We start from the raw sequence: 57,671 nt of genomic DNA, 5'->3' as shown, positions 1-57,671 counted from the left end.
ATAAAAATACTCCATATAGGAATATTATAACCTTTACGCATTTATTGTTCACTCCAATCTTGATTATTTTACCACATAAACAGGTAGGTTTGTTAATCTGACAAATAATATTAAACATCTATTTTTATGTTATTACATTAAAAATACTCCTATTAAAGTGAAAACTTTAATAGAAGTATTTATTTACACAACAAATTGTTTTTCAAATTAAATGATTAACCTAAAGTTGCTACAACTGATTGACAACGAGGACATAAGTGATCTAGTCCATTAACTGAACCTAATTGATCTGAATAGTTCCAACAACGTTGACATTTTTCACCTTCTGCATGATCAACTTTAACTTTAACTAATTCATATTCTGTACCTTCAGTTAATTCATCTACAACGTCAACTTTTGATACAATGAATAATTGATTTAAATCATTAAATTTACTTAAGAAATCAACAGTATCAAACTCAGATGAGTTAGATAAAGTAATATGCGCTTCTAATGATTTACCAATTACTTTTTCATTACGTGCTACTTCTAGAGCTCTGTTAACATCGTCTCTTAATTTCATGAATTGAGACCATTTTTCCATTAATACAGTATCAATTTCATGTGGTTCAGGCATATCTGTTAAATGTACACTTTCTTCTTCAACATGTGGAATATGACCCCAAATTTCATCTGCAGTATGTGGGATAATTGGTGCTAATAACTTAGTTAATTTAACTAATGTCTCATATAATACGGTTTGCATACTACGACGTTTTAATGAGTCTGCTTTTTCAATATATAAAATATCTTTACCGTAATCTAAGTAGAAATTACTTAAATCTACGTTGATAAAGTTTTGAATATCTTGATAGATGTCTAAATAGTCGTAAGCTTCATAATGTGATAATGTCTTACCGATAAATTGATTTAAGCGGTTATGCATGTATTGATCGATTTCAAGCATTTCATCATAAGAAACACTATCAGTTGCTGGGTTAAAATCATTCACGTTTCCTAATAAGAAGCGGAATGTATTTCTGATTTTACGGTAAACATCTGAAGTTTGTTTTAAAATTTCATTAGAAATACGAACATCAGCCAAGTAATCAACACTACTCACCCATAGTCGAGCAATATCAGCACCCATTTGTTTAACAATCTTATCTGGTACGATAACATTACCAAGAGATTTACTCATTTTTTTACCTTCACCATCCATTACAAAACCGTGTGAAAGTAACATTTTATATGGTGAAATGCCTCTTGTTGCTACTGAAGTTGTAATTGAAGAGTTAAACCAACCTCTATATTGGTCACTTCCTTCAATATAAATATCAGCTGGGTAAGATAATTCAGGTCTAGTTTCAAGTACTCCTCTGTGCGTAGAGCCTGAATCGAACCAAACATCCATAATATCTGTTTCTTTAGTGAATACACCATTAGGACTACCTTCATGTGTAAATCCTTCAGGTAATAAATCTTTAGCTTCTCTTTCAAACCAAACATTAGATCCATGTTTTTCGAATAAATCAGCAACATGATTAATTGTTTCTTCTGTCATGATGATATCGCCATTTTCAGAATAGAATACAGGTAATGGTACGCCCCAAACTCTTTGACGAGAAATTACCCATTCTCCTCTATCTCTAATCATGTTGTATAAACGTGTTTTACCCCAATCAATTTTAAATTTAGTTGTATCAATTGCATCTAAAATATCTTGTCTTACTTTACTGATTGAAGCGAACCACTGCTCAGTCGCTCTAAAGATAACCGGTTTTTTCGTACGCCAGTCATGTGGATATGAATGTGAGAAGAATGATAGTTTTAATAGTGCTCCAACTTCATCTAATTTTTCTGTAATTGTTTTGTTTGCTTTATCATAAAATTGCCCTGCAAACTCTCCTGCTTCTTCTGTGAAAACACCTTTATCATCGATTGGGCTAATTACACCTAAATCATATTTTTGTCCGATAACATAGTCATCTTCCCCATGTCCAGGTGCTGTATGAACACAACCAGTACCTGCGTCTGTTGTTACGTGATCGCCTAAAATTACTAATGATGTTCTGTCGATAAATGGATGTTGCGCTGTAACATATTCAAGTTCAGAACCTTTAAATTCTTTTTCACGAACAATTGTTTCTTTATTCCAGTCTAAATCTTCACAAACAGCATCTAATAACGCCTCTGCTACTACATATTTTTTACCTTCAACATTTACTTGTACATAAGTAAGTTCAGGGTTAACAGCAATTCCTAAGTTTGATGGAATTGTCCATGGAGTTGTTGTCCAGATAACGAATGATGCATCTTCATCTACAACACCTTTACTATCAACTACTTTAAAAGCTACATAAATAGATGGTGATTTTTTATCTTTATATTCAATTTCAGCTTCTGCTAAAGATGATTCACTTGAAGGTGACCAATAAACTGGTTTTTTACCTTTATAAATTAAACCTTTAGCTGCCATTTCTCCAAATACGCGAATTTGAGCTGCTTCGAATTCAGGTTTCAAAGTAATATATGGGTTTTGCCAGTCACCATTTACACCTAAACGTTTAAAGTCAGATTTTTGTACTTCGATTTGTTCAAGTGCAAACTCTTCACATTTTTCACGAAATTCTGCGACTGACATTTCTTTACGCTTAACACCTTTATTTGTTAATGCTTGTTCAATAGGTAAACCATGTGTATCCCAACCTGGAACATAAGGTGCATAATAACCCGTCATTGCTTTATGACGAACAATAAAGTCTTTTAAGATTTTATTCAATGCATGACCCATGTGTAGATTACCGTTTGCGTACGGAGGTCCGTCATGCAAAATAAATGGTGTTTTACCTTTATTTTTTTCTAAAATTTTATTAAATAAGTCTTTTTCATCCCATTCAGCTTGAATTTGAGGTTCCTTATTTGGAAGTCCACCTCTCATTGGGAAGCTTGTTTTTGGCATAAGTAACGTGTCTTTGTAGTCCATAAGTTTTAATCTCCTTCAATTATTAAAATAAAAAACTCTAAGTTGAAATAATAGGGACGAAGTAATCGCGGTACCACCCTTATTAACTCAACTTAGAGTTCACTCATTAACTATATATAATTTTATGAAAAGGTGATACCTAAAGAAATTATTCGACTAGGCTTTCACCATCCCTAGCTCGCTTCTACTATAATTATTCTTTAGACGCGTCCTCATCACTATCTATAGATTGATTATTAATCTTCTCTTGATTATTTTGTTCTTCTTTTTGCAAAATGTCAATATTTTCTTCAGTAACTTGTTGTTGATCAATATCATAATTTAATAAATAATCCCAATCATCATTCTTCAACAAATCAAGTTGCGCTTCTACTAACATACGAAAACGAGATCTAAATACTTTAGATTGTCTCTTCATATCTTCAGTTTGGAAGCTTATTTTACGTGCTTTTTGTAAAGCATCATTGATGATAATATTAGCTCTACCTTCAGCTTCTTTAACTATAGAATCAGCTTTTAGCTCAGCGGAATGCTTTGTTTGTTCGCCTGCTTTTTGAGCTTGTAATATTGCTTCAGAAATTGTGTTTTCGACCGCTCTAAAACGATTAATATTTTCATCTTTATCATCTATTAATGTTTGTAATTGCGCTTTTTCTGATTTTAATTTTTCTATTTCATCGCTTAATGATTCTAGATATTGACGTACTTCTGATTCATCTAAGCCTTTATGCACTCTACTAAATTCTTTTTGTTTAATATTTTCTGGGGTAAATGCCATCAGTTTTCCTCCTTAGCACTATTTAAACAAAGTACGATATGTTATACGTAATTTACCTTTTTTTGATTCACCATTATTGGCTACAATCTTAGCACGACCGTATCCTTTTATCGATAGTAAATCATTCTCTTCGACTAAAAAGTCTACTCTTTCAATCTCTCTATGATTGACTTTTACACGTTTACCTTCTATGAGTTTCTTGCTTAGCGCTCTACTTGTATTAGTTATATTCTTTACAATTACATCAAGCCTCATAGCACTCACAGTTGTATCTCGTGTAACCCAATTCTCATTTGATTGTATCATATTTTGAAAAGGAATAGAACTCAATTTGATTCCTGCACCTTTAATTTTTGTTAATTCTAACATAATATATGATTCAAATCTTTTTGTCAAAACAAATTGTATTTTTTCGTTAACAATAATATCACCTAATTGATTACGATCAATTCCTAGAGACATTATCGTTCCTAATATATTTCGATGTGTTAATGTTACAAACTTAGTTGGATAATTAAGTTCGATTAATACTATTTCAAAGTCTTCTTCTTCTGGAGTGAAGTAATCAGGAGCAATTATTGCACGCTTTCTTTCAGCCTCATTACCTCCGCCAAAATAATGGACTCTTAATCCTTCAAAACTACCAACTATTGTATCTAAAATGTATTGTTCTCGAGGGTCTAAAAAGTCCGTAAGAACATGTTGGTAATTTCTTTCTGCTATTTCACATTTATTAATAAATAAATCAATTTCTTCTCTTTCTTCTTTTCTAAAATGTTGATAGATATCCATTGTTACACCTCTAAATATATATAAAAAAAGGATGGACGCATTGTCCCATCCCATTACACTATATCATTCATGTTAAATTTACAGGATTGGTACTACAGGTACAAACATATTGAATACGCTTATTAAACCTACATAGAATAAACTTAAAGTAATAAAAGCCACAATTGAAGATATGTCTAACATACCTAGAGGTGGAATTATTTTTCTGAAAGGTTCTAAAAACGGTTCATAAATCTTACCTAAAAATTGTCCTATAGCTCCTTCTCTTAATCCAGGTAACCAAGATGTTAAGAAGTAAACAATCATACCATATTGATAAATTTTAACAACAAACAATACAAATCCTAAAATTGTACTTAATAATCCGCTATCCATATACTATTTCCTCTATTCTTGATAAGGGTCAACTTGTTCAATTTGTTCTGTGATTGATCCAGCAACTTCAACATTATCAGGTGTGCACAAGAAAATATCTGTCCCAACTCTTCTAATGTCACCGCCGATAGCATAAACTGTTCCACTTAAGAAATCAATTATTCTTTTAGCAGATACTTTATCTATTCTTTGTAAGTTTACTAGTGTTGTTCTTCTATTTTTAAGTTCATCTGCGATATCTTGTGTATCAGAAAATACTCTTGGTTCAAACAAGCACATTTTTGAATTTTGCGCAAAATCCATATTACCACCCATGCTCACCACATTTGTTTGAGATGAATTTGTACGTTTTTCACTCATGGCTTCTTTCCTTTCAGGTTTATTAAAATCACGTGAACGTTGTGATTGATATCTTGTTGTATTATTCTGTTGTGACGGTACACTTTTTAAAGTATTCTGTGCTGTTTTCTTTTTCTCTTGAGAGCTTTGTTCTTGCTCGGGGGCTCTACTTTGCTCTTGACGTGGTTCTTCGTATACTTCCTCTTCATCATCTACTATGAAGAAACCTTTAAACACATCTTTAATAGCCATAATTTACACTCCTTATTCACCAACTAATTTTGTACCAATTCGAACATATGAAGCACCTTCTATTATTGCTTCATTAAAATCATTGCTCATGCCCATAGATAATTCTGTACAAGGTGCATAGCTTAGATTTAATGATTGTACTTTATCTTTTAACAGTCTTAGTTGTTTGAAATATTGTCTTAATTTTTCTTTGTCTTCGGTTAGTGGTGCCATAGTCATTAAACCAACGATTTCAATGTGTTCAAAATTTTCCATTTCTTTAATAAAAGGAATGACTTCTTCTGGTGACATACCGTGTTTAGATTCCTCACCTGAAACATTAACTTGAACAAAACATTTAACTTTATGGTTGGCACGTTTTTCTATTTCTTTTGCTAATTTCAACCTATCTAGTGCGTGTAAGTAATCGATATCATTAATGATTTCTTTTACTTTTCTTGTTTGCAGAGACCCAATAAAATGCATAATTGCATCATCAGGAAGTTGCTTTTTCTTTTCAACGAAACCTTCAATTCTATTTTCACCGAAATTTCTTAAACCAGCTTGATAAGCTTCTATAGCTCGGTCTATTGTAACATATTTTGTAACAACAATCACTTGAGGTGATGTTTCAAAACTTGATTCTTTAGTACTGTTACGAATTTGTGACTCTATATCTACTAAATTTTCTTTTACCGATTTCAAAATTATACCTACTTTCTACCTATAAATGCAAGCATTCTTCCAGTATTTCCTTGTTCTACTCTATAGGAAAAGAACTTATCTGTTTCACTAGCTGTACAATGATTTGTCTTAACGATATGTTCTGGTTTTACACCATAAAATATAGCTAACAATTCATTTGCCCTTTTCAAATCTATACCATGTTTATTCTGACCTCTATTTTCAATATATAAAGATGAATCAATTGGTAAAGACTTAAATTTATTGTAAATATCATCGTTAATTTCATAACTATTTGAAGTTGAAGGACCGATAACAATTCTAAGGTTCTCAATATCACCTTTATAGTTTCCAATCATCTCTTTAATGATTTGCGATTGAGTTCCTCTCCAACCTGCATGACAAAGTCCGACATACTCGCTATTCGTATCATACAAATAAATTGGTACGCAATCAGCAAAACACATTGTCAGTAAAATATTTGATTCATAAGTGTATAATCCATCTAATCCATATAACTCGTTAGTAAGCTCTAATATATTTTTACCTCTATCTGATGATTTAATTTCTTGAATTTTATTTTCATGAGTTTGGATTGGAAACACCCATGAATCACACGAGAAGCCAATCTCATCAGCTAATATTCCTTGGTGTTTTGTAATATTCTCTGGATTATCATCTATATAACGCGCCATGTTAAAAGCATTATTTGGGTAAGGACTGTGACCGTCAGTTCTTATTGTTATCCCAATTGTTAAATCAGGTCTTTCTTGAACATTATATGATAAGTGGTGATTTTGCTGACTAAATATTTCTTCCATGTTATCTCTCCTAATAAAAAAAGTCATCAGGACATATGCCTGATGACTTTTAAAGTTCATTTATCGTCTAGAGCGTCTAGAACGTCTATCTTCTCTATTTCGAATGAAACTTGGAATATCACTATCATCAGTTGATTCATTTGCAGCAGGTTTACTTTCAAATGAAGCTTTTCTATCTAGTGACTCTCCTTCATCTCTTTTTGAAGGTGCTTCTGTAGTTCCACCAAATGCTCCGCCACCTTGAGGTTTGCGCGCACTAGAAGGTTTATCATTAAAACCTGTTGCAATTACTGTAACGACTAATTCGTCTTGTAATTCAGGATTAATAACTGTACCAAATATCATGTTAACATCTTCGTCAGCAGCATCTTGAACGATATCAGCAGCTTCTTGTGCTTCGAATAGAGATAGTGATTCTCCACCCGTAATGTTCATAAGGACACCTTGAGCGCCTACGATAGATGTTTCTAATAATGGAGAAGAAATTGCTTTCTTAGCCGCTTCAATTGCTCTATTTTCACCAGAAGAAACACCGATACCCATTAATGCTGAACCTTGGTTAGACATAATCGTTTTTACGTCTGCAAAGTCTAAGTTTACTTCACCAGAAACAGCGATTAAATCAGAGATACCTTGTACACCTTGACGTAATACATTGTCTGCTTCTTTGAAAGCTTCCATCATAGGTGTAGATTTATCTACAATATCTAATAAACGATCGTTAGGAATAACGATTAAAGTGTCTACTGAAGCTTTCATAGATTCTACGCCAGCTGCAGCTTGTGTTTGACGTTTGCGACCTTCAAAGCTAAATGGACGAGTAACAACACCAACTGTTAATGCACCCATTTCTTTAGCAATTTTAGCAACAACTGGTGCAGCACCTGTACCAGTTCCGCCACCCATACCTGCAGTTACGAATACCATATCCGCACCTTGAATAGCATCTTCTATTTGTTCACGAGATTCTTCAGCAGCTTTTTTACCAATTTCTGGGTTAGCACCTGCTCCTAAACCACGAGTTAATTTTTCACCAATTTGAATTTTTGATGACGCTTTAGATAAGTTTAACGCTTGACCATCTGTGTTAATAGAAATAAATTCTACATTATTCATACCATGGTCTATCATACGGTTTACAGCGTTGTTACCGCCGCCACCAACACCAATTACTTTTAAAGTAGCTAAATGATTAAATCCTTGCTCAAATTCTAACATTTATTATCCTCCTAATCTTTATGACCCATCAATCAAATAACGATTTCATTAATTTCTTGAATACACTTGGCTTCTCTTCTTGACTATCCGAATCATAATCAGCTTCGGAGTGATTGTCGTTACCAGAACTTGAAGCTTTTGTATCATTATTTTTGTCTTTGTTTTGTTTTTTCTTAAACCATTGTTCATAAGGTTTTGCTTTAGATTCTTGATTTACTTCATCATAAGTTTCTTCTTCAATTGTATCCGCATCATAATTATTCATTGTAACATAATCTAGTAGCTCATCAAAGACAATTCCACTAGATATGGTAGAGATACTTGACGTAAATTCTGGTTTGCGAATTCCCATTTGAGATGGTGTGTGTATACGTACTTTTTCGTTCACCATATCTTGTAATAATTCTTTAATTCCTAATAGATTTGAAGTACCACCAGTTACGATAAATCCACCGTTAACATTTGTAATACCCATATCTTGTAATAAATCAAAAACATCGAAGAAAATTTCTTCCATTCTTGATTCAATAATTTCACTTAATTCTTTTTGAGTAAATTGTGCGTGACCTTCTTCATTGATTTGCTCAACACTGAAAACATCTTGATCAGATGCTGAGTCATAGAATGAATGACCATATTGTTGTTTGATTTTTTCAGCGTTGTCATATGTAGTATTTAATGCTTTAGCAATATCTGTTGTAATGCTTCTTCCTGCCATTTCAATTGTATCCGCATCAACAAGATTGCCTCGTTCATAGAAACCTACTTGAGTTAAATCTTCACCTATATCAATGACACAAGCGCCTAACTCAACTTCTGTTGGCGATAAGATTGACTGATAATTAAAAGCATCTGAGAATACTTCTAATACATCTACACCACATGATTCTACACATTTAATTATATTGATTAAAAGTGATTTAGATGTTGCAATCACACCAGCTTCAACCTTCAATGATTGTGTAGCAACCATTTCTTTAGGGTCTGAAACTTCATGCAAATCATCTACTATGAATTTCATTGGGAATACCCCAACAACTTCGGTTTCAGGTACGTCATTTAATCCTCTTATGCCTTCTAAGACAGATTCTATGTGAGCACCATCAATCTCTGTTTCCGTTCCTTCAAATGGTATTTCATATTTTTCATCATATATTTCCGTATTTACGATAGGCATTTTTAAGAAAACTTCTTTAATGTCTACTCCAGAAGCAATCGCCGCTTTTTTGATTGTATCTTTAATTGCTTGCTTAGCAATATCAAAATCATCTATACAACCATTTCTTATTCCATTTGTAAACGTTTGCCCTGTACCTATCACGTTAATGCCATTATGAAATTTTTCTCCTACAATTACTTTTACACTCGATGAACCTATATCTAAACTAATATAATAATGTTCCTCCATCGATAGGCACCTCCTCTAAGACATGATAATCTAATTTACACTATTCTTAGTTTACATGATTGATGTTTTAATGTGAACTAATAATAGGTTTATTTGTTGAATTTTTAGTTAATCTGATGATTTTTCTGTTGATTTTGGTTCTTCATCAGATTTTTCTAGTTCTTTTGATAAATCTTGTAATGCTTGATCTAACTTTTGTTGCTCAGATTTTGTATTTTCTTCTTGTTCACTTTCTTTATTTGCACGCTCTTTTTGTTGTTCTTTAGATTCATATGGTAAGAATGTAGCACCTACTTGTAAATCAACAAAACCTGGTGTTTTTAATTCTCCAGTATTATCTCTCTCTAATTTATCAGATATGCTAGGATAATAGTTAATTTTATTTGCAAAAGTTTGAATATCTCCAACAACTTCTACATTATCTGTCATAAACATTTGGATTCTATTTTGATTATTTTCACCTGGTTTATAATTAATTTCTGAAATCATTGATTTTACTTTAGGTTTTACTTTCTTTAACTCTGGTACAATTTTGTTTAATTTTTTAGAAGTGAAGTCATTTAAAATCGGAACATCGATTGGTAAATCTGTTGATAATTTTTTGATAGTAGAACCGTTTTCCAATAGTGGTTCATACCCTTTTTTATTTTTGATTAAGCCTATTGTTTCATATTCTTTAACATTTACGATTAAATCATTAGGAAAACGACGCTTTATTTCAACATTTTTAATACCTTCGATTTTTTCAATCTTAGATTTCATTTCGCTCATTGGCAAATTATAAATTCTAGAATCAGATTTTATATTTAATGCTTTTTCGATATCTTTTTTAGCAACAAGCTTTTCACCATTAATTTCTACTTTATCTACTTTACTGATATCCGTAAACATATATAAAACTACTAACAAGACAAGGAGTATAACACCAATGAATACGCCTAATTGAATTTGTCGTCTACGCTTTCTTTTTGTTTTTAGACTTTTAAGGTGTTTATCTTCTGTAGCCGTTTCAAATTTTAAAATATCTTCATTTTTATCAGAACTCTTACTCACTGTTGTCACTCCTTATAACCATTTTTCTAGAATGAAGGTAAATGTTTTTGGAAACTCTCAATAAATTCATCTCCACGTGCTTCAAATGTATCGTATTGATCCCAACTTGCGCATGCGGGAGATAATAATACAACATCATTAGATTGAATATGATCTTGTATTAAATCAACAGCACCTTTAACATCTTTAGCTTCTAGTACTTCTTTACCTTGACTTGCACCTAAAGTTTTTAATTTACCTTTTGTTTCACCAAAAGTGACCATTAATCTAACTTTATCCATATAAGGAATTAAATCGTCGAAATCATTACCTCTATCTAATCCCCCACATAACCAAATAATTGGTGAATTAAATGAGCTTAACGCAAATCTTGTTGCTAATGTATTTGTAGCTTTCGAATCATTGTAATATTTATTACCTCTGTTCGTTCCTATGTACTGTAGTCTATGTTTTATCCCAGAGAATGTAGTAAGGGTATGGACTATAGACTTGATATCTACTCCGGATATAATAGAAGCGAGAACTGCTACTAATACATTTTCTAAATTATGCTTACCAGGTAATACGATGTCATTCGTGTTAATAATACGCACACCATTATATACTACATAATCGTCTTTGATGTATATCCCGTTTACCTCTTGTTCTGTTGAAAAATATAAAATTTTTGATTTAATTTCATCTTTGTCAATAAGATGTCTTTGTTCATAATTAAATATTAGATAATCATCTTCGGTTTGATTTTTAAATATATTCTTTTTAGCATTTTGATACTCTTCTAATGAACCATGATAATCTAAGTGAGCTGAATAAATATTTGTAACAATTGCAATATGAGGCTTGTATTCAACCGTTCCTAGAAGTTGGAATGACGATAACTCAGTAATTAGGTAATCATCTTTCCTCACATCTTGTGCTACTTTCGATGCTACAACACCTATATTGCCCGATACTTGGCCCTTCACTTTGCTGTTTCCAAACATATCACCAATTAGTGAAGTAACTGTAGTTTTCCCGTTTGTTCCTGTGATACCAATTATAGGCGCTTCAGAAATATAATAACTTAATTCAATTTCCGTTATGATTTTTAAATTTTTATTTAATGCCTCTTGTAATAAAGGGATTTTATATGGGATACCTGGGTTTTTAACGATTAATGGATTGTTATCCAATAAACTCAATGGATGTTCACCACTAATAACTTTAATCCCATCATTTACAAGCTCCAATGCATGTGGATTGTTCGTTAAATCTTGTCCATCATTTACTATAACGTTTGCACCTAGTTTCTTACAAAGCTTAGCACTTTCATATCCACTTTTTGCTAACCCTAAAATCAAGACGTTCTTATCTTTCAATCCAGTATATGGCTTCACTTTACATCACTCCAATCCATAGACCTATAACTCCTGTAACGATGCCAGTAGCCCAAAATACTAATACAACTTTCCACTCACTCCAACCTACTAATTCAAAATGATGGTGCAATGGACTCATTTTAAATATTCTTTTTCCAGTAAGTTTATATGAAGTTACTTGTAGCATTACAGATAAAGTTTCAATAACGAATACAAAACCAATCAATAATAAAGTAATTTCTTGATTTAACATAATAGAAATAGTTGCAAAGATACCGCCTAATGCCAAGCTACCTGTGTCACCCATAAATACTTTTGCTGGATACTTATTATAAATTAAGAATCCAATTAAACTAGCTAACATCACTAAACAGAATAACCCTATTTCTGGTTTATCTAAAACAAATGACAATATTGCATAAAATGCAAATGCTATAACAGATAACCCAGTCGATAAGCCATCTAATCCATCAGTTAAGTTAACAGCATTACTAAATCCTACTTGCCAAAATATAATAAACACGATATAGAATACTGATAACGGTAATGACCAATCAGTAAACGGTATATTAATCGCTGACTCAAATTGATAATTTGGTAACGCAACACTGACAATATAAAATATTACAGCTATTGCAATTTGAGCTAAAAACTTCTGTTTACTCGTTAAGCCTTGGTTATTTTTTTTAACGACAATTATATAATCGTCTATAAAACCAATTAGTCCAAAGCCTATTGTGACAAATAATAATAAAATTAGCGGTCCGATTTGGTCAGCGAAAAATAATGCAATAACCGTCACCACAATGGTAGAAAGTAAAAATGTCAATCCACCCATTGTTGGTGTGCCTGTTTTTTTCATATGACTTTGAGGACCCTCTTCTCTTATACTCTGCCCAAACTTAAGTTTTTTAAGTGTGGGGATAAGTATTGGTACAAGAATCAAAGTCAATAAAAACGCAATGACAGGTAGCGTAAAATTCATAATAGTTCACCTTTTCTTTTGTTTATTTATCAGGAATCATCTGATTCTTTAGAATCATTCGATTTCTCTTCTTTTTTATCTTTTTCTTTTTCTTTTTCACTTGTATCTTCTTCTGGTACTTGCCCTATTGAATCTTCTCCATTTGGATGATTATTAGACAACGTAAATTTAACTTCAGTGCCTGATTTAATTTTTTGATTTTCATCTACTGATTGTTCTTTAACATAACCAGATCCTTCTGTTTCTGCTTTAATACCAGTCGCTTCTTGAAGTTTTAATATATCACGTTTTGTCCATTTTTCAGTATTAGGCATTGTTAGTTCGCCATCTGTCACAAGTAACACTCTTTCTTTATCTTGTACGCTTTTATCTTTTAGAGGTAATTGTTTTATTATTTTTTCTCCATTACCGATAACGACAGGTTCTAATTTCTTACCTTTTACAATGTCTGTAGCCTTTTGTGTTTCCATATTAACAACATCTGGAACTTTTGAAGAGTCATTCTTCTCTTTTCCTTCACTTTCTTCTACATCTAAATATTTCAATGTATTCTCCATTATTGGATTAAAGCCACGAGAAACACCATATTCATAAGCTTCTAAGTCTCGTTTCTTAGCTAGTGACATACCTGCATAAACAACTACTTCTGGATCTTTAGCTGGTGCATATCCCATAAAACTTACAAAATAAGGATTAGCCCCATCTACGTATCCGCCACCTTTAGTGTCAGGAACTTGTGCAGTACCTGTCTTACCAGCAACACGATATCCATCAATTTTGTAATTGGTTGCATTACTGTCTTTACTATTTACCACTTTATCCAATTCAGTCATCGTTTTCTGAGCTGTATCTTTTGAAATTGGATTACCTACTACTTTTTTCTTACCTTCTTTAATCGTTTCTTTAGTTTGTTGATTTTTTATTGATTGAACATAATATGGTTGTAACATATTACCTTGATTTAAAATCGCAGTTTCTGCCTGTAACATTTGAATTGGTGTTACAGTTGTAGATTGTCCAAACGAAGATGTTTTTCTTTGAAGTTCATTATCAAATGCAATGTTACCAGGAGCTTCGCTATCGAATAAACTTCCTGTTTTCTTACCAAAACCGAATTTTTCATAATAAGTTTTCGCTTTATCTGCACCAACTAAATCTTGTAATTTCATCATTAAAGTGTTTGCTGAATATGTGAATCCAGTTGTCATAGGTATATTACCCCAGCCATCATCGTTCCAGTCATAAATTTTAAATCCGTCAATTTCTCTATGACCTGTTTTGAATTTTTTATTAGGTTCGAATTTGCCTTCTTCAATTGCAGCAGCTAGTCCGTACGTTTTAAATGTCGAACCAGGTTCATATGTATTTTGATATAAATCATTCGCCCATTTTTTACCAAAGTCTTCTTTTGTATCTGGATTAAATGTCGGTCGTTGACTATAGCCTAATATTTCACCTGATTTAGCATCCATAACAACTGCAAATAAATCTTCTGGTTCATAACGATCAACCATTTTATCTAATGCATTCTCAACAAATACTTGGATATTCGAATCTAATGTTAGATGTACATCGTCACCATTTTTAGCTTCAATATTATCTTCTGAGTTTGGTACTAACATGCCCCAAATATCTTGTTTATAAGAATTTTTACCTGTCTTACCTTTTAGATAACTATCAAAGACTTTTTCAGCACCATATACACCTGTTAACTTATTAGTTTCCTGATCTTTATCAGCTAATCCTATAAGATGGGATGCAAAATTGCCATTTGGATAAAATCGTTTCTTTTCGGTTTCAAAAGTAATACCTGGAAGTTTTAATTTCTCAATATCTGTTTTTTGCTTATAAGTTAAATCTTTTCCTTTTTGACCAAATTCAACTTGGAAAGCATTTTTAGTTTTCAACCTTTTTAATACATCTTTTTCATCCATTTTTAAGATTTTCGAAAGTTCTTTTGCTGTTTTCTCTTTATCTTTTACGTGCCTCGGTTTATCACTATCTTTACTCATTTTTTTATCTAGAATAGCGACCAATTTATAACTATCCGTGTCTTCTGCTAACACTTTTCCATTTCTGTCATAAATTTTACCTCTTTCAGGTTGAGCAACTGTTTGTCTTAAATATTTTTCACTTGCTCTATATGCTAAATCCTCTCCAGCAGCTTGTCCGCTGATCATGAGGTAGGAATATCTTAAGACCAATATAAAAAAGAGCAGTCCGAAAAAACTTACTAAGAGGACTGCTCCTATTTTATTTTTCTTTATTTTAATTTTTGGCATCACTACGCACTACCTTTACATTGTTGTTATTCAACTTAAGACCATAGTCTTCAGCTTTTTCGTAGATACGTTCATATGATGACTGCTTCATAGATTCTGTTTTCAAATCACCATTAGTAGTTTTTTGCTCTTCAATTTTATTATCTAATTCTGCAATTTGAGTTTTATTATTGTACGCATCCATTTTTAAAGATAGCATATAAATACTTATCAACGCAATCATAGTTATTAGTGTTATGTATACAAACTTTTCTATCCTTGATATGCCAACTACTTTACTTTTGGTAACTTTTTTTCTTTGCGGTTCGACTTGTGGCTCTTGCCACTCGTCAGGTCTATAATTTGGATATATTCTCTCTACTGCCATTCAATTGCCACTCCTCTAACTACTTTAAGATTTCTGCTACTCTTAGCTTCGCACTTCTTGCTCGGTTATTTTCTTCAAGTTCCTCGTCATCAGAAATAATAGGCTTTCTGTTAACTCTTTTGAGTTTAGGTTGGTATTCCTCAGGTACAACTGGTAATCCTCTTGGGACATCCGGCCCTTTTTCATACTCTTGAAATACTTGTTTACACAAACGATCTTCTAAAGAATGGAAAGTGATAACGGAAATCCTCCCACCAACTTTGACATGTTGTATAGCTGCTTCAATAGATTCTTCAAAGGCTCCTAGCTCATCATTCACTGCAATTCTCACAGCTTGGAACACTCTTTTAGCTGGGTGTCCGCCTTTTCTACGCTTAGCAGCTGGGATTCCTTCTTTTATCAAATCCACTAGTTCGAAAGTCGTTTCTATAGGAGCATTTTCTCGTCTTGCTTCAATCTTTCTAGCTATTTGTTTAGAGAACTTCTCTTCACCATATCTAAAAAATGTTTTAACAAGTTGCTCATACGGCCATTCGTTTATCACTTCATATGCAGATAGTGATTGAGTTTGGTCCATTCTCATATCAAGCTTTGCATCATAATGATAACTAAAACCTCTTTCAGGAGTATCAAGTTGCGGACTTGAAACGCCCAAGTCATAAAGCACACCATCTACTTTGCTTATATCTAATGATTCTAATATATGTTCTAAATTTCTAAAGTTGTCTTGTACAAAGGTTACTTTATGGATATGATCCTTCAAAATATTTTTAGCATGTTGAATAGCCGTCTCATCTTGATCGATTGCAATTAGATGACCATCATCATTCAATTGTTCGGCTAGGTATAAACTATGCCCAGCTCCACCTAATGTACAATCTACGTATGTACCATCGGGTTTTATGTCTAATTTGTCTACTGTTTCTCTTAATAGTACTGATACGTGATGAAACATTTACTCCACTCCTAAAAATCAATATCGATGAGATCTTCTGCAATGTCCTCAAAATTGTCTTCAGATTCATCATAAAAATCATTCCAAGTGTTTCTATCCCAGATTTCAATTCTGTTAGAAACACCAATTACTGTACATTCTTTACTTAAATTTGCATATGTTCTTAAATTTTGCGGGATGTTAATACGTCCTTGTTTGTCTAATTCAACTTCAACAGCACCTGAGAAAAACATTCTCATAAATTTACGTGCATCTTTTTTTGTAATAGGTAAGTTTTTTAATTTTTCTTCGATGCGTGCCCACTCTTCAAGTGTATAACCAAACAGACATTTATCTAGGCCTCTAGTGATAATAAAACGTTCATTCAAATCATATCTAAATTTCGAAGGTACAATCATACGTCCTTTAGTATCTAATTGATGTTGATATTCACCCATGAACATTTTATTTCACCTCACCTTATTTATAATTTACCACATTCCCCCACAATCCTCCACTATTTATACAAGTTTTCTCAAAATTTGTACAATACATAAAAAAAACACCGAATTTACAAGTCTGTAAATTCGGTGTAACCATTGATATTTCTATACTTCTATTGTTATATGCTCGAAAGTGTAACAAAGTGGTGGATAGGTGGAGGGACTGAACACATCTGTCCCAAATTGATTCATAATTTGTACCGGATTCCACACTCTTTCTTGCAAACCTTGGTGAGGGTGTAACGTATTTTCTATTGTTTCAAAATGTCTCATACTAATTTCGTTTTCTCTTTCAACATTCAGTAAATATCGATCTAATAAGTACTGATACTGATGTTGATGAATTTTGTTGTTTTTTTCTATTAATTGTCTATTTTGATATTCATCACCGATTTCATCAATTAATTTATGGTGAAATGATGTTTGTATATCTTTCATTTTTTCAATTTCTCTTAATACTTCATCAGATGCTTGAGCACGTATAAACTTATCTTTATCACTTTGTACGCCCTCTATTAAAATATCATTTATATCTATTTCATATGATTCTATAGCTTTTTTCGCTTCTTGAGTTAAATAACTTATACGCATTCTAGGTGTTACAATTGGCATTTCAATATTTAATACGTTGAATACACCTTTTAACTCTCCCCAATAGATTATTTCGCTTGGACCACCAATAAAGCTTAAAGTATTAAATAAATATTCTTCCATAAGAGGTCTTGTTACCACATTATTAGAAAATCTCTCTGGGTAATTATCTATTAGTTGTAGCAATTCATCTTCACTAAATACAACCTCAGAATCCTTACTTAAATAAAAAGCATTTTCATCCGCCATTATTAATTGACGTTTGTCATTATACTCATAGAATAAATGTACATTCGTATCAGTCAAAATCATGCGATTTTTGATAACTTCTGCAAAATTATTTTGCGTTGTTCTGAAGGCTTCATCAACTTGTTTATAATTATTTATAATTTGTTTGAAGAATGGTTTTTCCATTTCTCTTAATCTTGGGTGATGAGCATCAATCACTAATAAACCGTATTCTTTAAAAATTTCATGTGTTAAATATTTAAACATATCACTCCATGAATGAGCATTCTTTACTATTTGAGTGATTAACGATTTTAAATCTTTTGAATGTTTTGTTTCTCCAATAGATTTAAACATATCATCTAAAGCTTTCAATATAAGCTCTTCGTCAAATACATATTCAGAAACACTTTTTTCTGGTGGTTCTACAGTATTATATTTGATTTTATTTAACTGTCTTGTGATACGGTCATACGCGTATGTATGATTCACTTCATCAAAATCATGATCTTCCCCAGCAATCCAAAATACTGGTATGATAGGTTGATTTAATTTTTGACTTTGCTCTTTAGCTAAAATAATGATAGAAATGATTTTATGAAATGTATAAAGTGGTCCTGTAAACAATCCCGCCTGTTGACCACCAATTACAACTTTATGACCTTTACTTAAATTTTGAATATTAGTTTCTTGAGCCTTTGATAAAGTTAAATCAGACATATAATTTCTTATAACATGTGCTAATGTTTCTTCTCTACCATTAGCAGATGTCTCGCTTCGTCTAACGAATTCATCTTGTAAGCCTGGCTTATAATCATAAAAATTCAGTATTTCTTCACTTTGATTAGTGTATCTATCTATGAAACTATTTTGTTTATCAATTAACGTCTTTATACAGTCCATACGTGTCTTTCTCCTTCAGAATTGATTACTATAATAAGTATAAAGATTATAGCTAAATAAAACAATCTAACGGCTTATAATTTAAAATTTGTTATAAATGAAGTATAATTAAGAAAAGAGCAAGGGGGATTATCATGGCAAAAGTAGAACATTTACAAATTAATTACAAAACAGAAGAAGCATTTGAACAATTCCGAAACTTCGGTAACGAAGGTTTATATATGGTAGAAGAACTAAAAGGCAAAATTATAGATGCAAGTTCAGATTCACCATTTTTCGGCATTTATGTTGGGGATAAATTAGTAGCTCGAATGTGCTTATTCAAGCAAGATGAAGTTGAGAAGACTTATTTCCCTAACTTTAGTGATTATTTAATTTTATGGAAACTAGAAGTGTTAAAAGATTATCAAGACAGAGGTTACGGATTGCAATTATTAGACTATGCTAAAAGCTATGGCCTACCGATTAAATGTATTGCACGTAACCAATCTAAAGATTTCTTTGTAAATCATGGATTTAAAGATATCGAGCAACAAAATCAATCTGGAGAAGACGTTGTAATTTGGACTCCTTAAATAAAAAACAGTCTGGAATATAATTCCTAACTTAAAATAAATAGCATCTCATTTCACTGATTTATTCAGTTAGAAATGAGATGCTATTTTGTTATAGTCGTCAATTAAAATTTAGATATAACGTGTTTAGTTAAAATTTCTTTCGTCTTAGAGGCGACACCCTCTTATTGTGTTAATACGTACGATATAACATAAGCTGTTATCAATAAAAATGCGATTATATGTGTCTTCTTAAACATGACCAACAAAGCCATGAATTCTCTAACATACGTGTTAGGATAAAAGTATGTCTTTGAAAAACCACCTGAAACAGTAGCATCAATCTTTAATTGCTTTGATAAAAATCCAGCTCTCAATATATGAAAATAATTCGAAACAATAATCGCAAACGGATTTACTTCATATTTTTTCATAATATCATAAGAATATATAAGGTTCTCTTTAGTATTTGTAGATTTTTCTTCCATAATAATATCTTTATTTGATACCCCTTGACTCAACAAATATTTACGCATAGCTTCTGCTTCACTTACAATTTCGTCTGGTCCTTGGCCTCCACTTACTATAAACACCGCATCTAAATTTTTCTTTTTTATTTTAATTGCTTTATCTAATCTTGCTTGAAGTAATGGCGTTACTTTGTCTTCTATAATGCCTGCTCCTAAAACGATAATGAAATGACTTTTTCTTTTTCTTGATAACCCACTTATGATCCAAGCATAAAGATTTTGAAATATGAAGATAATGTTTAAGTAATAGAATATTAGTGATACGTATACAATCCATATACCTTCATAAAATTTTAAAATTGAATCTGGCTTAAAACTAATGATTAAGAAATTAATAAGAATAAAAACACCATAACCTAAAACGAGCATATTATTAACAAATTTACCTTCATTCGCAATTTTCTTTTTGGTATTGAGAAGTGACAATAGCATAACTACAATAACTAATACACCATAAAACATATTAAGAATTAATAAGTAATTCACATTCATATTTAATTCAAAACTTGGGATGATTAGGTTCACAAATATACTGATTAAAACCGACATAAAAATAATAGCTAGAAAATAAACATTTTTATATTGGCGAAATTCTATTTTAAAACTCAATAAAAATATTATTAAAAAAACAATACCCACTGTCATTATGCTCACCCCTTCCCATTACTCATAACAATAAAAGTATATCATCATAATGAAAAATATTCATAAAATAAAGAATAAAATCATTTTATTAATTATCAGAATATTCAAATAACGTATTGTATTAGGTCAATGTAGCTGATATACTATTCAACATTACATAAACTTTTTAGGAGGCAATAACAATGAATGATGAATCGATTAATAAATTTTCCGAATATATGATCAACATGTCGTATCACTCAGATATAGGTTGGTCAAAACCCGTAATAAGACCTTATGCCCCCATAACAATTTCACCTAGCGCGCAATGTTTACATTACGGTCAAACAGTTTTCGAAGATATGATAGCCTTTAATGATAAAAATAACTTCTCCATTTTCAAACCATATGATCACTTAAATAAATTCAATCATTCTTTAACAAGATTAGAAATGCCCACCATTCCAGTAGAACCTGTGATTAATACCCTAATCCAATTACTCAATGTTGATAGCTCTATAAACATTAATGAAGAAAACTCAATATACATACGTCCCTTTATGTATGCTACAGAAAGTAAATTAGGTGTAAGCAAATCTGAAGAATATAATTTCAATATTATAGTTTCAACTATTCCAAAACAATCAGATCAAACGTTACCAAACGCTATTTCATTATATGTGGAACAAGAACTTGTAAAATCAATAAGAGGAGACGCAGGTTACACACAATTTGGAGGCAGCTTTGCTTCACAATTTTTAGCACAAAAGCAAGCTGAAGAAAAAGGATATGATAACGTACTATGGTTAGACGGTATAGAAAAGAAATATATAGAAGAAGTTAGTAACAAAAACATCTTTTTCGTAATCAATAATGAAATTGTAACTCCAAAATTAAATGGGAGTATTAAACCCGGAATTATACGCCAAACTATGATTGAACTCGCCAATAACCTTGGATATCAAGTATCAGAAAAAGAAATAGCTATAGAAGATATCGTATTAGCAAATGACAATGGTGTTTTAAGCGAAGTCTTTTGCACAGACACATTAAATGCAATTACACCCGTAAATAGAATTTCACACTTAAATAACGAGATAATACTTAATAGCAATCAAAGATCAAGCATTACTCAACAATTATATAAAGCATATACAGACATACAAACAGGCAAAGCAGAAGATATATTTAATTGGACATTAGATGTAAAGCAATTAAACGAAGTTGAAGCTTAGAATATATAAATCTTATGCAAAATAAAAATCCCAATCCGTTACATTAACTACAAAGCGGATTGGGATTTTTATTCTGTTTTGAATGTGCATATGACTATAATTTATTTGGCCTTTGTCTCTTTATGTTCTTAGCTTGTAAAGCATCTGTCACTTTAGATTGAATAATCATAGAATTATTTGGATTTTAAATAGCGTCTATAATTGTTTTTTCCTAGTAAAGGTTAATGATGTTTTTGTATATAGTATATTAATTTATGAACTTTCATCTCATCACCAACCAAACCACTCCTTTAATAAAAATATAGCTAGCTTACTCTAGTTTGTAAATTGTAATATGTAACTTTAATGTAAAAATATTACCTTTTACTCATTTAGTTAAAGTTTTACAATATTGTTAAGGTAATTATATACAATTAAAGCTCAAATTATTATGCAATATCTGATAATTTTCCAAGTAATTATTTTCTATCAAGGAAAATAAATTCAAATATAATAACCATAATGAGAAAATATCTTTTACTAGACATAGTACTACTGGTGCTAGTATTGGAGAAGATATGTGCGTAAACGGGTATTCAATGTAGCCTATATTAATAGAGATAGTTATACTTTTTTAAGAAGAACATCAGAAATTAGAAATTGCCTTATTACAATTGTTATTTATGATGGCACTATCTAGATTAAAAAATGTGTATGAACTGCTAATTGGTTTAATCACCTGCAATTAGATTTATATTATAGAAAGTAATCCATTAAAGGTGTTTTAATATATAATTTCTATTAAGAAAGGGAGTTTTACATGGGAAGTTTTATTTTTACAGTTTTATGGTTTTTTATTTCAATTGCTTTTCTAACAATGTTTATCATCACCATTGTTAGAATTGTTAAAAAAGGAAATATTAAAGTTCCTTTAATTAGTTCAATAGTTTTATTTCTAGTAGGCTTCGCTTGTTTTGTTGGTATTTTTGTTGCATTACCAGTAAGTGATGATTATACAGTTAGCAAAAATGATACAGAAACAATAGACAAATCTAAAAATACTATTAATAAGAATTCTGAATCTAAACCTACGAAACAGTCTACTGAAGAAAAATCTACTGTAGAACCTTCAACCGAAGAAGTTAAAACGGAAGAAAAAGCTGACCAAAATCAAAATGATAAAACAGAAATTAAAAATGAAAATAATGCTTCTAGTAACAAAGTTTTTGGAGTTTTGACGGAAACAGATATAAAGAAAAGTGGATCAATTGCTATTTCTAAAAGAACCGATACTACTTATATTTTAGGTGACAACGATAAAATTTTACAAGTTGAAAAAGACTTTTCAGATTTCCCATTAAATTTAAACTTAGACAAAAATTTTTTAAACGAACATATCATGGATTATATGGAAGATGATGCTGTATTATTGGCAAAACAAAATGATACAACTGAAACTTATTATTCGAACAAAATAAACAAAAATTATTATATTACCTACTCATTAACTGATGATGGAAAAGTTAGTAGGTTAATAGTGTCTAGTTTCCAACATACATAATAGATAATAAAGAGTTATTATTGTAATAATGGATTAAAAATTAGAAATAACTTATAAATTATCAACCTCACCTAACACGTGAGGTTTTTTAGTAAGGAGTGTAAATATGAAAGTTACTAAACATAGAAAAATATCAATATGAATTCAGCTTTTGAGGGAAAAAGATACAGAAAACTTTGTTTTGAATCACCCAAAGATGCTAAATATCATGGGAAAAACATTTACTAGAATTGATACAAGGTTTTATATCGGTAATATTATGTTAAAAATCTTACTTGAGCAAATTATCAGAACTTTATTAATCTATTCGCAAATTCTCATTCTAAAGAAACTATAAGAAAACTTAATGAATATATTAAATCTAGTTTTGATGATGCTGTATATGATGGACTTATGAAAAAGAATGTTTTTCACAAAATAACATTCAATGTTAGAAACCCTCAGAAAAGTGAAAATGTATTATATATTTAGAGATGGATTGTATTATGGAGATAGAGTAAGATTATATTTGGAGGGGATAAAATGTTAAAATATATAGATAATACTGATGATGAATTATTAGAAGATTTAAAGAAAATGAGTAATTTAGCTAAAAAAGCAATGGATGATAATGATTATGAAATTGCTATGCTCGTAAAACAAGAACTACATTCAAAAGATGATGAATTGAAATTACGTAAATACGATGATGTAGGCACAAAAGTATTTCAAATTTATAGAGATGCTATTTCAGAAGCTAGTGCAAAATCTGGCGGACGTTGGTACAAAAATGCAAGTAGTACATATGACAAGTATACGTATAAACTTGATGAAATAAGAATAGAATTAAATGATAGAATAAACTTTTTAGAAAGTTAGAAAATCAATAATATATTGTTGATATATATATAAACAAAATAAAGGAGCTGCCTTATGACACAAGGATTAATAGGTGGAATGACGCCTTATGAAGATCAATCTCTAAAAGATATACAAATAGATATTAATAAATGGCAAGCATATACAAACATGACTAATACATACTTTGAAGAAACTTTAGAAACCTTAGATAAAAGAAATTATTTGAAAGTAATTGATTACGACGTCTTAAGTATGTTTAAAAACACAATTCAAATCACAAATACTTTCTTAGAGGATTTTAATAAGATTAATCAAGATATATCAAACGGTCAGATTACACAAATGGATGTTAAACTTTTAAAAAACATAGGTGACGTCTCTTATAAAAATAATGTTGAATATGGTCAAACATATAAAGTAAACGATTATTGGCACGACTACAATGATGTGAATTCAAATTCAAGCTTTAGATTAGCAGAAAGCCTATACCAAAAAGGGAGAGATTTTTTTGTGACTTTACAAGATGCAGCAAATGCTTCTTCAAGATTAGAAGATTATATAAATCCTAATAATACTAATAGCACTACTTTCGTTGTAAATGGAACTGGGAATAATATTCAACAGAGTTTATCTGGTAATATGACAATGAATATACAAAAAAATAATACAAAAAATGTAGATGAAATAGAAAAATTAATAAGTGGAATTCTCGAAAACCTAGATACTTATTTCACTGAAAAAGAAACAAAAGCAGAAATAAAAGAACTCATAGAAGTAATACAACACGAAAATAAACAAGAAAAACCAAAACAATCAATGATTAAAACTGCTTTAACAGGACTACAAACATTCAATGAATCCACACAATTTATCTCTACAATAGCACAACTTACACAAATGCTTGGATTCTTACCACCAAATTAGAATTTATTCCAATTGATTTATTGACGTTGAGTATTCTAATTATTTTAGTGTAGTTCCGGAGCAATTACGTTAGTAAACAGTAATTCACTATAAACAAAAATTCCGTTACACCTTCGTTTTTAGTAACGAGATGTAACGGAATTTACTTATTAGCGTCCTGAGAGGGATTCGAACCCCCGACCGACGGCTTAGAAGGCCGTTGCTCTATCCTACTGAGCTACCAGGACATTTATTAACTCATTTATTAACACAAGAATAATTATATCTAATTGCTGCAGTTTAATCAATACTTTTTAAAAAGAAAAAGGTTTATTAAATCGCTTTCGAGGTATTTTTACACTCTTTTTATGAAATTTTGATTTTTTTATTAATCTGTTAGTACGATATCATTTATTTTAACTGTATTTTCTTTATCTGCTCTGCAAATTGATTGATCTTCAAAGATTTCTACTATACTTGCATGTACAAGTCCATAAGCGCTTAATACGTATATATTTTCATTACGATGTACTTCATCTTCTTCACCTTTATTTATACAAAATTTTTCATTGTTTATAAGTGATGTTACACGCGTTCTTTCCATTTATACCCGCTCCCGATTTTGATTAATTGTAAATCTTTTAAATTTACTGTGAATTAATAGTCATATTATAAAACATTTATTTTACAAATGAAAGTTTATTCTTTAATTGTAATTAAAATGAGATATTCTCTTGAATATCTCATGTTTTATTTATAACTATTCATTTATACTTAATTTTTACAAATCATATTATATCTTTTTAAATTATATTACAGAGCTAGTGATTGTTTTTCTAGTTCTTTATGATCTCTATTTAAGAATGATAAATTTACATTTTCTCTTTTTTCATCGAATTCTAAAATCGCATATGTTTCTTCCCAATCTCCTCTAGTTTGCGATATACTACCAGGATTAATACAATATACTCCATTTATAGATTCACATAATGCAACATGACTATGACCATAAAATGCAAATTGAGCACCTTCATTTGCTGCATGTGCACTTAAAACTTCTCTATTTGATTTAATATCATATCTGTGCCCGTGTGTATAGAAATATTTAATATTCTCTATTTCTCCACTATTTTCTATTGGAAATTGAGGGTCAAAGTCACAATTCCCTTTTACACGCTTGAATAAACTTAATTCACTGTCATCATAATTAAATTCAGAATCTCCTAAGTGTAAAAATAGATCTGCATTTTTATGATAGTCATATAATTCATGAAGTATACCTTGTTCTCCGTGATTATCACTAACAATTATCCATTTCATTGAAATCGCTCCCCTATATCTTCATTCATAAGTTTAATAGCATTTCCTCTATGGCTAATTGCACTTTTCTCAGCTGCAGTTAACTCTGCCATAGTTTTATCTAACGATGGCACAAAGAATATTGGATCGTAACCAAATCCATTCTCTCCTCTTTGTTCATCTATTATTTCTCCTTGTACTTTTCCTACATAAGTTACTGTATCTTTTCCTGGTTCACTTACAGCAATAGCACATATAAATTCAGCCTTTTTATTTTCTTTATCTTTTAAGTTAGATAATAATTTTTCAATATTAGCTTGGTCATCTTTAGGTTCACCAGCGTAACGTGCCGAGTATATACCTGGCTCACCGTATAAAGCTTCAACGGACAATCCGCTATCATCTGCTATCACAATTTTATTTAATGCTTTAGAAGCTGTTTCTGATTTTAAGATAGCATTCTCTTCAAAAGTTGTACCTGTTTCTTCTACATCAAAATCTGGTGCAATTTCTGATATACCTATCACATTCGCTTTAGGAAATATCGCTTTAAAATCTTCAATTTTACCTTTATTATTTGATGCAATTATAATGTCTTTCATAGTAGTCTCCCCTTACAATGTTATTCTTTCTACTTCTACATTTTCTATATGTAACCATTCTGTTATCGTTCGTGTAATGTGCTCAACATCACCATTGGCAAAGAATTTGTGCTGTGGGTTTGGCGTATAATAGGAATGTTCATTACTAAAAGTTAACAACGCACTTACTTCCCTTGCTGTTTCTAAACCAGATGATATAACAGACTTTTCACCATCAAAATATTGATTGATTTGATTATAAATTAATGGATAATGTGTACAACCTAGAATTACTGTATCTGAATCATCATATCTCCATTGTTTCAATGTCTGATGGATAACGATACTTGTAATCGTCGGGTCTTTATATCTCATCTGTTCAACTAATGGTACAAATCCAGGACAAGCAATGCCTTTTACCTCTACTTGAGGGTTTATAGTCTTAATACTTCTTCTGTATGCTTCAGATTTAATAGTACCTTCAGTACCTAATACAAGAACACGATTATTTTTTGTTGTCATTATAGCAGTTCTTGAACCAGGATCTATTACACCTACAACTGGTATAGACAGTAATTCCTGTAAAGGTTTTAATGCTACAGCTGTAGCTGTATTACACGCTATAACTAACATTTTAATATCTTTTTTAACTAAAAAATTAGCAAGCTGTATAGTAAATTCTTTGACTTCTTCTCTCGACCTCGGACCATAAGGACATCTACCAATATCACCTAAATAATATATTGTTTCATTTGGTAATTGTCTCATAATTTCCTTAGCTACTGTCAAGCCCCCGACTCCTGAATCTATCACGCCTATTGGTTTGTTCATTGGTCTTCACTTCTCATTCTTTTTAACATGATATCTAAAGCTTCATTAAATTTGATTTTATCCTCGTCATTCATAACAGACAATAATTCTTCAGTATATCTTTGTCTTGCGTGAATCACTTCGTCAATTAAATGCTCGCCTTTTTCTAATAATTTAACATGGAAAACTCTTTTATCATCAACAGATTGAATCCTCATTGCTAACTCTTTCTTTTCTAATTTATCAATGATGTCTGTTGTCGTAGAATATGCTAAAAATAATTTTTTAGATAATTCACCTATAGTAAGATTTTCATTTTCATATAACCATTGCAATGTTATAAATTGTGGTGGTGAAATATCATAAAGTTTTAATTGTGTTCTCGCTGTATATTTTGTTCTTTCTACAATATGTCTTAGAGAATATTCAATCTGTTTCGTAATATCTTCCATAATCGATGGTACCTCTTTTCAACTTCTTACTTATACACTTTATAATAACATATCAAATAACTTGAAGTTAATGAAATGAGTTGATTAAGCCTTATTAGTATAGATAAACATCCTTATATTAAAGCATAAAAAGAGCCAGTAAAAATTCAAAAATACAAGAATTTTTACTGGCTTATATAAACTGGACAAAATGTCACAGCACTAATATATAATATTAATATACTTGGTGATCTGAACCAAAGAATGATTTAAACATTTGGAATGTTGCTTCTCTGTTCATTGAAGCAATTGATGTAGTTAATGGGATACCTTTCGGACAAGCATTCACACAGTTTTGTGAACTACCACATTCTTGAATACCACCGTCAGACATCAATGCTTTAATTCTTTCGTCTTTTGTCATACTACCAGTTGGATGTAAGTTGAAAAGACGTACTTGAGAAATAGCTTGTGCCCCCATAAAATTATTATTTACGTTTATGTTAGGACATACTTCTAAACAAACACCACATGTCATACATTTTGATAATTCATATGCTGTTTGTCGTTTTTTCTCAGGCATACGAGGTCCTGGACCTAAATCGTAAGTACCATCGATTGGAACCCAAGCTTGTACTTTTTTCAAGTTATCAAACATACGAGAACGATCTACTTGTAAATCACGAACTACTGGGAATGCTTTCATTGGCTCAAGCTTTATAGGTTGTTCCAATTGATCAATTATTGCAGAACATGATTGACGCGCTTTACCGTTAATAACCATGGAACATGCGCCACATACTTCTTCAAGACAGTTCATATCCCATGTAACAGGTGTCGTTTTTTCACCTTTTGAATTAACAGGATTTCTTTGGATTTCCATCAATGCTGCAATCACGTTCATGTTTGGTCTATATGGAATCACAAACTTTTCGTCATATGACTGTGATTTGTCATTTTCTTGACGAGTTATGATTAATGTAATTGTTTTGTCTTCTTGATTTTGTCCTTGTGCATTTTGTTCAACTGTTTGAGAGTCTGCCATTATTATTTACCTCCTTTAGATTTCTGTGAGTAATCTCGTTTACGAGGTTCAATGTGACTAATATCAACATCTTCATATGAAAATTCAGGTGCCTCTTCAGCTCCTCTGAATTGTGCTATTGTTGTTTTTAACCATTCTTCATCATTACGGTCAGGGAATTCTGGTTTGTAGTGTGCACCACGAGATTCATTACGATTGTATGCACCAATTGTTATGACCCTAGCAAGCACTAACATGTTCCATAATTGACGCGTAAAGAATACAGCTTGGTTACTCCAAGTTGACGTATCTTCCATATCAATATCTTGATATCTTTCCATTAATTCTACTATTTTTTTATCTGTTTCTAACAGTTTGTCATTATGACGTACAACTGTTACATTCGCCGTCATAATTTCGCCTAGCTCTTTGTGTAATTTATATGCGTTTTCAGTACCTTTTAGATTTAATAAGTGATCGAATTTTTCTTGTTCTTCGTCAATACGTTTTTGATATAATTCTTCATCTAACTCTGTATATGAAGTTTCAATATTTTTAACGTATTCCATTGCGTTAGGACCAGCTACCATACCGCCATAAATTGCAGATAATAACGAGTTAGCGCCTAATCTGTTACCACCATGCTGAGAAAAGTCACATTCTCCTGCAGCGAAAAGACCTTTAATATTGGTCATTTGATCAAAGTCTACCCATATGCCGCCCATCGAATAGTGAACAGCTGGGAATATTTTCATTGGGACTTTACGAGGGTCGTCACCAGTGAATTTTTCATATATTTCAATTATACCACCAAGTTTAACATCTAACTCATGGGCATCTTTATGTGATAAATCTAGGTATACCATGTTTTCGCCATTAATACCTAATTTTTGGTTTACACATACATCAAATATTTCACGAGTTGCGATATCACGTGGTACTAAGTTACCATAGTCAGGATATTTTTCTTCTAAGAAATACCAAGGTTTACCGTCTTTATAAGTCCAAATACGGCCACCTTCACCACGAGCTGACTCACTCATTAATCTTAATTTATCATCGCCCGGAATTGCTGTAGGGTGAATTTGGATAAATTCACCATTCGCGTATTTAGCACCTTGTTGATAAACAACAGATGCAGCTGAACCAGTATTAATCATTGAGTTTGTTGACTTACCAAAGATAATACCAGGTCCACCTGTTGCCATAATAACAGCGTCTGAACCAAATGATTCTATTTTAGCAGTTTTTAAGTTTTGAGCTATAATACCGCGAGCTGCATCTTCGTCATCTTTAACAATGCCTAAAAACTCCCAGCCTTCGTATTTAGTTACTAAACCTTGTACTTCGAATCTTCTAACTTGTTCATCTAATGCATATAGTAATTGTTGTCCTGTAGTTGCACCAGCAAAAGCTGTTCTATGATATAATGTTCCACCAAATCTACGGAAGTCTAAAAGACCTTCAGGTGTACGGTTAAACATTACGCCCATTCTATCTAATAAGTGGATAATACTTGGTGCTGCTTCAGTCATTCTTTTAACCGGTGTTTGGTTAGCAAGGAAGTCCCCACCATATACAGTATCATCGAAGTGAATAGATGTAGAGTCACCTTCACCCTTAGTATTAACTGCACCATTAATACCACCTTGAGCACAAACAGAGTGTGAACGTTTAACTGGTACTAATGAGAACAAGTCAACATGTGCACCTTTTTCCGCAGCTTTAATTGTTGCCATTAAACCAGCTAAACCACCACCGACAACAATAATTTTGTTGTTTGCCATAAAAATTGTCACTCCCCTAAAAAGTATAAATCTTATACGAACGCGAATATAGCTCTTAAGCCAATAATACTAATAACGATAAATACGAATAATGTTACATAAGTCATATAGCGTTGTGACTTAGGCGATTGTGTGATCCCCCAAGTGATACAGAATGACCATAAACCATTTGAGAAATGGAATATAACACTTAATACGCCGATAACATATAACGTTACTGAAATAGGATTAGATAATATATCTGAAACCATATCAAAATCAATATGATGTCCTAATGCTGCCTGTATACGCGTTTGATAAACGTGTACAGCAATGAATATAAACGAGATAACACCTGTTATACGTTGGAATAAAAACATCCAGTTTCTAAATAATGATTGTCTGCCTACATTTTCTTTAGCTGTAAACGCTATGTATAATCCATATATAGCGTGGAATAATATAGGAATATAAATTATTACCACTTCTAAAACGATTTTGAATGGTAAATGCCACATAAAGTCTGAAGCTTTATTAAATGCCTCTGGACTAATAGTTGCAAAATGGTTAATTACCAAATGCTGAATCAAAAATATTCCTATAGGAATTACACCTAACATTGAATGGATACGACGTAAAATAAACTGATTTTCGCTTGACGCCAAAAGAAGTCCCCCCTAACTTTAATCTATAACTCGATTGTGTCTATATTTTCTTTTATAACTGAAAACGATTACATGTATATTAAAAAAAACACAATGAGCATTACATGTATATTGTAACATTATTACATAAGATTTTGGGTATGAGAATTATTCTCATACCCATATAATTGGATTTTCTATTGTAATATTACTCTTTACTATCAAGTTTTACTTTTAGGTTGTGGGCGACTTTCTGAGGCAATCCAATTTTCATAAATTCTTCTTCATTCGATTCTCTCATTTTTTTAATTGAACCAAAATGTTTTAATAAATTTTGTTTTCGTTTTGGTCCTATACCTTCTATTTCATCTAATACAGATTTTAAAGAAGTTTTTTGTCTTGTTGATCGATGGAATGTAATAGCAAATCTATGAACTTCATCTTGAATTCTTTGTAATAAATAAAAAGCTTGAGAATTTTTCTTTAGTGGTATAATTTCTGCTTGCGTACCATATAATAACTCAGAAGTTTGATGTTTATCATTTTTGCTAAGTCCTGCTATTGGAATATCTAAGCCTAGTTCATTTTCTAAAACTTCTCTTACTGAAGACATGTGTCCTTTACCACCATCGACTATAATTAAATCAGGAATTGGTAAACCTTCTTTTAATACTCTCGTATAACGTCTTCGAACTGCTTCTTGCATTGATTTATAATCATCGGGTCCATCAACTGTTTTAATTTTATACTTTCGATAATCTTTCTTGCTCGGTTTTCCATCTACGAAAGCAATCATAACAGAAACAGGATGAACACCTTGTATATTAGAATTATCAAAAGCTTCTATTCTAATAGGTGTTTGGATACCCATTGAATCTCCTAAATCCTCAATAGCTTTAATTGTTCTAGATTCATCTTTAGCAATTAATTCGAATTTATTATTTAATGAAATATTAGCATTTTTAATTGCTAAATCTACCATTTCTTTCTTCTTACCTCTTTGTGGTTGAATAACTTTTGAATCAACAACAGACTCTACTGTTTTTTTGTCTAGATTTTTTGGAATGTGAATTTCTTTCGGTGTTAAATGTTGATTCAACGTATAAAATTGACCAATAAATGTATAGAATTCTTCTTCAGCAGTTTGAATAATTGGAATCATAGAAGCCTGTCTTTCAATTAGCTTACCTTGTCTAATGAAAAATACTTGGATACATATCCAACCTTTATCTACTGAATAACCGAAGATATCTCGCATTGTCATGTCAGCTGACATCATATTTTGTTTATAATTCAACATTTCAATATGCTTAATTAAATCTCTATATTCTTTTGCTTCTTCAAATTTTAATGCTTCACTTGCTGCATTCATTTTATCGTGTAGATCATTCACTATCGTTTTATCATCACCGTTTAAAAAGTCAGTAATTTCTTTAATCATTTGTTGATATTGAGCTTGTTCAACCGGATAAACACATGGACCTAGACATTGACCGATATGATAATAAAGACAAACTTTATTAGGCATTGTAACGCATTTTCTAAGTGGATATATTCTGTCTAATAACTTTTTAGTTTCTTGTGCTGCATATGCGTTTGGATAAGGGCCAAAATATTTACCTGAATTTTTCTTTACTGTGCGTGTTACGAGTAAACGTGGATGTTCTTCATTTGTTATTTTAATAAATGGATAACTCTTGTCATCTTTTAATAAAATATTATATCGTGGTTGATGCTTCTTAATTAAGTTTAATTCTAGTAATAAAGACTCTATTTCACTAGAAGTTACGATAAACTCGAAATCTCTTATTTCCCCGACTAAACGTGTTGTTTTTTCATCATGTGCTCCCGTAAAATAGCTTCTAACCCTATTTCTTAAACGTTTAGCTTTACCAACATATATTACTGAGTTGTGTCTATCTTTCATAATATAACAACCAGGTTCTGTAGGTATAACTTCTAGTTTTTGTTTAATTTTCTTTTGGTAGTCTTCCACAAAATTCACCTACCTTTATAACTTTTTAATATTATTATATCAATAAATTGTCTGCCTACCAAAACATACGTTCTATTTACAATGTAAAAAGAGTAGGATAAAAATCTAATTTTTTAAATAAGATTTCATAGTCCCACTCTAGCAATTCTAACTAGTATTGATAAAACGTTAATGGAACGCATTAGTAAGCCAGCCAGTCATCTATTACCAATATAACAAATCAGGCTGAGACATTGATTAATGTCCCAGCCTGATGATTGGATTTAAGATTAATAATGTTTAGCTAAAACTTGCTCTAGTTGTTCTTTAGGTTGGAAACCTACAACTTTATCAACAGGTTCGCCGTCTTTAAATACGATTAATGTAGGAATACTCATCACTTCATATTTAGCTGCTGTTTCTTGGTTTTCATCAACATCTAATTTAACTATATTTGCTTTACCTTCAACGTCTTTAGCTAAATCTTCTAATACTGGTGCAATCATTTTACAAGGTCCACACCAAGGTGCCCAGAAATCTACTAAATTAACGCCTTCTTTAATTTGTTCGTCAAAGTTTGAATCAGTTGCTTTTACTAATGCCATAGGAAATATCCTCCTTGATAATTAATGATATAGTGAGTATAGCACGGTTCATAGACCGATGCATGTTGTTTGCTCACACTGTATTGTACTTCATGATGTACTGTTAATCAATCACTTAAAATTAGGTGTTCTTTTTGAAATAAAAGCGTCAATTCCTTCTTGAGCATTTTCTGTTTCAATGATATCTACGAAATGTCTTTCCTCAATTTGATCACTTTCTAATGATATATCCAGATTAGACATTTGCTTAATTACTTTAATAGAATCTGATGATTTACTCGCTATGTTAAAGGCTAACTCTTTCGTTACATTATCTAATTCATTTTGTTCAACAATATCATTAAATAAATGTGATACATCTTCAGGCTTTATCATATCTCCAGTTAATGCGATTTGAAGTGCTTTATGTTGACCTATCATTGCAGATAGCCTTCTCACACCACCAAATCCAGGAAAAATACCTAAATTAACTTCTGGTAACCCTACTTTAGTGTCATTCGTTATAATTCTCATATCACATGCTAAAGCCAATTCTAAACCTCCGCCTAAGCATACGCCGTGAATAGAACTAATTACTGGTTTGTGACATGTTTTAATCAATCTAAATAGTTTTGCACTTGTCGAAGCTAAATTTAACCTTTCATGCTTGGATAGTTCAAGGAATGATTTGATATCTGCTCCAGCTGAAAAACATTTCTCATTCCCTTTAATTACTATTACTTTAACATCATTGCCAAATCCTATTTCTTCTATAGCTCCTATAATTTGATTTAAAACCGCTTCGTTCAAAACATTTACAGGGCCATTATTAAGTTCAATAAACAAAACATTTTGTTCTATATTAGTTTTTATCATGACACTTCTCCTTATAAGAAAATTAAATAAGCGATACCTGCTATAAATGTTAAAGCAGAAATAACGATTAATACTTTAGCAAGCTTATACATATCAAAATTATCCAATATGTTTCCTCCTTATTTCAATGTCACTACAGTAACACCAAATCCACCTTCTGAAGGCATACCTGTCCTAAAGCTGTCGACTGAACGATGTCGTTTCAAATGTTCTGTCACACCTTTTTGTAACGCACCAGTACCTTTACCATGAATAATATTTACTGTACCATAATTTGATAAAACTGCTTGATCAAGATATTGGTCTAATTCTATCATAGCTTCTTCGTAACGATAACCACGTAAGTCTAAATCCATTTTTATAGTAGATCTATTGGTTCTTGGCACGACTTTTTGTGGTTGTTGTTTTTTCTTATCTAGTTTCTCTAAATCTTTAATTTCTATTTTCATTTTGAGAATACCCATCTGAACAATCGCTTCCTCATCACTAGCAATATCAATGACTTCACCTTTTTGTCCATACGATAATACTTTAACATCGTCACCTACTTCTATTTTATCATGACGTTCTTTCTGTACATTCTGTTTAATGGATTCTGCAGTATATTGGTTATCTAAACGTTTTTTGCGTTCAATTAATTCATGTTCTTTTACTTCAGCGCCAGATTTATCTCTCATATCTCGCAATTCTTGTAAAATGTTTTCTGCTTCTCTAGTTTTTTGTTTCACTTCTTGATTTGCTTTATTGCGTGCTTCATCCATTAATTGAGTCTTGAATTTTTCAAAACGTTGTAACTCTTGAGATAGTGATTGATGTAGTTCTTGTGATTCTTGTTTTAATTTTTCCACTTCAATTCTATCGTTTTCCACTGTTTTAGCATTCTTTTCTAACGACTCAATCATGACATTAATTTCTTTCTCATCTTGACCAATTAGCGATTTAGCATGATTAATTAACTCATTTTTTAATCCTAGTTTTTTCGAAATTTCAAACGCATTAGATCTTCCCGGTATACCCATTAATAATTTATAAGTTGGTTTTAGAGTCTCTACATCAAATTCCACACTTGCATTCATCACTTTGTCTCTATTGTAACTATAAGCTTTAAGTTCTGGATAATGTGTTGTAGCCATTATTAATGCATCTCTTTCAATTGTATAATCTAATATACTCATCGCTAATGCAGCACCCTCGCTTGGATCAGTACCTGCCCCAAGCTCATCAAATAAGATTAATGAATCTTTATCTGCGTGCTCGATAATATTAACAATATTCTTCATATGTGATGAAAAAGTAGATAGAGATTGCTCTATAGATTGTTCGTCACCAATATCACAAAATACATTTTTAAATATTGTAATGATTGAACCGTCTAAAGTTGGAATTAATAAACCAGATTGCGCCATTAATGTGATCAAACCAACTGTTTTTAAAGTTACTGTCTTACCGCCTGTATTAGGACCAGTTATAATAACAGCATTTATATCTTCCTTAAATTCAATCGTATTGCTAACCACTTCATTTTCATTGATTAGTGGATGTCTTGCTTTAGGTAAATATATAGCTCTATCTTCAGAAAGAATAGGTTTTGTTGCTTTTATAGTCGTACCAAATTTGGCTTTAGCAGTTATAAAATCTAAATGACCCATTATTTCTGTGCTTGTTAGTAATTCATAAGATACACCGCTAACTAGTTCTGTAAGAATATATAGCAATCTATCTCTTTCTTCTTTTTCTTTCACTTTTACTTGTGCAATCTGATTATGCATTTCAACAATTGCACTAGGTTCTATATATAAAGTTTGGCCGGATGCAGACTGATCATGTACGATACCACTGAAATCTTGACGGTATTCAGCTTTAACAGGTAATACATGTCGATCATTTCTCACTGTAACAATCGAATCTGATAATTTCTTCTGATTCGATTGAGATCTTACCATTTGTTCCAATCTTGATTTAATACGATCGTTCGTTTTTTTAATTTGATATCTCAATTCCGCTAATTTAGGACTAGCCGTATCAAATAAGTCATGTTCATCACATTGTTCATTTATTTGATTTAACAATTCACTGAGCACCGGTAATCGAGAAACTTGTTCGTCTATTATTGGATACAGAATATCTTCATCTTCTTCTACAATGCTTGCATAAAATGTTTTAAATCTATTTTGAACTTGTATATTTCTTTTAATTTGATTAAGTTCTTCGACATTTAATAAACTTCCTATTTCAGACCTTCTTACAAGAGATTTAATATCTTGTAATCCTGAATATCCTGGCACCCTATGTTTATTATATATTTGTGTCATTTCATCCGTTTCATTTATACTATGTTGAACAGATGCATAATCATCACTTGGTTTAAGCTCTTCAATTAAGCGTGTCGCAATGTCACTTGTAGCATGAGCTGACAATTTTTGAATAATTAAGGGATATTCAAGAACTTTTAATGTTTTTTCATTCATTTTATCTTCCCTCTTCTATTTGTACATTATTTATTAGAACGAATCCATTCTTTAAATGAATCACGATCTTTAGTATTTATAACTTGGTCTTTTTTGACCCATCCTTTTTGTGCAGTACCGACGCCATATTTCATAAAATCAAAGTGATCGATATGATGAGCGTCTGTATTAATAGTAATCATTAAATCAGGATGTTTTTTTAATACTTCTGCATTTAAATCCAATCTTTGTGGATTTGCATTTAATTCTAAAACAGTATTTGTTTTTTTAGCCATCTCAATAAGTTGTTCAATATTAACTTTATAACCATCTCTTCTACCTATAATACGGCCTGTAGGATGAGCTATATGTCTTACATATGGGTTCTTACATGCATTTCTTAACCTATTCATAATTTCTTCTTCAGTTTGATTAAAGCTTTGATGAATGGCAGCAATTACATAATCTAATTCTTTTAATACTTCGTTAGGATAATCTAAAGTACCATCTGGTTTAATGTCCATTTCTGTACCACTATAGATATCAATTTCTTTATATTTTTCGTTTAATTGTTTGATTTTTTCATTTTGTTCTAAAAGTCGATCTATAGATAATCCGTTAGCTACTGCAAGGCTTCTAGAATGATCAGTTATACATATGAATTGATAACCTTTCTCTATCGCAGCTTCTATCATCTCTTCTAATTTAAAGGCACCATCACTATAAGTTGTATGCATATGGATATCACCATTGATATCACTTAATTGAACAATATCACTAATATCTTTATCAAATTCTGTACCATCTTCACGCATAGTTGGAGGAACATACGGTACATTGAAGTGATCATAAATAGCTTTTTCATTATCATAAGTAATTATATTACCGTTACTTTCTTCAATACCATATTCACTTACTTTTTCATTTCTTTCTTTAGCCAATTGCCTAATTCTTATATTATGATCTTTTGAACCTGTAAAATGTTGCAAAGTATGGTAGAAAGCTTCAGGCTTAATCATTCTGAAGTCTACACCTATTACATCTTCTTCAATTAATATATCTAATGAGACTTTAGTTTTACCTACAGCAATTTGTTCTTGTATGTCTGGGAATTGTAAAAGCGCTTGTTGAACATCCATCTCATTTTCAGTAGAAATAATATAGTCTAAATCTTTGCTCGTTTCTTTCATTCTTCTGAAACTACCCGCAACATGATATTCAATTATGCCGTCAATATCATCTAAAAAGCGATTAATCACTTCGTGTGCTTTAATCATTGTATTGATTGGATAACGTTCAGGTCTTTGTCCTAGAACTTTAGCTTCTTCTAGTAACTTCTGTTCCGTTTTTTTAGCAAAACCTGGTAAAGCTGAGACTTCATTATTTTCACAAGCTTTTATTAACTCTTCTTTATTTTTTATATTTAATTCTTTGTATAATTTTGCGACTTTTTTACTGCCAAGACCTGGAATTTTTAAAAGCGGAATCAAGCCTTCTGGTATTTCTTCTTTAAGTTCATCTAAATAACTTTGTTTACCTGTTTCTAAATATTCATTAATTACATCTCCAACACCTTTACCTATTCCTTTCAGTGTTGTGACATCGTCAATTTCTTGTATCGTTCTTTCATCAGTTTCTAAGGATTGACTAGCTTTTCTATATGCTGATACTTTAAAAGGATTCTCCCCTTTAATTTCCATATATACTGCAATTGTCTCAAGCATTTTCACTATATCTTTTTTCGTTAACATATCTATTCCTCCGTAAAAAAAGTCATAGGTTGGCCCATGACTTAGTTCAATATGATTCAATTAATTTGAAAGCCAATTTACTAACAAATCAGATAAGAATGGTGTTTTTGTTAATACAAGATTCCCTACAGAAGATTGGTGTAAAGCTTCTATAAACATAGGTATAGGTATCACTGCAACAGTAGCAAGTATTATAATCACGATAATATATGTTTCTATAAAACCAAGTACCATAGCAAAGTATTGCGCATACTTACCACCGAATTCCATTTGATGATAAAAATCAAATACAGTGGAAATTACTTGTAAAATTATTTTAGTCAAAACAAATAAAATGAGAATTGCCATAATATTATAAAATGCATCCTCATTATTAATATTTTTAAATATTGCATTAGTACCTTCAGTAGATGCACTTGGATAAGGAAGTAAAAGATGTAATTGCTTACTAAATGGCGCATAGCAAATTACTGCTACTACAAGTGCAGAAATTGTACTTATAGCATGTAAAGACTCTAATACCAAACTTCTTCTATAACCAATGATGACACCTAATATTAAACATATAATAACTAGTAATGTAATCATTCTAAATTTCCTTTATTTTTTAATTGTTTTATTTCTTCTTGGAGCTTTTCATTTTCTTCTTCCAATTTAACATACTCGTGCATCACATTTACAGCAGTGAGAACTGATTTACGTGTTGTATCCAACCCAGCATTTAATTGACCCAATGCTTTAATCTTCTCATCTACTCTACCAGCTACATAACGAATATGAGATGGATCGTCTTCTCCAATTATTGTATAATGTTGATCATTTATAACTACTGTTACTCTGTTTTTGTTTTCACTCATTATACTACCCCTGTTCAAATTATAAATGGATTATTCTATACTTAATCATAATATATTATACATGACATATGTTCATTTGTGTATGATAATCCACTAACTTCCCAATAGAATATTCGTTTTAACCAAAAAATTATGATAATCTTAACTAAGAAAATATATTAAAGGCAGGATATACATTGTGGGAAATATCGTTAAAGTAATAGACACGCAAACCATCAATCATTTAATTAATCAATATAACATGGAAACAACTGGTCTTCCTAATGGTACCATTGCACGAAAAAAAATTAAAAGTACTCAAGTACAAATTTATCGTTCTAAAAAAATTATGTTTCAAGGTAAAGATGCAGAACAAGTAGCTTCACAACTACTTGGAATTAAAATCGAATCATCTCAACCCCAAAAAACTAGTACATCTAATAAAGTTTATAATTTCGACAAGCATAATACTATAGGCAGCGATGAGGCAGGTAGTGGTGATTATTTTGGGCCATTAACAGTTTGTGCAGCTTATGTTTCCAAGAAAAATGCAGAAATTTTAAAAACTATAGGTGTTATGGATTCTAAATCACTGACTGATGCTAAAATTGTACAGTTAGCAGAGCAAATCATTGAAATTTGTCCTCATTCGCTCATAGTTCTTGATAATGATAACTATAATAAAAAGCAACTTGACGGTTGGAGTCAAGTAAAAATGAAAGCTGTATTACATAACCAAGCAATTACTAATGTTATATCACGTATAGATGAAAATGAATTAGAACAGATTGTCATTGACCAGTTTGTTCAAGCTAGTACATATGAACGCTATACAGCAAGCCCTATGCCTAGAAAAGATATTACATTTTTTGAAACAAAAGGTGAATCAAAATCAATTGCTATAGCTGCAGCAAGCATTATTGCTAGATATGCTTTCGTAAAACATATGGATAAAATCGCGAAAGATTTAAATATGATTATACCTAAAGGCGCTAGTAGTAAAGTCGATTTAGAAGCTGCTAAAATCGCTCAGAGATATGATATGCACCAACTCGATAAAATTTCGAAAAAACATTTTAAAAATAGAGAAAAAGTTTTAGATTTAATTAACCGTAAAAGGAGAAATTAATATGCTGCTCATAACTATAGGTTGGCAAGTTATCTTAGCCATTCTTATTATGTGTTATTTAATATGGTTTATCGGAAAACAAATTACAAAAATGAGTAAACGTAAAAAGAAATAATAATTCTCATGTAAACATTCAATATTATAAATATCGAAATGAAAAACGCCAATCCGTGAATTGTAAACTCATGGATTGGCGTTTTTGTTTTGTTAATTATGATCTCAACGTGGCACCTTGTTGTTCTAGTGCTTTTAGTATTTGATTGTGTACAGCTGTAACTTTTTCTTCAGTTAGTGTGTCATTAACATCTAAGTAATCTATACGGATAGCTACTGATTTCTTGCCTTCTTCCATATGTTCACCTTCATAAACGTCAAATACTTCTGTATGATTTAAGATTTCTTCACCATTTTCATTAATAGTATTAATTAATGAAGAAGCTGAAACTTCAGTACCTACAACTAAAGCAACATCTCTTGATACACCTGGGAATCTTGGTATAGGTGCATATTCAATTTTACCTACTGGATGCTCTAATATTCTAGTGAAGTTTAGTTCAAAAACATACGTACGGTCTAAATCATTTTCTTTCTCTACAGTTGGATGCAGCTCTGCAATTAAGCCGATTACTTCATCATCTAATTTTACATATGCTGTTCTACCTGGGTGTAATAAATCTACTTTAGTAGTTTCAAATGTAAAACGTACATTTAATTGTTCTGCAATACGTTCCACGATGCCTTTTACTAAATAAAAGTCTACTGGTTCATCTTTTTGTTGCCAACGGTTACCTGAATATTGTCCTGTTAGTATTCCACTTAAGAACTCCACTTCAGTTGGCAACTCATCTTGACCGTTACCATAAAAGACTTTACCTAATTCATATAATGCTACATTTTTATTCTTTCTAGCAACGTTATAACGTGTTGCATCAATCAATCTTGGTAATATGCTTTGACGTAAAACAGCTTGATCTTCACTCATAGGCATCATCAACTCAACGACATCATGTTGATTGATTGTAAATTGAGTAGCTATATCTTTACTCACTAAAGAGTATGTTATCGCTTGGTCTAAACCTGCACCTTCTAGAATTTCTTTTACTTTACGTGTTTTTAGTTGATTATCTGTTAAATAACCTGCTGTAGCATTTTCAAAGTTTGGTAAAGTTGATGGCAATTGGTCGTAACCGTAAATTCTCGCTACTTCTTCGATTAAATCAGCTTTAATTGTAATATCATTACGTCTTGAAGGAACAGTTACTTCAAAGTCTTCACCTGTAATATTAGTAGTGAAACCTAAACGATTGAAAATTGTATCAATCTCGTCTGTCGATAAATTAAATCCAATTAACTCATTCACATCGTGTGTTGAAATACTGATTACTTTAGAAGTTGCAGGTAAAGTTCCGTCCGATACAACTTCGTTTAACACTTTTGCTCCTGCGATTTCTTGTAATAAATAAGCTGCTCTATTTAATGCCTCAAGTACTCTTTCACTTGCAACACCTTTTTCGAATCGATTTGATGCTTCACTACGTAGACCTAATCTTCTAGATGTTTGACGAATATTAGTTGCATTGAATAATGCACTTTCAATTACAACGTTCACAGTGTTTTCTGTTACTTCAGAAAAATCTCCACCCATCACACCAGCTATTGCGATTGGTTCTTTACCGTTAGTAATTACAATGTCCGAAGTTTTTAAAGTTCTTTCAACATCATCAAGTGTTGTCATTTTTTCTTCCTCTTTAGCATAACGAGCAACAATTTCTTTAGAACCAATTTGATCTTGATCAAACATATGAAGTGGTTGACCGTATTCAAGCAATACATAGTTCGAAACATCAACTACATTATTGATTGGACGAATACCTGATTTCATTAATCTTGATTGTAGCCAAGTTGGTGATGGTTCTATCGTGACATTTTTAACTATTCTAGCTGAATAAAACGGCACCGCTTCTGTATCTTCAACAGTAATTGATAGTTCATCAGAAGCTTTTGCACTGGTTTCATTAACGTTTGTATTTGGATACTTAATATCTTGACCATACAAAGCACTAACTTCATGTGCAGCGCCTAGCATACTTAAGCAATCAGCTCTATTAGGTGTTAAATCAAAGTCCATTACTTGATCATCTAATAATAAAGCTTCTAACGCATCATTTCCTGGTGTTGGCTCATTTGAAAATACATAAATACCGTCTGCATACTTTTTAGGTAAGACGTTTTGATCTATACCAATTTCTTGTAGAGAACAAATCATGCCTTCAGAAACTTCGCCTCTTAATTTAGCTCTTTTAATTTTAACCCCGCCAGGCAATCTTCCACCGACTTTAACAACAATAACATGTTGGCCTTCATCGACATTTGGTGCACCACAAACAATTTGTACATGTTCTTCTTCACCAACATCTACTTTACAAATATTTAATTTATCTGCTTCTGGATGTTTTTCTTTAGAAACGACGTGACCTACGACTAATTTCTTAATATCTTTACTATAGTCCGTAATGCTATCTACTTCTATACCACTTCTTGTTATTTTTTCTGCTAGTTCTTCAATACCAGCATCTATTTTTATAAATTCATTTAACCATTCTTTACTTACTAACATTACGCTTCACCACCATCTTCTACAGGCTTAAATTGTTCTATAAATCTCACATCATTAGTATAGAAGTGTCTTATATCCTCAATTCCATATTTCAACATAGCTAATCTATCTGGCCCTAATCCGAATGCAAATCCAGAATATTTATTTGAGTCAAACCCAGCCATCTCTAATACGTTAGGATGTACCATACCTGAACCTAATACTTCTATCCAACCAGTTTGTTTACACACATTACATCCTTTACCTTTACATTTAAAACAGGATACGTCTACTTCAACTGAAGGTTCTGTAAATGGGAAGAAGCTTGGTCTTAAACGTATTTCTCTATCTTTACCAAATAATTTACGTACTAATAGTTCTAGAGTACCTTTTAAATCACTCATTTTAATGTTCTCTGCAACTACTAATCCTTCGATTTGAGTAAATTGATGACTATGTGTTGCATCATCAGAATCTCGTCTATAAACTTTACCTGGACAAATAATTTTTACTGGACCTTTACCATTTCTTTTTTCTAAAGTTCTAGCTTGAACTGGAGATGTGTGTGTACGCAATAAAACTTCTTCTGAAATATAGAAAGTATCTTGCATATCTCTCGCTGGATGTGATTTAGGTAAATTTAAAGCTTCAAAGTTATAATAGTCCGATTCAACTTCATAACCTTCAACGATTTCATATCCTAATCCAATAAATAAATCTTCTAAATCTTCGTTAATTTTAGTCAGAGGATGTTTTGCTCCTAATGCCACTTTTCTACCAGGCAAAGTTACATCTATTGTTTCATTCTCTAGTTGTTCATTTAACGCTTCTTCTTCTAATAATTCTCTTTTAGATTCAATTTCAACTTCAACAGCGTTACGTACTTCGTTAACTAATTGACCAAATTCTGGTCTTTCTTCTTTAGGTAAATCTTTCATTTCTTTCATCAAACTTGTAATAACGCCTTTTTTACCTAAGTAATTTACTTTAACATCTTGTAATGATCTTTCAGCTTTAGCTTCGTTTATGCGAACAAGCGCTTCTTGTCTTAAATCTGAAAGTTTCTCGCGTAATGACATATATATCCTCCTATTTAGTCGAAAAAAAAGACTTCCACCCCTCAATAATAGAGGGACGAAAGTCTTCCGTGGTACCACCCAAATTTATACATACTCATGCATACACTTATATGTTGATAACGGATCTACATTCCGACTTAAATTTCTTTAAGTTGCCAAAAGGATGAAAAAAATTAAGTCACAACATAGGATTTTTCAGTCACGAATCCATTCCCTTTCATGCGCGAACATTAATTTACGTCCTTTTATTAGCTCATATTGATTATGAAATCATTATATAAAATTATACATGAATGGTCAACCTCTCAAGTGATAGAGTAAAATACCACTAGATACAGCTACATTTAAGCTTTCAGCTTGGCCATATATAGGTATAATTAAGTTCTGGAATGTTTCCTGCAATAATGATTCATCAACACCACTGCCTTCATTACCCATAATTAAAGCAAAATTGTCTTGTTTTTCAACAGTGTTATATGGCACTGCGTTTTGTAAACTCGTTCCAAATACTTTGCCATCAAACGATTGTATAAATGTTAATAAATCTTCTTCAATGATTGGCAAATGGAACACGCTACCTTGTGATGCTCTTAATACCTTATCTTGATAAGGGTCTGCACTGCCTTTAGAATAAATAACTGCATCCATACCAGACGCATCTGCATTACGAATAAGTGCCCCCATGTTTCCAGGATCTTGTACTCTATCTAAAATAAGCACTTGTTTAAAAACATCTGCTTCGTAATTTGGAATATCAACAACAGCGAATATACCTTGTGGTGTAGTTGTGTCCGACAATGCTTCAGCTACTTTAAAATTTATAATATAAGCATTTTCCGCATAATCTATAATTTGTTCATCTAATCTTGAAAAATCTACTGATAATAAAGAATTTATTTTTAGTTGACTGCGAAATGCTTCTTCAACTAAATGATAACCTTCAATAAGAAATTGCCCTTGTTTTATTCTGTCTTTCTTTTTCTTTAATTTATTAATTTGTTTTATTTTATTATTTTGTGCTGAAGTGATTTCTTCCATATAATCTCCTCGTGTTTACGTAATCTTATGTATCTATTATATATGATAACCACATATTTTCATATAAATAAAAAAACGCCCTTAAAAAGGACGTTGTAATATAACTTATTATTTAGAAACGACTTCTTTACCTTTGTATGATCCACATGCTTTACATACACGGTGAGATAATTTCATTTCTCCACAGTTAGAACATTCTACCATGCCTGGTACTGAGATTTTGAAATGAGTACGACGTTTTCTTTTAGCTGCTTTTGAAGTTCTTCTTTTTGGAACTGCCATGTTTAATTCCTCCTTAAATTTTATAAACACTAGTTCGATTATTTTTCATCATCGAAGAATTGTTGTAATTTTTGAAGTCTTGGATCAACTTTACGTTCACTATCTTCTTGATCTGAAGTTTCAGTTGATTCAATTTGATCTTCGCCAATAACTTCCCAACCATTGCCTGCCATTGAAATATCTTCACTACCTTCAGAAAATACGCGTTGTGGCTTTTCTAAAATAACGAGTTCTTCGATAATCGGTAATAAATTAATCATACCGCCTTCGACTTTATGTCTAAGACCGTCTTCTTCTTCATCACCATCGCTAAACTCATCTAATTCGAATATTTCCGTTGAAGTAGTATCAAATGGTAGATCTACTGGCTTTAAAGTACGGGCACATGGTAACGTCAATACACCGCTAATGTCAAGATTGACAATTATCTCATGCATTCGCACTTGTACGTCTCCTGTTACTTTTATTGGAGATATATCGATAAGTTCATCTACTCGTTCAGTAAGATATTTCATATCGATTTCTTTATCAAAAGTAAATGGTTCGTCTTGGTATTTATTAAGTTGTGTTATTGACCACTTCATCTAGGTTCACCTCTTACAAACACAAAAATTATTGTAACCTTAACGACAACGTTTGTCAAGATTTTTTCTTAACATTCATTATCTGATACAATACTAATGATGAAGTGAAATGAGGGGAATTGCAAATGAAAAGTATTGCTTTAATTACAGAGTATAATCCGTTTCATAATGGCCATGTTTATCATGCTGAACTATCTAAAAACATAACAAACAGCGATGTATCAGTCGCTGTTATGAGTGGATCGTTTACGATGCGAGGAGAACCAGCAATTTTGAATAAATTTCAACGTGCTAAAATGGCTGTTCAATATGTAGATTTAGTAGTGGAATTACCACTTATTTATGCGATATCTTCCGGAGAACTTTTTGCTCAAGGTGGTGTTGATATAGCAGAACAATTTAAATGTAATTATTTATCTTTTGGTAGCGAGTCAGGAAACATTAATGATATTAAAGAGACTATTAGTCAAATTGAAGATATAAAAAATGATATACGATATAAGGAAATGATTAAAGAAGGAAAATCTCACCCTAGAATCATCTCTGAATTAATTCAAGATTCAAAGTTATTATCAGGCTCTAATAATTTATTGGCTATAGAATACGTCAGACACATAATAAACAACGACCTTAATATCGAACCAGTGACTATACAACGAAAAGACAACTTATTTCTAGATTCAAGCTTAAATCAACGCTCACACATTTCCAGTGCAACCTCAATAAGAAACGCATACTTTTCAAATGATGAGCAATATAAACTAAGTTTACCTGAATTTAGCACTAACTTATTAAGTTCACATAAAGGTGTAAACTGGGGTGATTTTTTCCCATTATTAAAATGGACTATTTTGAGATCAAGTACAGAAGAATTACAAGAAATTTATATGATGACTGAAGGGTTAGAATATAAACTAAAGAAAGAAATACAAGATAGTCAGACTTTCGATGAATTCGTATCGCGCATTAAATCAAAAAGATATACTTGGACGCGTATTCAAAGGTTACTAACTGCTACTTTACTAAACATCAAAAATATAGATGTAAACTCTTATAAACCACAAGCAATTCGTGTATTAGCAATGTCCGAACAAGGTAGAAAATACATTAAAGAAATACAAGAGTCATGCCCATTACCAATTATTACTAATGTTAACAAAAAGTCTGCTTCGTATTTTGAACATGAGATTAAAGCCACATCTTTATACCAGTATGTATCTGGAGAATCAGAAACAGACTTTAATCAACATGTTTATATAAAAAAATAGTGAAACTTATTTAATGGAAATAAACTTCGTGCTTTAGTATATATCGCATGAAGTTTATTTGTTGTTCTCTCGTTTTTCTTTTAAAGCTTTATTTACATTGGCGGGAACAAACTCCGAAACATCTCTATCGTATTGCGCTACTTCTTTTACAACACTAGAACTAATAAATGAATACTTATTATTAGTCATCATATATAATGTTTCTATATCATCATCTAATTTTTTATTCATAGATGTTAATTGCATTTCATATTCGAAATCACTTACAGCTCTCAATCCTCGAACAATTGTTGTCGCATTGATTTCCCTACAAAAATCAACGAGTAAGCCGTGGAATGTATGTACTACGATATTAGGTACATCTTCGACCGCTTCTTTTATTAATGCCACTCTTTCTTCATTTGTAAATAAACCTTTTTTCGAAGAATTTTTTAATACCGAGACATGTACTTCATCAAATATTTTAGCGCTTCTTTTTATAATATCTATATGTCCTAAAGTAATTGGATCGAAACTACCTGGGACTACTGCTATTTTTTTAGACATCGTTCTCTCCTTTTGTCAGCAACATAACATGTGTAAGACCATATTCATACTTTTTAAAGATTTCAAACTGACGTGTATTTATATTTTCTGATTTATCAAATTCACAAACAATTGTACCATTAGCACTTAATAAATTAAATTCTTCAATTTTTTCTAATGATTTATTTATAAGGTCTTTATTATAAGGTGGATCTAAAAATATATAATCAAATTGAATTTCTCTTTTATTCAATGCTTTTAAAGCTCTAATAGCATCATTTTTATACACTTCATACTCTGAAGCTGGGATTTTGAGTAAATTCAAGTTTTCTTTTATCATTTTTGTCGCTTTAAAATTGCCATCTACAAAAATAACTTTGTTTAATCCTCTTGATAATGCTTCAATACCTAACCCACCACTTCCTGCAAACAAATCTAAGCCAAGCCCGTCAACGTCTTGTAAACTATTGAAGATACTTTCTTTTACTTTATCGGTAGTTGGTCTTGTAGATTGGCCTTCAATTGTATTTATATGTAACCTTTTATATTTTCCACCAATAACTCTCAATTGAATCAACTCTTTCTTTATTTTAAATTATTAACTATACTAATTATATATTATATGAAAACGAGGTTTACCTTATGAAGCAATCATTTATTGTCATTGGACATGGATTAACGGATTTATTTGAATTTCAAACAATCATTGAATACAATCACGAACGTATTTCTGATATTTTGATGCTCCACACGCCTTTATCTGAAGAGAAGCTATCAACAGCTTGCATAATTATGAAACCGACTAAAGAGAACCATTTTCAAGCAATCTATACAATATTAGAAGGCATAAGATATCCGTATCCAGAATCTAACAAAAAATTCGATTTAATTAATCAATGGGCAAATGAATATGACATAAAAGTAAAAGGTCTAGACGTAAAGTCACGGTCTGAATTCGCAGAAGATGAACTTTACTTCACTTACTTAAAAGGTGTATTGAGACTAGAACGTTACTTGCCACCGTTACAATAAATTAAAAGTTCAAATATTCTTTTTTCTCAACATTTTTATTTGAATAATCTCTCTTAACACTCTTAAATGGTGACACTTTCACATCTTTAACATATTTTAATTTCATTAGATGTTGGATAGTGTCATCTATTTTATCTTCATTTGTATAAAGCATGACATATTGTTCTTTTTTATGAGAATAATAAATATTCCCGAATTTACGTAATTGTCTTTCATGTTTCATATTTTTTAAATAGACAATAATACTAATGCGTTCTACTAGCTCCATGACAATATCTCCCTTCATGTTTTATTTTTATATTAGCATTTTATATATGATGTTGAAAGAAGATAATCTTGCACTCATAACTTACATGCTTTTATATCACATACCAATTTGATAGAATATATATATAAGTCTTTAATTGCATTTCGAAAGGATTGGATAAAATGTCAAAAATTAATTTAATGAAAGCAACAGGTCTTATCGGAGGCATAGCTGCAGGTTCTTGGCTTATTACAAAAGCTACTAGTGAAGTTAGACCTCGCAAAATCAAACCATTCTTTACTCAACCAGCACCTTATATTTTCGCTCATCGAGGTGGGATGGCTTTAAGACCAGAACATACCCGTCTAGCTTTTGACCATGCATTAAAATACAATGTAACTGGTTTTGAAATTGATGTTCGTTTAACAAAAGATGAAGTCTTAGTTGTTACACATGACGAAACGGTAGATCGAACAAGTAATGGTTCTGGCTTAGTAGCTGATCACACTTTAGAAGAGTTACGTCAGTTTGACTTTGGATATCACTATAAAGATATCAACCATGAACATCCTTATAGAGGCGATAAAAAAGCCAAAATCGTTACGCTTAAAGAATTATTAACAGAATACCAAGATGTGTTAGTAAACATCGATATCAAGGACCACCCTGAATCTTATGCTGGAAGTTTAGCACCTTCACACTTATTCCGATTAATATCAGAATTAAAAGTTGAAGATCGTGTAAATATTACAAGTTTTTATGATGAACAAATAGAAAGATTTAATTTATACGCTCAAGATACTATTTCATTAGGTACAGGACAAAACGAAGTAACAAAAGCATATACTGCTTATCATTCTGGTTATGGACATGTTTACCAACCTAAAACTGATACATTCCAAATTCCTGTAAATGCAAAAGGTCTTCCACTTGATTCAGAAGGCTTTATTCAATATTTAACTTCACTGAATATTGCCGTTGGTTATTGGGTTATTAATCAAATAGATATTATGGATGACTTAATTCAAAAAGGTGCACATACTATCGTTACAGATAGACCAGATACAGCACACTTCTTAATTAAAAAACAATATTAAACATAAAACAGTCCGAGACATTTATATATGTCTCGGACTGTTTTATTAAGAACAACCGCATGAACCGCCTGTTGAACATCCTCCACCGTGACTCTCACTAGTAAAGAATGGATTACCTGTATCTACTTTAACATTGTTTGATATAGAATAAGATACAATGCTTACAACTTCATCCAATAAATTCTGTAATTCTGTTTCTTTAGTTTTAAAGTTGGAAACGACTGGGTGCATTTCGTATTCTCTCTTCTGCTGTCTTGTTTCTTTCATTACTCTATTATAATCAGGATGATATCTTCCAAACCTTAAACAATCATCATAGTGTGACTTGATTTGATCAAATTTCTTTCTTAAAATCTTTACTTCTAAATCTGTTTCTAATTTATATTTAGCTTCTCGATAAGCTTGGTAAATTTCTGATTCCATAATACAAGCACTTAGTTCATCGGATTGATCTAAAATATTAGCTGTTTCAACTGTGAACATCCCAATGACCTCCTTATTATTTATTATCTTTGAAGACAAGTGAATAATATTCTCGAGAATTACCTGCACCAAATTCATCGTATTGACTTCCAAGTAATTTCTCTCTATAACTGTTGTTATTCAACCAACTATTAACAAGTGTTGGCATATCATAAAAATTATATGCTAAGTTTTGGTTGATAGCGTTATATTCAATTTTTTTATCATTGATATGTTTCATTATACCATCTTCTAAAGTTTTTACAGCCTCTTCTTCATCAACGTCACTATCAATCAAATCCGCTTCCATTTGAGTAATATAAGTTAATTGATCATTTATATCTAAAGGTGTTATTCCTTTTAATTCTCTATACTCATTTACAATTTCTAATAAAGTTAAATCTTTATTAATATGTGTTTGGAAATCTTGTTGATCTGCACGTTTTAATTTTTTATCTTTATTTGAAACTTTAGACATAGAAAATGGCGCTTGTTCAACAATTATGTCTGAATCCATAAATTGAACACCCATAACCTCATTTGTTTCGCTATCAATTAATACCTGTGCATAAACATCACCATATTTAACTAATAATTGAGTTTTGATGTCCCTTTCTGATAATTCAATTTGATAATCACCATACGAACTATTTATGTTTGGTTCCATATCTATGTTAGTACCATTAAATAATTTAGTAGCATCTTGTTTAATTTTAATTGGTGATACATCTACTTTTTCACCAGTTGCAAATACAGATGATACTTTATTATTTTTGGTTGAAACTAAATAATAATGTTCCTTATTTTTAAAGACATAATTCTTTCTATCGTGCTCTGCCTTATATACCCTATCTGGTTGACCTAAATCTTTAATGACATCATCTATACTACCATAGACATAAGTCCCTACGCCCTCTTTCAACTTAGCATTACCTGTGGACTTTTCAGCTTGTTTCTCATAGTAATTTTCACTTGCTTTATCATGTGAGTAGTTTGGGTTCTTTAAGACATCAAATTCTAATTTAGGAGAATAGAATAAATAAAAGAGTACAATGATTAAAATAGCGATTGCTATTACTTTAATGATAATATTCTTCAACTATTTACCTCCTCTTTTTACTCCTAATAATGATTATATCATTTTACAGTAAAGTTTTTAGTTAAATCAATTGAAATGTGAATATTTATGTTAAATTTAAATGTACATTGCAACATTGAAGCTTTTATCATAAAATAAACTTAAAGGTACTTAGAGGGAGGAAAATTACATGGTATTTGATAATACAGGTCTTGAAAAGGTTATCATCGAACAAGAACTATTGCAAGATGTTATGAATAAACATGGTTTTGTTGCAGGCGGACACTGGGACTATGAACGTATTACTTATGATTTTAAATATGAATTAAGTGAAGGCATATATTATTTAAGAGTTCCAGGTTATGCACTTAAAGGGGACGTTGGTGCAAAAAGTGCAACACTCCAATTGATGGATCCTTATTTAGGTAAACATTATTATCCAACTGGCGTTGAGTACGGTGATGATGAAGTTTATCCAGATAACTTAGTTGCTCATTGCAACTTACTAATTGAACGAATTACGTCAGATATTAAAGCTTTAAACACATTAAGTACACAATAGAAAACAACTTTGAACAGTAAATTAAGAGACGTGATTTTTTCACGTCTCTTAATTTATATCTACATCTAAAATTGAGAGGTACATTTATGAAAAAATGGATTAATAAACGGAATATAAGTATATTTATCATCGCAATATTAACAATTTTATTTATTTATTTTATCATCCCGATTTCTATACCTTTAATCACAGCGTTCATTATAGCGCTAGCTTTTAACCCACTCATTAAAAGACTAACTAACAAGATTAATAGTCGTAAATGGAGCGTTATAATTATATATACATCCCTACTAACAATAAGCGGGTTCATAATCTATTTGTTTTTAACAAAACTAATAGACCAAATTGTACTATTCATTAAAGATTTACCTAATAAAATAAATAAATTAATAAAAGTAATCGAACAATATAACGACAAAATGAAAGCAGTATTACCTGATGAAATGGCTACTACCATTAACAAAGAATTACAAAATTTTGTCGCGTCTATGAGAGACTCTATTTCTCATTATTTTAGTGTTGAAAATATTACTGAAGTCGTTTCCTCCTTACCAGGATTCATAATTAGTCTAGTTGTCTTTCTCGTTGCATTATTTTTATTTATGCTAGAAATACCTAATATTCACAAATTCATAAAGAAGCATTTATACCCAAATACTTATACTCAAGTTATAACAATCTATAATAAAATAAGTCATTCAATACTTGGTATGATTACAGCCACAGTTATACTAAGTTTTATTACTTGGGTATTCACATATATAGGACTATTAATTATAGGTGTAGATTCTGCATTCGTTATAAGTTTATTAATCTGGTTTATAGATATATTACCTATTGTAGGTGCTACAGGATTTACAATACCATGGGCAGCATACGCTTATATTGTAGGTGACCCCACTCTTGGCATACAACTCATTATTCTATCCATTGTATTACTCGTCCAAAGAAAAGTACTGGAACCTAAAATTTTTGGTACAGGTGTTGGATTAACTCCTTTACCAACACTTATTTCTATGTTTATAGGATTAAAATTAATGGGATTCCTAGGATTCTTTATCGGCCCACTCATTTTAATTGTTATAAAAACAATATTAGAATCCGGTTTAATAAAAACAGACTTTAAAATATAAATTACAAAAGAGTGGGAAAGAAATCTCATTTTATTAAAAAGATTTCGTAGTCCCAACCCCGCAATGATGACTAGGTTAAAAAATGCTCGATATAAGTGAATTTTAACCCTAGTCAGCTACTGCCATTAAAACAAAGAGGCTGAGACATGTATTTATGTCTCAGCCTCTTTGTTTTAATGGATTTATTGCTTAATCCCTTTTAGTTTACACATCAATATTCAATTTCTAGACTTATACTAAACTTAAGAACCAAGTATTGCTTTAATCATTGATGTCGTTTCTCCACCATGATAGAAAACATATAATAATAGATATACAGCTACGCCTGTAATTGCTGTAGAGAACCATATAATGGATGTTACTGGTCCAAATTTACGATGAAGATCTAATTTATCTTTTAAGCCAAGATAAATTGTAATAATCCCCATGATTGCTCCAATCGTAGCTAAAGTAATATGGAATATTAAAAATAAAGTGTAGTAAATTTTAATATTGTCTGGACCACCAAAAGAGGTATTTCCAATAAATATTGTTCTACTAGCATAAATAGTAAAGAAAATTACTGCTGCTACTGCTGCTGAAAGCATGAATTTTTTATGTGTTTCAATTTTTCTTTGTGCAATAAAATACCAGCCAATAGCTACTAAAATTGCACTCAATACTATAAATGTTGTACTAATTGTTGGTAATATAGGTAAATTCATGTTTTTACATCCTATCTAAATTGATTGTATAACGCTTTTTGTTCTTCTAATTTTCTTAAGCTATCTTCTGTAATTTGACTTTCATTTTTGCGTTCATATCTGAACCATCTTACAAAGATAACGTATAAATAAATACCAAATACAATTTCTTGCATCACCTTCATAATAACCCCACCAGTTTGTTGGTCTTCTAATGGTGAGAAGTTTGTAAAGTATTCAGGCCCTGAAATACCAGCCCCTTGAACAACACTGTTTAAAGTATCTGCTGGTACACATAGAGTCATAGCTCCTAACCATGCCTCTCCTGAAGTATATGTGTCATACATAGCACTATTACTAAATATAATTAAACCACATGACGGTGTCAATAGAACGCCTATAAAGAATATATATAGAATCTTTTTGATGTTAGTCATATGCTGTGCATCTGGTATATGCTTGTTGAAAATTGGATGCCACATAAACCAAGCACTTATAAATAGCAAAATAGTATACATGTCATGTAAAACGATATTTTGCTTTAATGTATCTAAAACAAGTGGAATATGATAGACAGAGAACAACCCGTTAAATAAGAAAATAGCTAACAAAGGCTTCGTAAATAAACTTACAATTTTATTTACTACAGGTAATTCTTCTACATATTTCACAATATACTCAGGTATTGCATAAAACATTAATGGTGCAATAATTAAAAATAATATGGCCATTTGAAGCATATGGAAACTAAAAATAATATGTGATAGTAAATCTATTGGCCCACCTTCAAGTAGATAGATTGCTAACATAAGTACAACAAATAATGTTGCTTCACCCTTTTTTAAAGGTCTTCCCCCTGGAATATCTTTATACCATTTACCACAAATCAAAAAGTATAAGATAATTACACATAATACGCCTATAAAAAAGAATGGTGTCCAATTCGCCCAAAAACCAAACATTGATATTGAAGTTAAACCACCCATCTTTAATACACTTCCTCATTAAGTCATTATCTTTATTATATGATTTAATAAGCGCTTAAACAACCCAACTCAAAAATTAGTTATGACAATGATATGACCAATATAATACTTTTTACTATAAAATAAAGACCCAAAACTTATATAACAAAGTTTTGGGTCTTTAAATATTATTTATTTTTAACGAAAATAGGATCGCCTATCCAAACAATATAAATGAATGTTACAACGAATGATAATCCGAAGAATAAACCTACAACCATAAACAGTTTAGATACACCATGTTTTTCAGCTTTCATATGCATGAAATAATAGAATTGTAATACTACTTGAAGTACAGCTAATCCTAGTATTACAGGGATAACAAATTCTTTTGGTAACTCTGCAGCTACTAAAGCGAAGGCAACAAATGTAACAAAAATCATTATTGCAAAGTTAGTAACTTGCATACGCATTTCTTGAGTACTTTTACGTCTCTTGTATGATCTTAGCGCTTCTGCGTCATGATTAACTTGTTGATTCATATTATCCTAACGCTCCCATCAAGTATACTACTGTGAAGATGAACACCCATACTACGTCAATAAAGTGCCAATACAAAGCAGCAGTATTAAATTTGTGTGCATTATAAATACTTAACCCTCTTGCTCTGTTTCTAAGTACAAGTGCTGTTAACCACACTAAACCAATTATTACGTGGAAACCGTGTGTTCCTACTAAGAAATAGAATGCGCTACCGAAAGCACTTGAACGGAATGTATGACCTTGTTGAACATACTCAACAAACTCATAAATTTCTAAACCTAAGAAACCTAAACCTAAAAGGACAGTAATACCAATCCAGATAAATACACCTTTAGCATTAAAGTTTCTTAAATGATACAAAGCATAAACACTAGTTAATGAAGACGTTAATAATAACATCGTCATTACGAACGCTAATGGAAGATGGAACAAATCTTTAGCTAATAAGTGATCTTCACTTGGCACAGCATCTTTCAAAGCTAAGTAGGTTGCGAATAATGAAGCGAATAATGCGACTTCACCACCAAGGAATACCCAAAAACCAACTATTTTATTCTTACCTTCCATTGATGCTGTTTCAGGATGATCTGGCCAATTTTCAGCTGTAAATTTTACTTCTTCATGTGCCATTAACGCTCACCCCTTTCATATTCAATTAACTCTTGTTTAGTTATATGATGACCGTGGTCATCTTTAAGTGATCTGTAGATCATGCTGCCTGCAGTGATTGCCAGACCGAAGATTAACACGTAAACTGCCCATGGTTTTTCGTTTAACCCTTTTACTGCTTCTAATGCCCATTCTTTACCATCAGCAAAGTACATTGCACCAAATGCAGCTACGAATAAACCGAAAGCTTGTAAAAATGGTATGAATGAGTTGTTAGGCATGTGAATATCATCCAATGATTCAGCAGGTAATATTTTTCCATCGCCTTGTTTTTTCTCAATCCAAAGAGCATCTAAACCACGAACTAAAGGTACTTGCGCAAAATTATAATGTGGTGTCGGAAGTGGTAAAGCCCATTCTAGTGTACGTCCGTCGCCCCAAGGATCTCTTCCAACTTTTTCACCTTTAGCTAATGTCGTAATAACGTTTATTGTTTCAACAATTACAGCGATTGCCATTAGCAAAGCACCTATTGAAGAAACTAAGTTAGGAATATCATATCCTTGTCCTGGTAAGTATGTAAATACTCGGCGAGGCATTCCCCATAGTCCTAAGAAGTGCTGAATTAAGAATGTTAAGTGGAACCCAGTGAAGAAGAACCAGAATCCAATTTTACCTAATGTTTCATTTAAC

At 31.4% G+C, this 57,671-nt stretch carries 60 protein-coding genes, 1 tRNA gene and 1 pseudogene (2 of these 62 running past the window's edge); 11 read left to right on the top strand and 51 right to left on the bottom strand.

Annotated elements, in window-relative coordinates; all coding sequences use genetic code 11:
- The 18 genes from lspA to bshC all read right to left on the bottom strand — a co-directional run.
- Positions 1-41: the 5' portion of a signal peptidase II gene (gene lspA / locus ACO6VN_RS04665; protein WP_064211145.1), read on the bottom strand. 439 nt of this gene lie to the left of the window's left edge; only the first 41 of its 480 coding nucleotides appear in the window; its start codon is at positions 39-41; its stop codon lies off the left edge, out of view.
- A 174-nt stretch (positions 42-215) separates the two neighbouring features.
- Entirely contained in the window at positions 216-2,966 is a 2,751-nt protein-coding gene (gene ileS, locus ACO6VN_RS04660; protein WP_064204070.1) for an isoleucine--tRNA ligase, read from the bottom strand.
- Positions 2,967-3,159: 193 nt separating this feature from the next.
- Positions 3,160-3,744 (bottom strand): DivIVA domain-containing protein, encoded by a 585-nt coding sequence (locus tag ACO6VN_RS04655; protein WP_017000559.1) that lies wholly within the window; start codon positions 3,742-3,744, stop codon positions 3,160-3,162.
- 18 nt (positions 3,745-3,762) lie between these two features.
- Positions 3,763-4,536, bottom strand: coding sequence for an RNA-binding protein (locus ACO6VN_RS04650; protein ID WP_422404289.1), 774 nt, complete (start codon positions 4,534-4,536; stop codon positions 3,763-3,765).
- A 78-nt stretch (positions 4,537-4,614) separates the two neighbouring features.
- Positions 4,615-4,911 carry a YggT family protein gene (locus tag ACO6VN_RS04645; RefSeq protein ID WP_017000554.1) on the bottom strand — a complete coding sequence of 99 codons (297 nt, stop codon included), beginning with the start codon at positions 4,909-4,911 and terminating at the stop codon, positions 4,615-4,617.
- 12 nt (positions 4,912-4,923) lie between these two features.
- Positions 4,924-5,502 (bottom strand): cell division protein SepF, encoded by a 579-nt coding sequence (locus ACO6VN_RS04640; RefSeq protein ID WP_017000552.1) that lies wholly within the window; start codon positions 5,500-5,502, stop codon positions 4,924-4,926.
- Positions 5,503-5,514: 12 nt separating this feature from the next.
- A complete protein-coding gene (locus tag ACO6VN_RS04635; RefSeq protein ID WP_422404288.1) occupies positions 5,515-6,186 on the bottom strand; it encodes a YggS family pyridoxal phosphate-dependent enzyme in 672 nt (223 codons plus the stop codon).
- An 8-nt stretch (positions 6,187-6,194) separates the two neighbouring features.
- On the bottom strand, positions 6,195-6,986 hold the full coding sequence (pgeF, locus tag ACO6VN_RS04630) for a peptidoglycan editing factor PgeF (RefSeq protein ID WP_422404287.1): 792 nt from the start codon (positions 6,984-6,986) through the stop codon (positions 6,195-6,197).
- 60 nt (positions 6,987-7,046) lie between these two features.
- Positions 7,047-8,204 carry a cell division protein FtsZ gene (gene ftsZ / locus ACO6VN_RS04625; RefSeq protein WP_017000549.1) on the bottom strand — a complete coding sequence of 386 codons (1,158 nt, stop codon included), beginning with the start codon at positions 8,202-8,204 and terminating at the stop codon, positions 7,047-7,049.
- 28 nt (positions 8,205-8,232) lie between these two features.
- Entirely contained in the window at positions 8,233-9,612 is a 1,380-nt protein-coding gene (gene ftsA / locus ACO6VN_RS04620; protein WP_194200847.1) for a cell division protein FtsA, read from the bottom strand.
- 108 nt (positions 9,613-9,720) lie between these two features.
- Complete coding sequence (locus ACO6VN_RS04615) at positions 9,721-10,665, bottom strand: cell division protein FtsQ/DivIB (RefSeq protein ID WP_216683132.1); 945 nt, start codon at positions 10,663-10,665, stop codon at positions 9,721-9,723.
- Positions 10,666-10,691: 26 nt separating this feature from the next.
- Positions 10,692-12,041: a UDP-N-acetylmuramoyl-L-alanine--D-glutamate ligase gene (gene murD / locus ACO6VN_RS04610; RefSeq protein ID WP_422404286.1), complete on the bottom strand. Its 1,350-nt coding sequence runs from the start codon at positions 12,039-12,041 to the stop codon at positions 10,692-10,694.
- 1 nt (position 12,042) lies between these two features.
- Complete coding sequence (gene mraY / locus ACO6VN_RS04605) at positions 12,043-13,008, bottom strand: phospho-N-acetylmuramoyl-pentapeptide-transferase (RefSeq protein WP_216683130.1); 966 nt, start codon at positions 13,006-13,008, stop codon at positions 12,043-12,045.
- Positions 13,009-13,037: 29 nt separating this feature from the next.
- Positions 13,038-15,290 carry a penicillin-binding protein gene (locus ACO6VN_RS04600; RefSeq protein ID WP_422404285.1) on the bottom strand — a complete coding sequence of 751 codons (2,253 nt, stop codon included), beginning with the start codon at positions 15,288-15,290 and terminating at the stop codon, positions 13,038-13,040.
- Positions 15,277-15,657, bottom strand: coding sequence for a cell division protein FtsL (gene ftsL / locus ACO6VN_RS04595; RefSeq protein WP_064204076.1), 381 nt, complete (start codon positions 15,655-15,657; stop codon positions 15,277-15,279). Before ftsL ends, ACO6VN_RS04600 begins: the two co-directional genes overlap by 14 nt.
- A 19-nt stretch (positions 15,658-15,676) precedes the next feature.
- The gene (gene rsmH / locus ACO6VN_RS04590; protein WP_017000541.1) at positions 15,677-16,612 is read right to left on the bottom strand and encodes a 16S rRNA (cytosine(1402)-N(4))-methyltransferase RsmH; all 936 of its coding nucleotides are present in this window, start codon (positions 16,610-16,612) and stop codon (positions 15,677-15,679) included.
- An 11-nt stretch (positions 16,613-16,623) separates the two neighbouring features.
- On the bottom strand, positions 16,624-17,055 hold the full coding sequence (mraZ, locus tag ACO6VN_RS04585) for a division/cell wall cluster transcriptional repressor MraZ (protein ID WP_017000540.1): 432 nt from the start codon (positions 17,053-17,055) through the stop codon (positions 16,624-16,626).
- A gap of 144 nt (positions 17,056-17,199) precedes the next feature.
- The gene (bshC, locus tag ACO6VN_RS04580; RefSeq protein ID WP_422404284.1) at positions 17,200-18,816 is read right to left on the bottom strand and encodes a bacillithiol biosynthesis cysteine-adding enzyme BshC; all 1,617 of its coding nucleotides are present in this window, start codon (positions 18,814-18,816) and stop codon (positions 17,200-17,202) included.
- 134 nt (positions 18,817-18,950) lie between these two features.
- Between bshC and ACO6VN_RS04575 the strand changes: the two genes are divergently transcribed.
- On the top strand, positions 18,951-19,391 hold the full coding sequence (locus ACO6VN_RS04575; RefSeq protein WP_017000538.1) for an N-acetyltransferase: 441 nt from the start codon (positions 18,951-18,953) through the stop codon (positions 19,389-19,391).
- A 164-nt stretch (positions 19,392-19,555) separates the two neighbouring features.
- Here the strand turns inward: ACO6VN_RS04575 and ACO6VN_RS04570 are convergent, their stop codons facing one another.
- Positions 19,556-20,545 carry a YdcF family protein gene (locus tag ACO6VN_RS04570; RefSeq protein WP_422404283.1) on the bottom strand — a complete coding sequence of 330 codons (990 nt, stop codon included), beginning with the start codon at positions 20,543-20,545 and terminating at the stop codon, positions 19,556-19,558.
- A gap of 182 nt (positions 20,546-20,727) precedes the next feature.
- Here ACO6VN_RS04570 and ilvE point away from each other — a divergent pair, with 182 nt between their 5' ends.
- A complete protein-coding gene (ilvE, locus tag ACO6VN_RS04565) occupies positions 20,728-21,759 on the top strand; it encodes a branched-chain-amino-acid transaminase (RefSeq protein WP_422404282.1) in 1,032 nt (343 codons plus the stop codon).
- A 100-nt stretch (positions 21,760-21,859) separates the two neighbouring features.
- Here ilvE and ACO6VN_RS04560 read toward each other — a convergent pair.
- Positions 21,860-21,943, bottom strand: a pseudogene (locus ACO6VN_RS04560) (hypothetical protein); the annotation flags it as partial.
- 615 nt (positions 21,944-22,558) lie between these two features.
- On the opposite strand from ACO6VN_RS04560, the gene ACO6VN_RS04555 reads away from it, so the two are divergent.
- From ACO6VN_RS04555 to ACO6VN_RS04545, 3 genes are all read left to right on the top strand, one after another.
- A complete protein-coding gene (locus ACO6VN_RS04555) occupies positions 22,559-23,299 on the top strand; it encodes a hypothetical protein (protein WP_422404281.1) in 741 nt (246 codons plus the stop codon).
- A 522-nt stretch (positions 23,300-23,821) separates the two neighbouring features.
- Positions 23,822-24,157, top strand: coding sequence for a hypothetical protein (locus ACO6VN_RS04550; RefSeq protein WP_135032350.1), 336 nt, complete (start codon positions 23,822-23,824; stop codon positions 24,155-24,157).
- Positions 24,158-24,211: 54 nt separating this feature from the next.
- The gene (locus ACO6VN_RS04545) at positions 24,212-25,063 is read left to right on the top strand and encodes a hypothetical protein (protein ID WP_422404280.1); all 852 of its coding nucleotides are present in this window, start codon (positions 24,212-24,214) and stop codon (positions 25,061-25,063) included.
- A 153-nt stretch (positions 25,064-25,216) separates the two neighbouring features.
- Here the strand turns inward: ACO6VN_RS04545 and ACO6VN_RS04540 are convergent.
- The 16 genes from ACO6VN_RS04540 to zapA all read right to left on the bottom strand — a co-directional run bounded on the left by ACO6VN_RS04540 (position 25,217) and on the right by zapA (position 40,087).
- A tRNA-Arg gene (locus ACO6VN_RS04540) sits at positions 25,217-25,290 on the bottom strand.
- A 140-nt stretch (positions 25,291-25,430) separates the two neighbouring features.
- Positions 25,431-25,646 (bottom strand): hypothetical protein, encoded by a 216-nt coding sequence (locus tag ACO6VN_RS04535; RefSeq protein ID WP_017000532.1) that lies wholly within the window; start codon positions 25,644-25,646, stop codon positions 25,431-25,433.
- Positions 25,647-25,855: 209 nt separating this feature from the next.
- A complete protein-coding gene (locus ACO6VN_RS04530; protein WP_103268814.1) occupies positions 25,856-26,362 on the bottom strand; it encodes a metallophosphoesterase family protein in 507 nt (168 codons plus the stop codon).
- A complete protein-coding gene (locus tag ACO6VN_RS04525; protein WP_194200856.1) occupies positions 26,359-26,943 on the bottom strand; it encodes an XTP/dITP diphosphatase in 585 nt (194 codons plus the stop codon). Before ACO6VN_RS04525 ends, ACO6VN_RS04530 begins: the two co-directional genes overlap by 4 nt.
- 12 nt (positions 26,944-26,955) lie before the next feature.
- Entirely contained in the window at positions 26,956-27,753 is a 798-nt protein-coding gene (gene racE, locus ACO6VN_RS04520; RefSeq protein WP_017000529.1) for a glutamate racemase, read from the bottom strand.
- A complete protein-coding gene (locus ACO6VN_RS04515) occupies positions 27,750-28,184 on the bottom strand; it encodes a MarR family winged helix-turn-helix transcriptional regulator (RefSeq protein ID WP_064204083.1) in 435 nt (144 codons plus the stop codon). The genes racE and ACO6VN_RS04515 overlap by 4 nt, the downstream gene beginning before the upstream one ends.
- Before the next feature lie 214 nt (positions 28,185-28,398).
- Positions 28,399-29,208 (bottom strand): succinate dehydrogenase iron-sulfur subunit, encoded by an 810-nt coding sequence (gene sdhB, locus ACO6VN_RS04510; RefSeq protein ID WP_017000527.1) that lies wholly within the window; start codon positions 29,206-29,208, stop codon positions 28,399-28,401.
- A gap of 2 nt (positions 29,209-29,210) precedes the next feature.
- Positions 29,211-30,974 carry a succinate dehydrogenase flavoprotein subunit gene (gene sdhA / locus ACO6VN_RS04505; protein ID WP_017000526.1) on the bottom strand — a complete coding sequence of 588 codons (1,764 nt, stop codon included), beginning with the start codon at positions 30,972-30,974 and terminating at the stop codon, positions 29,211-29,213.
- A gap of 32 nt (positions 30,975-31,006) precedes the next feature.
- A complete protein-coding gene (locus ACO6VN_RS04500; protein WP_017000525.1) occupies positions 31,007-31,618 on the bottom strand; it encodes a succinate dehydrogenase cytochrome b558 subunit in 612 nt (203 codons plus the stop codon).
- 187 nt (positions 31,619-31,805) lie between these two features.
- Positions 31,806-33,593 carry an excinuclease ABC subunit UvrC gene (gene uvrC, locus ACO6VN_RS04495; protein ID WP_064204085.1) on the bottom strand — a complete coding sequence of 596 codons (1,788 nt, stop codon included), beginning with the start codon at positions 33,591-33,593 and terminating at the stop codon, positions 31,806-31,808.
- Positions 33,594-33,862: 269 nt separating this feature from the next.
- On the bottom strand, positions 33,863-34,177 hold the full coding sequence (trxA, locus tag ACO6VN_RS04490) for a thioredoxin (protein ID WP_017000523.1): 315 nt from the start codon (positions 34,175-34,177) through the stop codon (positions 33,863-33,865).
- A gap of 111 nt (positions 34,178-34,288) precedes the next feature.
- Entirely contained in the window at positions 34,289-35,032 is a 744-nt protein-coding gene (locus tag ACO6VN_RS04485) for an enoyl-CoA hydratase/isomerase family protein (RefSeq protein ID WP_135020769.1), read from the bottom strand.
- A gap of 119 nt (positions 35,033-35,151) precedes the next feature.
- Positions 35,152-37,500 (bottom strand): endonuclease MutS2, encoded by a 2,349-nt coding sequence (locus tag ACO6VN_RS04480; RefSeq protein WP_194200857.1) that lies wholly within the window; start codon positions 37,498-37,500, stop codon positions 35,152-35,154.
- Positions 37,501-37,526: 26 nt separating this feature from the next.
- Positions 37,527-39,230 (bottom strand): DNA polymerase/3'-5' exonuclease PolX, encoded by a 1,704-nt coding sequence (gene polX / locus ACO6VN_RS04475; protein WP_216683117.1) that lies wholly within the window; start codon positions 39,228-39,230, stop codon positions 37,527-37,529.
- A gap of 60 nt (positions 39,231-39,290) precedes the next feature.
- The gene (locus ACO6VN_RS04470; protein ID WP_064211130.1) at positions 39,291-39,818 is read right to left on the bottom strand and encodes a CvpA family protein; all 528 of its coding nucleotides are present in this window, start codon (positions 39,816-39,818) and stop codon (positions 39,291-39,293) included.
- On the bottom strand, positions 39,815-40,087 hold the full coding sequence (zapA, locus tag ACO6VN_RS04465) for a cell division protein ZapA (RefSeq protein WP_017000517.1): 273 nt from the start codon (positions 40,085-40,087) through the stop codon (positions 39,815-39,817). Before zapA ends, ACO6VN_RS04470 begins: the two co-directional genes overlap by 4 nt.
- Before the next feature lie 178 nt (positions 40,088-40,265).
- On the opposite strand from zapA, the gene rnhC reads away from it, so the two are divergent.
- Positions 40,266-41,195 (top strand): ribonuclease HIII, encoded by a 930-nt coding sequence (gene rnhC / locus ACO6VN_RS04460; RefSeq protein ID WP_017000516.1) that lies wholly within the window; start codon positions 40,266-40,268, stop codon positions 41,193-41,195.
- Positions 41,196-41,406: 211 nt separating this feature from the next.
- On the opposite strand, the gene pheT is transcribed toward rnhC, so the two are convergent.
- The 5 genes from pheT to ACO6VN_RS04435 form a co-directional block, all read right to left on the bottom strand.
- On the bottom strand, positions 41,407-43,812 hold the full coding sequence (gene pheT, locus ACO6VN_RS04455; RefSeq protein WP_216683116.1) for a phenylalanine--tRNA ligase subunit beta: 2,406 nt from the start codon (positions 43,810-43,812) through the stop codon (positions 41,407-41,409).
- Positions 43,812-44,870 (bottom strand): phenylalanine--tRNA ligase subunit alpha, encoded by a 1,059-nt coding sequence (gene pheS, locus ACO6VN_RS04450; RefSeq protein WP_064204092.1) that lies wholly within the window; start codon positions 44,868-44,870, stop codon positions 43,812-43,814. Before pheS ends, pheT begins: the two co-directional genes overlap by 1 nt.
- Before the next feature lie 297 nt (positions 44,871-45,167).
- Positions 45,168-45,908 carry a TrmH family RNA methyltransferase gene (locus ACO6VN_RS04445; RefSeq protein ID WP_422404279.1) on the bottom strand — a complete coding sequence of 247 codons (741 nt, stop codon included), beginning with the start codon at positions 45,906-45,908 and terminating at the stop codon, positions 45,168-45,170.
- A gap of 108 nt (positions 45,909-46,016) precedes the next feature.
- The gene (gene rpmF, locus ACO6VN_RS04440) at positions 46,017-46,190 is read right to left on the bottom strand and encodes a 50S ribosomal protein L32 (protein ID WP_017000511.1); all 174 of its coding nucleotides are present in this window, start codon (positions 46,188-46,190) and stop codon (positions 46,017-46,019) included.
- Positions 46,191-46,228: 38 nt separating this feature from the next.
- A complete protein-coding gene (locus tag ACO6VN_RS04435) occupies positions 46,229-46,774 on the bottom strand; it encodes a YceD family protein (protein ID WP_103268818.1) in 546 nt (181 codons plus the stop codon).
- Between the two features lie 125 nt (positions 46,775-46,899).
- Between ACO6VN_RS04435 and ACO6VN_RS04430 the strand changes: the two genes are divergently transcribed.
- A complete protein-coding gene (locus tag ACO6VN_RS04430; protein WP_194200860.1) occupies positions 46,900-48,042 on the top strand; it encodes a nucleotidyltransferase in 1,143 nt (380 codons plus the stop codon).
- Between the two features lie 54 nt (positions 48,043-48,096).
- Here ACO6VN_RS04430 and coaD read toward each other — a convergent pair whose 3' ends face one another.
- Both coaD and rsmD read right to left on the bottom strand, forming a co-directional pair.
- Positions 48,097-48,588, bottom strand: a complete 492-nt coding sequence (gene coaD, locus ACO6VN_RS04425; protein ID WP_064204094.1) for a pantetheine-phosphate adenylyltransferase — start codon at positions 48,586-48,588, stop codon at positions 48,097-48,099.
- On the bottom strand, positions 48,581-49,144 hold the full coding sequence (gene rsmD / locus ACO6VN_RS04420) for a 16S rRNA (guanine(966)-N(2))-methyltransferase RsmD (protein ID WP_228082792.1): 564 nt from the start codon (positions 49,142-49,144) through the stop codon (positions 48,581-48,583). Before rsmD ends, coaD begins: the two co-directional genes overlap by 8 nt.
- 65 nt (positions 49,145-49,209) lie before the next feature.
- Between rsmD and ACO6VN_RS04415 the strand changes: the two genes are divergently transcribed.
- Positions 49,210-49,599 (top strand): DUF7147 family protein, encoded by a 390-nt coding sequence (locus tag ACO6VN_RS04415; RefSeq protein ID WP_017000506.1) that lies wholly within the window; start codon positions 49,210-49,212, stop codon positions 49,597-49,599.
- A gap of 1 nt (position 49,600) precedes the next feature.
- Here the strand turns inward: ACO6VN_RS04415 and ACO6VN_RS04410 are convergent, their stop codons facing one another.
- Positions 49,601-49,867 (bottom strand): YlbG family protein, encoded by a 267-nt coding sequence (locus tag ACO6VN_RS04410; protein ID WP_017000505.1) that lies wholly within the window; start codon positions 49,865-49,867, stop codon positions 49,601-49,603.
- 161 nt (positions 49,868-50,028) lie between these two features.
- On the opposite strand from ACO6VN_RS04410, the gene ACO6VN_RS04405 reads away from it, so the two are divergent.
- A complete protein-coding gene (locus tag ACO6VN_RS04405) occupies positions 50,029-50,943 on the top strand; it encodes a glycerophosphodiester phosphodiesterase (protein WP_194200861.1) in 915 nt (304 codons plus the stop codon).
- Positions 50,944-50,988: 45 nt separating this feature from the next.
- On the opposite strand, the gene ACO6VN_RS04400 is transcribed toward ACO6VN_RS04405, so the two are convergent.
- Together ACO6VN_RS04400 and ACO6VN_RS04395 are read right to left on the bottom strand one after the other, a co-directional pair.
- Positions 50,989-51,426 (bottom strand): YlbF family regulator, encoded by a 438-nt coding sequence (locus ACO6VN_RS04400; RefSeq protein WP_017000503.1) that lies wholly within the window; start codon positions 51,424-51,426, stop codon positions 50,989-50,991.
- A gap of 16 nt (positions 51,427-51,442) precedes the next feature.
- The gene (locus ACO6VN_RS04395) at positions 51,443-52,504 is read right to left on the bottom strand and encodes a CAP-associated domain-containing protein (protein WP_017000502.1); all 1,062 of its coding nucleotides are present in this window, start codon (positions 52,502-52,504) and stop codon (positions 51,443-51,445) included.
- Positions 52,505-52,673: 169 nt separating this feature from the next.
- Here ACO6VN_RS04395 and ACO6VN_RS04390 point away from each other — a divergent pair, with 169 nt between their 5' ends.
- Positions 52,674-53,045, top strand: coding sequence for a YugN family protein (locus tag ACO6VN_RS04390; RefSeq protein WP_017000501.1), 372 nt, complete (start codon positions 52,674-52,676; stop codon positions 53,043-53,045).
- Between the two features lie 86 nt (positions 53,046-53,131).
- Positions 53,132-54,178, top strand: coding sequence for a sporulation integral membrane protein YtvI (gene ytvI / locus ACO6VN_RS04385; protein ID WP_135032293.1), 1,047 nt, complete (start codon positions 53,132-53,134; stop codon positions 54,176-54,178).
- A 242-nt stretch (positions 54,179-54,420) separates the two neighbouring features.
- Here ytvI and ACO6VN_RS04380 read toward each other — a convergent pair whose 3' ends face one another.
- The 5 genes from ACO6VN_RS04380 to ctaD form a co-directional block, all read right to left on the bottom strand.
- A complete protein-coding gene (locus tag ACO6VN_RS04380; protein ID WP_017001115.1) occupies positions 54,421-54,882 on the bottom strand; it encodes a DUF420 domain-containing protein in 462 nt (153 codons plus the stop codon).
- A gap of 11 nt (positions 54,883-54,893) precedes the next feature.
- Complete coding sequence (ctaG, locus tag ACO6VN_RS04375; RefSeq protein WP_017001116.1) at positions 54,894-55,847, bottom strand: cytochrome c oxidase assembly factor CtaG; 954 nt, start codon at positions 55,845-55,847, stop codon at positions 54,894-54,896.
- Positions 55,848-56,014: 167 nt separating this feature from the next.
- Positions 56,015-56,368 carry a cytochrome C oxidase subunit IV family protein gene (locus tag ACO6VN_RS04370; RefSeq protein ID WP_017001117.1) on the bottom strand — a complete coding sequence of 118 codons (354 nt, stop codon included), beginning with the start codon at positions 56,366-56,368 and terminating at the stop codon, positions 56,015-56,017.
- 1 nt (position 56,369) lies between these two features.
- Positions 56,370-56,999 carry a cytochrome c oxidase subunit 3 gene (locus tag ACO6VN_RS04365; protein ID WP_017001118.1) on the bottom strand — a complete coding sequence of 210 codons (630 nt, stop codon included), beginning with the start codon at positions 56,997-56,999 and terminating at the stop codon, positions 56,370-56,372.
- A protein-coding gene (ctaD, locus tag ACO6VN_RS04360) for a cytochrome c oxidase subunit I (RefSeq protein WP_017001119.1) crosses the window boundary here: on the bottom strand, positions 56,999-57,671 show its 3' portion. It continues 1,229 nt past the right edge of the window; 673 of the gene's 1,902 nt are visible here — the last part of the coding sequence; its start codon lies off the right edge, out of view — the gene reads right to left on this strand; the stop codon is at positions 56,999-57,001. The genes ACO6VN_RS04365 and ctaD overlap by 1 nt, the downstream gene beginning before the upstream one ends.

Origin of the sequence: Mammaliicoccus sp. JADD-157, assembly GCF_049310805.1 — a bacterium.
Taxonomy (GTDB): domain Bacteria; phylum Bacillota; class Bacilli; order Staphylococcales; family Staphylococcaceae; genus Mammaliicoccus; species Mammaliicoccus lentus.
This window is presented reverse-complemented; position numbering and strand designations above follow the sequence as displayed.

Excerpts from the sequence above, each read along its gene's own strand:
- ileS (WP_064204070.1), bottom strand. The coding sequence starts at position 2,966 with ATGGACTACAAAGACACGTTACTTATGCCAAAAACAAGCTTCCCAATG.
- ACO6VN_RS04655 (WP_017000559.1), bottom strand. The coding sequence starts at position 3,744 with ATGGCATTTACCCCAGAAAATATTAAACAAAAAGAATTTAGTAGAGTG.
- ACO6VN_RS04650 (WP_422404289.1), bottom strand. The coding sequence starts at position 4,536 with ATGGATATCTATCAACATTTTAGAAAAGAAGAAAGAGAAGAAATTGAT.
- ACO6VN_RS04645 (WP_017000554.1), bottom strand. The coding sequence starts at position 4,911 with ATGGATAGCGGATTATTAAGTACAATTTTAGGATTTGTATTGTTTGTT.
- ACO6VN_RS04640 (WP_017000552.1), bottom strand. The coding sequence starts at position 5,502 with ATGGCTATTAAAGATGTGTTTAAAGGTTTCTTCATAGTAGATGATGAA.
- pgeF (WP_422404287.1), bottom strand. The coding sequence starts at position 6,986 with ATGGAAGAAATATTTAGTCAGCAAAATCACCACTTATCATATAATGTT.
- ftsZ (WP_017000549.1), bottom strand. The coding sequence starts at position 8,204 with ATGTTAGAATTTGAGCAAGGATTTAATCATTTAGCTACTTTAAAAGTA.
- ftsA (WP_194200847.1), bottom strand. The coding sequence starts at position 9,612 with ATGGAGGAACATTATTATATTAGTTTAGATATAGGTTCATCGAGTGTA.
- mraY (WP_216683130.1), bottom strand. The coding sequence starts at position 13,008 with ATGAATTTTACGCTACCTGTCATTGCGTTTTTATTGACTTTGATTCTT.
- ACO6VN_RS04600 (WP_422404285.1), bottom strand. The coding sequence starts at position 15,290 with ATGCCAAAAATTAAAATAAAGAAAAATAAAATAGGAGCAGTCCTCTTA.
- ftsL (WP_064204076.1), bottom strand. The coding sequence starts at position 15,657 with ATGGCAGTAGAGAGAATATATCCAAATTATAGACCTGACGAGTGGCAA.
- rsmH (WP_017000541.1), bottom strand. The coding sequence starts at position 16,612 with ATGTTTCATCACGTATCAGTACTATTAAGAGAAACAGTAGACAAATTA.
- mraZ (WP_017000540.1), bottom strand. The coding sequence starts at position 17,055 with ATGTTCATGGGTGAATATCAACATCAATTAGATACTAAAGGACGTATG.
- bshC (WP_422404284.1), bottom strand. The coding sequence starts at position 18,816 with ATGGACTGTATAAAGACGTTAATTGATAAACAAAATAGTTTCATAGAT.
- ACO6VN_RS04575 (WP_017000538.1), top strand. The coding sequence starts at position 18,951 with ATGGCAAAAGTAGAACATTTACAAATTAATTACAAAACAGAAGAAGCA.
- ACO6VN_RS04570 (WP_422404283.1), bottom strand. The coding sequence starts at position 20,545 with ATGACAGTGGGTATTGTTTTTTTAATAATATTTTTATTGAGTTTTAAA.
- ilvE (WP_422404282.1), top strand. The coding sequence starts at position 20,728 with ATGAATGATGAATCGATTAATAAATTTTCCGAATATATGATCAACATG.
- ACO6VN_RS04555 (WP_422404281.1), top strand. The coding sequence starts at position 22,559 with ATGGGAAGTTTTATTTTTACAGTTTTATGGTTTTTTATTTCAATTGCT.
- ACO6VN_RS04550 (WP_135032350.1), top strand. The coding sequence starts at position 23,822 with ATGTTAAAATATATAGATAATACTGATGATGAATTATTAGAAGATTTA.
- ACO6VN_RS04545 (WP_422404280.1), top strand. The coding sequence starts at position 24,212 with ATGACACAAGGATTAATAGGTGGAATGACGCCTTATGAAGATCAATCT.
- ACO6VN_RS04535 (WP_017000532.1), bottom strand. The coding sequence starts at position 25,646 with ATGGAAAGAACGCGTGTAACATCACTTATAAACAATGAAAAATTTTGT.
- ACO6VN_RS04530 (WP_103268814.1), bottom strand. The coding sequence starts at position 26,362 with ATGAAATGGATAATTGTTAGTGATAATCACGGAGAACAAGGTATACTT.
- ACO6VN_RS04525 (WP_194200856.1), bottom strand. The coding sequence starts at position 26,943 with ATGAAAGACATTATAATTGCATCAAATAATAAAGGTAAAATTGAAGAT.
- racE (WP_017000529.1), bottom strand. The coding sequence starts at position 27,753 with ATGAACAAACCAATAGGCGTGATAGATTCAGGAGTCGGGGGCTTGACA.
- ACO6VN_RS04515 (WP_064204083.1), bottom strand. The coding sequence starts at position 28,184 with ATGGAAGATATTACGAAACAGATTGAATATTCTCTAAGACATATTGTA.
- sdhB (WP_017000527.1), bottom strand. The coding sequence starts at position 29,208 with ATGGCAGACTCTCAAACAGTTGAACAAAATGCACAAGGACAAAATCAA.
- sdhA (WP_017000526.1), bottom strand. The coding sequence starts at position 30,974 with ATGGCAAACAACAAAATTATTGTTGTCGGTGGTGGTTTAGCTGGTTTA.
- trxA (WP_017000523.1), bottom strand. The coding sequence starts at position 34,177 with ATGGCATTAGTAAAAGCAACTGATTCAAACTTTGACGAACAAATTAAA.
- ACO6VN_RS04485 (WP_135020769.1), bottom strand. The coding sequence starts at position 35,032 with ATGATAAAAACTAATATAGAACAAAATGTTTTGTTTATTGAACTTAAT.
- ACO6VN_RS04480 (WP_194200857.1), bottom strand. The coding sequence starts at position 37,500 with ATGAATGAAAAAACATTAAAAGTTCTTGAATATCCCTTAATTATTCAA.
- polX (WP_216683117.1), bottom strand. The coding sequence starts at position 39,230 with ATGTTAACGAAAAAAGATATAGTGAAAATGCTTGAGACAATTGCAGTA.
- ACO6VN_RS04470 (WP_064211130.1), bottom strand. The coding sequence starts at position 39,818 with ATGATTACATTACTAGTTATTATATGTTTAATATTAGGTGTCATCATT.
- zapA (WP_017000517.1), bottom strand. The coding sequence starts at position 40,087 with ATGAGTGAAAACAAAAACAGAGTAACAGTAGTTATAAATGATCAACAT.
- pheT (WP_216683116.1), bottom strand. The coding sequence starts at position 43,812 with ATGTTAGTAAGTAAAGAATGGTTAAATGAATTTATAAAAATAGATGCT.
- pheS (WP_064204092.1), bottom strand. The coding sequence starts at position 44,870 with ATGTCATTACGCGAGAAACTTTCAGATTTAAGACAAGAAGCGCTTGTT.
- ACO6VN_RS04445 (WP_422404279.1), bottom strand. The coding sequence starts at position 45,908 with ATGGAAGAAATCACTTCAGCACAAAATAATAAAATAAAACAAATTAAT.
- rpmF (WP_017000511.1), bottom strand. The coding sequence starts at position 46,190 with ATGGCAGTTCCAAAAAGAAGAACTTCAAAAGCAGCTAAAAGAAAACGT.
- ACO6VN_RS04435 (WP_103268818.1), bottom strand. The coding sequence starts at position 46,774 with ATGAAGTGGTCAATAACACAACTTAATAAATACCAAGACGAACCATTT.
- ACO6VN_RS04430 (WP_194200860.1), top strand. The coding sequence starts at position 46,900 with ATGAAAAGTATTGCTTTAATTACAGAGTATAATCCGTTTCATAATGGC.
- coaD (WP_064204094.1), bottom strand. The coding sequence starts at position 48,588 with ATGTCTAAAAAAATAGCAGTAGTCCCAGGTAGTTTCGATCCAATTACT.
- ACO6VN_RS04415 (WP_017000506.1), top strand. The coding sequence starts at position 49,210 with ATGAAGCAATCATTTATTGTCATTGGACATGGATTAACGGATTTATTT.
- ACO6VN_RS04410 (WP_017000505.1), bottom strand. The coding sequence starts at position 49,867 with ATGGAGCTAGTAGAACGCATTAGTATTATTGTCTATTTAAAAAATATG.
- ACO6VN_RS04405 (WP_194200861.1), top strand. The coding sequence starts at position 50,029 with ATGTCAAAAATTAATTTAATGAAAGCAACAGGTCTTATCGGAGGCATA.
- ACO6VN_RS04400 (WP_017000503.1), bottom strand. The coding sequence starts at position 51,426 with ATGTTCACAGTTGAAACAGCTAATATTTTAGATCAATCCGATGAACTA.
- ACO6VN_RS04390 (WP_017000501.1), top strand. The coding sequence starts at position 52,674 with ATGGTATTTGATAATACAGGTCTTGAAAAGGTTATCATCGAACAAGAA.
- ytvI (WP_135032293.1), top strand. The coding sequence starts at position 53,132 with ATGAAAAAATGGATTAATAAACGGAATATAAGTATATTTATCATCGCA.
- ACO6VN_RS04380 (WP_017001115.1), bottom strand. The coding sequence starts at position 54,882 with ATGAATTTACCTATATTACCAACAATTAGTACAACATTTATAGTATTG.
- ctaG (WP_017001116.1), bottom strand. The coding sequence starts at position 55,847 with ATGGGTGGTTTAACTTCAATATCAATGTTTGGTTTTTGGGCGAATTGG.
- ACO6VN_RS04370 (WP_017001117.1), bottom strand. The coding sequence starts at position 56,368 with ATGAATCAACAAGTTAATCATGACGCAGAAGCGCTAAGATCATACAAG.
- ACO6VN_RS04365 (WP_017001118.1), bottom strand. The coding sequence starts at position 56,999 with ATGGCACATGAAGAAGTAAAATTTACAGCTGAAAATTGGCCAGATCAT.